46 protein-coding genes, 3 pseudogenes and 1 riboswitch are annotated in these 48,949 nt (G+C 66.7%); of the genes and pseudogenes, 27 read left to right on the forward strand and 22 right to left on the reverse strand.

The window, feature by feature from the left end; genetic code table 11:
• Positions 1 to 98 precede the first annotated feature (98 nt).
• On the reverse strand, positions 99 to 377 hold the full coding sequence (locus tag HNR51_RS25500; protein WP_182556813.1) for a hypothetical protein: 279 nt from the start codon (positions 375 to 377) through the stop codon (positions 99 to 101).
• A gap of 268 nt (positions 378 to 645) precedes the next feature.
• Between HNR51_RS25500 and HNR51_RS25505 the strand changes: the two genes are divergently transcribed.
• The 8 genes from HNR51_RS25505 (at position 646) to fdhF (ending at position 9,831) form a co-directional block, all read left to right on the forward strand.
• Positions 646 to 1,176 (forward strand): RNA polymerase sigma factor, encoded by a 531-nt coding sequence (locus tag HNR51_RS25505; RefSeq protein ID WP_182556814.1) that lies wholly within the window; start codon positions 646 to 648, stop codon positions 1,174 to 1,176.
• A gap of 2 nt (positions 1,177 to 1,178) precedes the next feature.
• Positions 1,179 to 1,946, forward strand: coding sequence for an anti-sigma factor family protein (locus HNR51_RS25510; protein WP_182556852.1), 768 nt, complete (start codon positions 1,179 to 1,181; stop codon positions 1,944 to 1,946).
• A 7-nt stretch (positions 1,947 to 1,953) separates the two neighbouring features.
• Positions 1,954 to 3,066 carry a catalase family peroxidase gene (locus HNR51_RS25515; RefSeq protein ID WP_182556815.1) on the forward strand — a complete coding sequence of 371 codons (1,113 nt, stop codon included), beginning with the start codon at positions 1,954 to 1,956 and terminating at the stop codon, positions 3,064 to 3,066.
• Entirely contained in the window at positions 3,063 to 3,617 is a 555-nt protein-coding gene (locus HNR51_RS25520) for a cytochrome b (protein WP_182556816.1), read from the forward strand. Before HNR51_RS25515 ends, HNR51_RS25520 begins: the two co-directional genes overlap by 4 nt.
• 491 nt (positions 3,618 to 4,108) lie before the next feature.
• Positions 4,109 to 4,360, forward strand: coding sequence for a hypothetical protein (locus HNR51_RS25525; protein ID WP_182556817.1), 252 nt, complete (start codon positions 4,109 to 4,111; stop codon positions 4,358 to 4,360).
• Between the two features lie 337 nt (positions 4,361 to 4,697).
• Positions 4,698 to 5,006, forward strand: a complete 309-nt coding sequence (locus tag HNR51_RS25530; protein ID WP_182556818.1) for a hypothetical protein — start codon at positions 4,698 to 4,700, stop codon at positions 5,004 to 5,006.
• A gap of 60 nt (positions 5,007 to 5,066) precedes the next feature.
• A complete protein-coding gene (locus HNR51_RS25535; protein ID WP_182556819.1) occupies positions 5,067 to 6,785 on the forward strand; it encodes an NAD(P)H-dependent oxidoreductase subunit E in 1,719 nt (572 codons plus the stop codon).
• A gap of 76 nt (positions 6,786 to 6,861) precedes the next feature.
• Positions 6,862 to 9,831 carry a formate dehydrogenase subunit alpha gene (gene fdhF / locus HNR51_RS25540; RefSeq protein ID WP_182556820.1) on the forward strand — a complete coding sequence of 990 codons (2,970 nt, stop codon included), beginning with the start codon at positions 6,862 to 6,864 and terminating at the stop codon, positions 9,829 to 9,831.
• 80 nt (positions 9,832 to 9,911) lie between these two features.
• On the opposite strand, the pseudogene HNR51_RS25545 reads toward fdhF, so the two are convergent.
• A pseudogene (locus HNR51_RS25545) lies at positions 9,912 to 10,700 on the reverse strand (IS5 family transposase).
• A gap of 407 nt (positions 10,701 to 11,107) precedes the next feature.
• Here HNR51_RS25545 and HNR51_RS26990 point away from each other — a divergent pair.
• On the forward strand, positions 11,108 to 11,575 hold the full coding sequence (locus tag HNR51_RS26990) for a 5' nucleotidase, NT5C type (RefSeq protein ID WP_182556853.1): 468 nt from the start codon (positions 11,108 to 11,110) through the stop codon (positions 11,573 to 11,575).
• Positions 11,576 to 11,677: 102 nt separating this feature from the next.
• Here HNR51_RS26990 and HNR51_RS25555 read toward each other — a convergent pair whose 3' ends face one another.
• Positions 11,678 to 11,929: a hypothetical protein gene (locus HNR51_RS25555; protein ID WP_182556854.1), complete on the reverse strand. Its 252-nt coding sequence runs from the start codon at positions 11,927 to 11,929 to the stop codon at positions 11,678 to 11,680.
• 211 nt (positions 11,930 to 12,140) lie between these two features.
• Here HNR51_RS25555 and HNR51_RS26865 point away from each other — a divergent pair.
• The 4 genes and pseudogenes from HNR51_RS26865 to HNR51_RS25570 all read left to right on the forward strand — a co-directional run.
• Positions 12,141 to 12,266 (forward strand): annotated as a pseudogene (locus HNR51_RS26865) (LysR family transcriptional regulator); the annotation flags it as partial.
• 361 nt (positions 12,267 to 12,627) lie between these two features.
• Positions 12,628 to 14,580 carry an AI-2E family transporter gene (locus HNR51_RS25560; protein WP_182556821.1) on the forward strand — a complete coding sequence of 651 codons (1,953 nt, stop codon included), beginning with the start codon at positions 12,628 to 12,630 and terminating at the stop codon, positions 14,578 to 14,580.
• Positions 14,581 to 14,726: 146 nt separating this feature from the next.
• Entirely contained in the window at positions 14,727 to 16,175 is a 1,449-nt protein-coding gene (locus HNR51_RS25565) for an IS1182 family transposase (protein WP_182556822.1), read from the forward strand.
• Between the two features lie 324 nt (positions 16,176 to 16,499).
• The gene (locus HNR51_RS25570; RefSeq protein ID WP_182556823.1) at positions 16,500 to 16,973 is read left to right on the forward strand and encodes a YidB family protein; all 474 of its coding nucleotides are present in this window, start codon (positions 16,500 to 16,502) and stop codon (positions 16,971 to 16,973) included.
• 63 nt (positions 16,974 to 17,036) lie between these two features.
• On the opposite strand, the gene HNR51_RS25575 is transcribed toward HNR51_RS25570, so the two are convergent.
• Positions 17,037 to 17,558, reverse strand: a complete 522-nt coding sequence (locus HNR51_RS25575; RefSeq protein ID WP_182556824.1) for a DedA family protein — start codon at positions 17,556 to 17,558, stop codon at positions 17,037 to 17,039.
• A gap of 79 nt (positions 17,559 to 17,637) precedes the next feature.
• On the reverse strand, positions 17,638 to 17,925 hold the full coding sequence (locus HNR51_RS25580) for a hypothetical protein (protein WP_182556825.1): 288 nt from the start codon (positions 17,923 to 17,925) through the stop codon (positions 17,638 to 17,640).
• Positions 17,926 to 18,875: 950 nt separating this feature from the next.
• Here HNR51_RS25580 and HNR51_RS25585 point away from each other — a divergent pair.
• The 4 genes and pseudogenes from HNR51_RS25585 to HNR51_RS25600 all read left to right on the forward strand — a co-directional run bounded on the left by HNR51_RS25585 (position 18,876) and on the right by HNR51_RS25600 (position 26,901).
• The gene (locus HNR51_RS25585) at positions 18,876 to 20,789 is read left to right on the forward strand and encodes a potassium transporter Kup (protein WP_182556826.1); all 1,914 of its coding nucleotides are present in this window, start codon (positions 18,876 to 18,878) and stop codon (positions 20,787 to 20,789) included.
• 650 nt (positions 20,790 to 21,439) lie between these two features.
• Positions 21,440 to 22,012 (forward strand): PAS domain-containing protein, encoded by a 573-nt coding sequence (locus HNR51_RS25590; protein WP_182556827.1) that lies wholly within the window; start codon positions 21,440 to 21,442, stop codon positions 22,010 to 22,012.
• Positions 21,993 to 25,442, forward strand: a complete 3,450-nt coding sequence (locus HNR51_RS25595) for a CheR family methyltransferase (RefSeq protein ID WP_182556828.1) — start codon at positions 21,993 to 21,995, stop codon at positions 25,440 to 25,442. Before HNR51_RS25590 ends, HNR51_RS25595 begins: the two co-directional genes overlap by 20 nt.
• Positions 25,443 to 25,791: 349 nt before the next feature.
• Positions 25,792 to 26,901, forward strand: a pseudogene (locus HNR51_RS25600) (IS3 family transposase).
• 160 nt (positions 26,902 to 27,061) lie between these two features.
• Here HNR51_RS25600 and HNR51_RS25605 read toward each other — a convergent pair.
• Positions 27,062 to 27,610, reverse strand: coding sequence for a hypothetical protein (locus tag HNR51_RS25605; RefSeq protein ID WP_182556829.1), 549 nt, complete (start codon positions 27,608 to 27,610; stop codon positions 27,062 to 27,064).
• A gap of 264 nt (positions 27,611 to 27,874) precedes the next feature.
• Positions 27,875 to 28,114 (reverse strand): hypothetical protein, encoded by a 240-nt coding sequence (locus HNR51_RS25610; RefSeq protein ID WP_239681508.1) that lies wholly within the window; start codon positions 28,112 to 28,114, stop codon positions 27,875 to 27,877.
• On the opposite strand from HNR51_RS25610, the gene HNR51_RS25615 reads away from it, so the two are divergent.
• Entirely contained in the window at positions 28,098 to 28,280 is a 183-nt protein-coding gene (locus tag HNR51_RS25615; RefSeq protein ID WP_182556830.1) for a hypothetical protein, read from the forward strand. The genes HNR51_RS25610 and HNR51_RS25615 overlap by 17 nt on opposite strands.
• Before the next feature lie 85 nt (positions 28,281 to 28,365).
• On the opposite strand, the gene HNR51_RS25620 is transcribed toward HNR51_RS25615, so the two are convergent.
• The gene (locus HNR51_RS25620) at positions 28,366 to 29,004 is read right to left on the reverse strand and encodes a hypothetical protein (RefSeq protein WP_182556831.1); all 639 of its coding nucleotides are present in this window, start codon (positions 29,002 to 29,004) and stop codon (positions 28,366 to 28,368) included.
• 93 nt (positions 29,005 to 29,097) lie between these two features.
• A complete protein-coding gene (locus tag HNR51_RS25625; RefSeq protein WP_239681507.1) occupies positions 29,098 to 29,277 on the reverse strand; it encodes a hypothetical protein in 180 nt (59 codons plus the stop codon).
• Positions 29,278 to 29,432: 155 nt separating this feature from the next.
• Between HNR51_RS25625 and HNR51_RS25630 the strand changes: the two genes are divergently transcribed.
• The 6 genes from HNR51_RS25630 (at position 29,433) to rsgA (ending at position 33,629) form a co-directional block, all read left to right on the forward strand.
• Positions 29,433 to 29,618, forward strand: a complete 186-nt coding sequence (locus tag HNR51_RS25630; RefSeq protein ID WP_182556832.1) for a hypothetical protein — start codon at positions 29,433 to 29,435, stop codon at positions 29,616 to 29,618.
• 621 nt (positions 29,619 to 30,239) lie between these two features.
• Positions 30,240 to 30,449, forward strand: a complete 210-nt coding sequence (locus tag HNR51_RS25635; RefSeq protein ID WP_056241414.1) for a cold-shock protein — start codon at positions 30,240 to 30,242, stop codon at positions 30,447 to 30,449.
• A gap of 145 nt (positions 30,450 to 30,594) precedes the next feature.
• Entirely contained in the window at positions 30,595 to 30,738 is a 144-nt protein-coding gene (locus HNR51_RS25640) for a hypothetical protein (RefSeq protein ID WP_182556833.1), read from the forward strand.
• Between the two features lie 219 nt (positions 30,739 to 30,957).
• A complete protein-coding gene (locus tag HNR51_RS25645; RefSeq protein ID WP_182556834.1) occupies positions 30,958 to 31,290 on the forward strand; it encodes a hypothetical protein in 333 nt (110 codons plus the stop codon).
• Positions 31,291 to 31,485: 195 nt separating this feature from the next.
• Positions 31,486 to 32,475 (forward strand): fatty acid desaturase, encoded by a 990-nt coding sequence (locus HNR51_RS25650; protein WP_306424249.1) that lies wholly within the window; start codon positions 31,486 to 31,488, stop codon positions 32,473 to 32,475.
• Between the two features lie 119 nt (positions 32,476 to 32,594).
• Positions 32,595 to 33,629: a ribosome small subunit-dependent GTPase A gene (gene rsgA, locus HNR51_RS25655; protein ID WP_182556836.1), complete on the forward strand. Its 1,035-nt coding sequence runs from the start codon at positions 32,595 to 32,597 to the stop codon at positions 33,627 to 33,629.
• A 34-nt stretch (positions 33,630 to 33,663) separates the two neighbouring features.
• Here rsgA and HNR51_RS25660 read toward each other — a convergent pair whose 3' ends face one another.
• Entirely contained in the window at positions 33,664 to 34,374 is a 711-nt protein-coding gene (locus tag HNR51_RS25660) for an alpha/beta fold hydrolase (protein ID WP_239681505.1), read from the reverse strand.
• Positions 34,375 to 34,684: 310 nt separating this feature from the next.
• Here HNR51_RS25660 and HNR51_RS25665 point away from each other — a divergent pair, with 310 nt between their 5' ends.
• Positions 34,685 to 34,966: a DUF2312 domain-containing protein gene (locus HNR51_RS25665; protein WP_182556838.1), complete on the forward strand. Its 282-nt coding sequence runs from the start codon at positions 34,685 to 34,687 to the stop codon at positions 34,964 to 34,966.
• An 81-nt stretch (positions 34,967 to 35,047) separates the two neighbouring features.
• Here HNR51_RS25665 and HNR51_RS25670 read toward each other — a convergent pair whose 3' ends face one another.
• From HNR51_RS25670 to HNR51_RS25705, 8 genes are all read right to left on the reverse strand, one after another.
• Positions 35,048 to 35,299 (reverse strand): hypothetical protein, encoded by a 252-nt coding sequence (locus HNR51_RS25670; RefSeq protein WP_182556839.1) that lies wholly within the window; start codon positions 35,297 to 35,299, stop codon positions 35,048 to 35,050.
• Positions 35,300 to 35,504: 205 nt separating this feature from the next.
• On the reverse strand, positions 35,505 to 36,026 hold the full coding sequence (locus HNR51_RS25675; protein WP_182556840.1) for an AAA family ATPase: 522 nt from the start codon (positions 36,024 to 36,026) through the stop codon (positions 35,505 to 35,507).
• A complete protein-coding gene (locus HNR51_RS25680) occupies positions 36,019 to 36,984 on the reverse strand; it encodes a DUF6925 family protein (protein WP_182556841.1) in 966 nt (321 codons plus the stop codon). Before HNR51_RS25680 ends, HNR51_RS25675 begins: the two co-directional genes overlap by 8 nt.
• Entirely contained in the window at positions 36,962 to 37,777 is an 816-nt protein-coding gene (locus tag HNR51_RS25685; RefSeq protein WP_182556842.1) for an ABC transporter ATP-binding protein, read from the reverse strand. The genes HNR51_RS25680 and HNR51_RS25685 overlap by 23 nt, the downstream gene beginning before the upstream one ends.
• On the reverse strand, positions 37,774 to 38,820 hold the full coding sequence (locus HNR51_RS25690) for a FecCD family ABC transporter permease (protein ID WP_182556843.1): 1,047 nt from the start codon (positions 38,818 to 38,820) through the stop codon (positions 37,774 to 37,776). Before HNR51_RS25690 ends, HNR51_RS25685 begins: the two co-directional genes overlap by 4 nt.
• Positions 38,817 to 39,662: an ABC transporter substrate-binding protein gene (locus HNR51_RS25695; protein ID WP_182556844.1), complete on the reverse strand. Its 846-nt coding sequence runs from the start codon at positions 39,660 to 39,662 to the stop codon at positions 38,817 to 38,819. Before HNR51_RS25695 ends, HNR51_RS25690 begins: the two co-directional genes overlap by 4 nt.
• A gap of 7 nt (positions 39,663 to 39,669) precedes the next feature.
• Complete coding sequence (locus tag HNR51_RS25700) at positions 39,670 to 41,637, reverse strand: TonB-dependent receptor plug domain-containing protein (RefSeq protein ID WP_182556845.1); 1,968 nt, start codon at positions 41,635 to 41,637, stop codon at positions 39,670 to 39,672.
• 122 nt (positions 41,638 to 41,759) lie between these two features.
• Positions 41,760 to 41,956, reverse strand: a riboswitch (cobalamin riboswitch).
• Positions 41,957 to 42,061: 105 nt separating this feature from the next.
• The gene (locus HNR51_RS25705; protein WP_301549811.1) at positions 42,062 to 42,565 is read right to left on the reverse strand and encodes an adenosylcobinamide amidohydrolase; all 504 of its coding nucleotides are present in this window, start codon (positions 42,563 to 42,565) and stop codon (positions 42,062 to 42,064) included.
• 485 nt (positions 42,566 to 43,050) lie between these two features.
• On the opposite strand from HNR51_RS25705, the gene HNR51_RS25710 reads away from it, so the two are divergent.
• Positions 43,051 to 43,680: a tyrosine-type recombinase/integrase gene (locus HNR51_RS25710; RefSeq protein ID WP_182556846.1), complete on the forward strand. Its 630-nt coding sequence runs from the start codon at positions 43,051 to 43,053 to the stop codon at positions 43,678 to 43,680.
• A 260-nt stretch (positions 43,681 to 43,940) separates the two neighbouring features.
• Here the strand turns inward: HNR51_RS25710 and HNR51_RS25715 are convergent, their stop codons facing one another.
• Genes HNR51_RS25715 through HNR51_RS25730 form a run of 4 tightly spaced genes read right to left on the reverse strand, consistent with a single transcriptional unit; the run spans position 43,941 to position 47,377 of the window.
• A complete protein-coding gene (locus HNR51_RS25715; RefSeq protein ID WP_182556847.1) occupies positions 43,941 to 44,771 on the reverse strand; it encodes an alpha/beta hydrolase in 831 nt (276 codons plus the stop codon).
• Entirely contained in the window at positions 44,771 to 45,550 is a 780-nt protein-coding gene (locus HNR51_RS25720; protein WP_182556848.1) for an ABC transporter ATP-binding protein, read from the reverse strand. Before HNR51_RS25720 ends, HNR51_RS25715 begins: the two co-directional genes overlap by 1 nt.
• On the reverse strand, positions 45,543 to 46,373 hold the full coding sequence (locus HNR51_RS25725; RefSeq protein ID WP_210280259.1) for an ABC transporter permease: 831 nt from the start codon (positions 46,371 to 46,373) through the stop codon (positions 45,543 to 45,545). The genes HNR51_RS25720 and HNR51_RS25725 overlap by 8 nt, the downstream gene beginning before the upstream one ends.
• Before the next feature lie 47 nt (positions 46,374 to 46,420).
• Positions 46,421 to 47,377, reverse strand: coding sequence for an ABC transporter substrate-binding protein (locus tag HNR51_RS25730; protein ID WP_182556850.1), 957 nt, complete (start codon positions 47,375 to 47,377; stop codon positions 46,421 to 46,423).
• A gap of 116 nt (positions 47,378 to 47,493) precedes the next feature.
• Here HNR51_RS25730 and HNR51_RS25735 point away from each other — a divergent pair, with 116 nt between their 5' ends.
• Entirely contained in the window at positions 47,494 to 48,396 is a 903-nt protein-coding gene (locus HNR51_RS25735) for a LysR family transcriptional regulator (protein WP_182556851.1), read from the forward strand.
• Positions 48,397 to 48,949: the final 553 nt, after the last annotated feature.

Below are 48,949 nucleotides of genomic sequence, written 5' to 3' on the forward strand. Positions count from 1 at the left end.
TGATCTGCTCTTCGCTGAATCGCTCTTCTTCATCGTCCGTCTCCTGCTCGACGGACCCTAGCTTCAGAATGAGGGCAGACCAGGGGGCAAGGTCAGGTTCAATTCGGGATCAGGTCCCGGGCAGGCCCGCCCGTCTCCTGTCCCCGGCCGCGGGCGTAGGTCGGCAAGGCGGGGTTGTTGGCGTTGGCCGAGTCGGTGTCGTTCTCGAAAAATCCGTTGCCTCGCGCCGCGCCGTCCGTCCAGGCGGACGAGAGTGTGGACGTGCAGAGTCCCGAACAGGCCCGCTCCGGCGCGACGGCCTTCGCGTTGGCGCCGACGCTGGCCAGGACACCGACGGCGGCGAACAGGACAAGAGCTTGGTGCTTGATGCTGTGCATTTCAGGTTCCTCAGCTTACTTGCCGAACACTTTGCTCGGCCCGGCAACGACCTGACAGACGCCAATTTCGGCCGATTATTCCAAACGCAGTTCAAAAAAAACGAGGTTTCGCGGTTCCGCTTGGGTCTTGCGGTGCGATGGAGAAAAAATCTGAGGGGTCTCGGAATAAACGTCGGGAAACGGCGTCTCTGCTCCCATGCCGTCGCCAGGCGCCCTTGCCGCGGGGCGGCTCCGCCTAGGGAAATCCGCGCATGTCAGGAGACTGGCCGTGAGCGATATGGTCCGCCTCATCGAGCCGCTCATCCCGGCCCTTCGCCGGTATGCCCGCGCGCTCCTGCGCAACCCGGCCGATGCCGACGACCTCGTCCAGGACTGTCTGGAGCGCGCCATCGGACGCTGGCCTCAGCGCCGGGCTGAGGGCGACGTGCGCACGTGGCTCTACGCCATCCTCCACAATCTCGCTGTCAGCCAGATGCGCCAGCATGCCCGCCGTGGTGCGTCCATGCCCTTCGAAGACGCGCCGGAGGCGATCCTCGCCGTTGCCCCGAACCAGCATGAGAGCCTGCTCCAACGCGACCTGACGGCGGCGCTCGATGCGCTGCCCGAGGAGCAGCGCGGCGTGCTGCTCCTCGTGAGTGTGGAGGGGCTCTCCTACGCCGAGGCGGCCCAGGTGCTCGCCATCCCGATCGGGACGGTGATGTCGCGCTTGGCCCGCGCGCGCGACCGGATGATCCAGCTCATGGACGGGGAGCGCGCATCCGCCCCCACCGGGCGTCCACTGCTCAGGAGGGTGAAGTGACCGTGCGCCCAATCACCGAGGACGACATCCAGGCCTTCGTCGACGAGCGCCTGGAGGCGCCGCGCAGGGCCGAGGTCGAGGCCTACCTCGCTCGCCATCCCGAGCTCGGCCGGCGCGTCGAGCGCATGCGCAGGCTCGGCGACGCGTTGCGCGATGCCTTCGCGCCGGTGACCGCCGAGCCGGTTCCGGCCCAGCTCAACCTCGCCCACCTCATGGAGGCGCGGCGGCGCCCGCGTCTGCCCGCTTGGCAGGCCGCGGCGGCGGCCGTGCTGCTGGCCCTCGGAGGCATCGGCGGCTGGGGCCTTCGCGGCACGTTGTCCTCGCCCATGACCGGCGTCGATGCCCTGGCCCAGGAAGCGAGCGCGAACTACGCCGTCTACGCCCCCGACCGCCTGCGGCCGGTCGAGCTCGCGGCCAGCAACAGCGACGAACTCGCCCGCTGGTTCTCCGCGAGGCTCGACCGACGCGTCGGCGTGCCGGATCTGAGCGCCTCCGGCTACCGGCTGATGGGCGGGCGCCTCGTCGCCACGCCGCACGGCCCGGCGGGGCTGCTGATGTACGACGACCCGCGCGGCACACGGCTCGTCATGCTGATGCGGCCCATGGCCCAGCCGGGCGACGCGCCGATGCGCGAGCACCGGGCAGGATCGGCCACCGGCTACGCCTGGGCCCAGGACGGGCTCGGCTACAGCCTCGTCGGCGCGAGCGATCCTGCCGTCCTGCATCCGCTCGCCAATGAGATCCGCCGCACGACCGCGACGAACACCTGAGGCTTCCATGACCCTGCTGCACCGCCTGACCGGGGCTCCTCCCGGAATGTCCCCGCGCGCCCTGATGCTGCGCGTCTCCGCCATCGGGGCACTGCTCGCCGGCACGGCCGGAGCCTTCGCCGCCGCGGGCGGCTGGCTGTCGCCGGGCGCGCTGACCCCGGCCCGCATCGTCGATCGCTTCGAGCAGGTGAACGGCCCGCATCCGGGCTTCCGGCGCAACCATGCCAAGGGCCTGTGCGTGGCCGGTGCATTCGCCGGCAACGGGGCGGGCGTCGCCCTCTCGAAGTCCGGCGTGTTCGCGGCGGGACGCGTCACGCCGGTCGAGGGACGGGTCGCGCTCGCGGGCGGGCAACCCTACGCGGCCGATGCCGGGACGACCGTGCGCAGCCTTGCCCTGCGGTTCCGGTTGCCGGACCGGGAGGAATGGCGCACGGGCCTGAACGCCCTCCCGGTCTTCCCCGTGCGCACGCCCGAGGCGTTCTACGAGCAACTGCTCGCGGCCAAGCCCGACCCGGCCACCGGCAGGCCCGACCCGGAGCGCATGAAAGCCTTCTTCGCCGCGCATCCGGAGAGTGCGAAGGCCGCAAGCCTGATCAAGGCGCGCACGATCACCGCGGGCTTTGCCGACAGTACCTTCCGGAGCCTGAACGCCTTCCGGTTCGTGGCTGCCGACGGCCGTGCCACGCCGGTGCGCTGGGCCTTCGTGCCCGAGCGGCCGGCCGTGCAGGAGGCCGCCGCACAAGCCGCACGGAAGGACAAGAACAACCTGTTCGACGACCTCATCGCGCAGCTTCGACAGGGACCGTTGCGCTGGCATCTCGTCGTCATGATCGGCCGGGCGGGTGATGCCACGGCCGACGCGACCCTGCCCTGGCCCTCCGACCGCGAGAGCGTGGACGTGGGCACGCTGACCCTCTCCGACGCGACGCCCGAGGAGGCCGGCAATTGCCGGGACGTCAACTTCGACCCGCTCGTCCTGCCGGACGGCATCGCCCCGTCCGACGATCCCCTGCTGAGCGCCCGCTCGGCGGCCTATGCCCGTTCCTTCACCCGCCGGGCGGGCGAGGAAACGAGCCCCAGCGCCGTGGCCGCGACGGCCGACCGAGGAGACGCTCTGTGACGCACTCCACCCACTTCGATCGGCCGGCACGCCTGCTGCACTGGAGCATGGCCTTGTTGATCCTGGCCATGCTGTTCATCGGCGTGGCGATGGTGACGTCGCTCGCCGACTACGGGACGCTGGTCGCGCTGCATCGCCCCCTCGGCCTCCTGATCCTGCTTCTGGCCGTCCTGCGCCTCGCCAACCGCTGGCATCGTCCCCCGCCGCCCCTTCCGGCGGATCTGCCCCCGTGGCAGCGGCGGGCCGCGCATGCCTCGCACGTTGCACTCTACGGGCTGATGCTGGCCATGCCGCTCATCGGCTGGGCGATGCTGTCAGCGGCGCGCATCCCCGTCGTGGTGGTCGGTCCGCTGGTGCTGCCGCCGATCCTGCCGCAGAGCCCGATGCTGTATGCGCGGCTGCGCGAACTCCACACCGTTCTGGCCTACGGACTGTTCAGCCTCATCCTGGCGCATCTTGGGGCAGCCCTGCTGCATGGGCTGATCCGACAGGATGGCGTCTTAAGCAGTATGGCGCCTTGGCGTTCGCGGCGCTCGGTCGGAAATAGTTGAGCAGCGGCCTGTGACAGCCCTCGCTGCCTTCGGCTGTCGTACACGCATCGGGAGTGAGGCCCGGCTCCTGGCCCTGCCCGTGAGACGCGAGCGTTCGGCGGGCAGCGGCTGGCACAGCGGGGCGCAAAGCCTGCGACCGGACCTTCGGCGGAACGAGGTCGAATATCCCTGGATGGGGTCGACACCGGACGGTCAGTCCGTTGGCGCTCGATGTCTGCGACCGGACATCGAGCACACGTCCGCGGCCGAGGCGATGCAACGTCTCACGGCACACAGACCCTGCAATATGATGCAAATTTCATATGTATGGGGCCATATCTGCGTTTTGTTCATATGGCTCGGCATTGTTACGAAAGATTTGAAATCACGACCACCTTCAGCGTATTGATTCACATGGTTCGTAGGTTGACGAAAGCAGATCTCGCGACGTAGATCGGTGCAGGCATCTTATTCTGGCTCATCATGAGCATCATGCGGCAAGCTGCTTACGCTTGACCAACTATACACCCACGGGTTCGGGCGCCATTGCAGAGTTGTGTGATACAGTGTCGGAACTAGATGCGATTGATGTGTTTTCCGCAGTGCGTATCGTGAGCGCATCTTTGATAGATGGCGGAAGAATGATGGCAATTCGCATCAGGAAATCTGATGCAACTGACGCGTTGATTATTCTTTCACCGAAAGATGCTGAAGATCTACAGATGCGTATTTCTGAAGCACTCGCTGAGCCGAATCCACCATAAATAAGTTTCCAACAGTCATGAAATTGAACCACCGTACGGCATCGATTTGATGTAAGTGGGTCGGCTCGAAAAAGTATAGGAGCGATAAGCGCAAATTGTCCCCTGGTGCTGCCGATCTACGGCGCGCTGTGCGCAGCTTCGTATACGTACAACCAGTAAGAGAATCCCCTGCAATGCTCGCGCGAGCGGATGCGCGTGACGCTGGCGGGGTATGCCTCGCATGCATTTTGATATAATCCCAGTTCGACATACACATGCATTATATCGCAGAAAGGCTTGATGCTGGCATGGATGGGTTCGAGAGACGCAGCTTCCTTCCCAAGGTGTCCAGGTAGGCATGTCCATGGATGCCAGCCGACTGGCGAGCGCTGCCGCAGATGCTTACGCCGCCGAAGCCAAGCCGCCGCTCACGGAGGAACTGGTCGCCAAGGTGCGGGATGCCTTGCTGGCAGCCTTCAATGAGGCGGATGCAACCGCGGAAACGGACCGGCTCGAGCGGTTGAACGCTGCGCTCGACGCGTTCGAGACGGACCTCGATGCGGTCGCCGGGCCGCGGATTGCGTCGCTCGACGAAACCTCGGCCGCGGTCACGACCCGGCATCGCTCGGAGGCCGGGCAGCCTCTGCGGGCATTCGGTGGGCAGTAAGCCCTACCGTTGGCAGCATCACGTCCGTTCGCCCCATCAAGCTGGAACACAGGTCGCGTCATGAGTGAGGATACGGGGACTGTCCGGCGCTTCGCGCATCCGGGCCGTGGCCGCAACGTCGCCCGCGGGGTACCGAAAGGCCGTCAGGTCGATCCCCAGGCCAAGGTCGAGATCGAGGGCCTGCTCGGCACCCGCTCGCGCCAGCGCGACCTGTTGATCGAACACCTTCATCTGGTTCAGGACACCTACGGCCAGATCAGCGCCGATCATCTGGCTGCGCTCGCCGACGAGATGAGCCTCGCCTTTGCCGAGGTGTTCGAGACCGCGACGTTCTACGCGCATTTCGATGTGGTGAAGGAGGGCGAGGCCAACATCCCGCGCCTGACCGTCCGGGTCTGTGACAGCATCACCTGCGCGATGTTCGGCGCCGACGCGCTCGTCGAGACGCTGCAGCGCGAATTGGCGTCCGATACCGTCCGCGTCGTGCGCGCGCCCTGCGTCGGCCTGTGCGACCACGCGCCCGCGGTCGAGGTCGGCCACAATTTCCTGCACCGGGCCGATCTCGCCTCTGTCCGCGCCGCGGTCGAGGCCGAGGACACCCACGCCCACATCCCGGATTACGTCGAGTACGACGCCTATCTGGCCGCCGGCGGCTACGCGACCCTGGAGCGGCTGCGCAGCGGTGAACTCGCGGTCGAGGACGTGCTGAAGGTGCTCGACGACGGCGGCCTGCGGGGCCTCGGCGGCGCCGGCTTCCCCACCGGCCGCAAGTGGCGCTCCGTGCGCGGCGAGCCCGGCCCGCGGCTGATGGCGGTCAATGGCGACGAGGGCGAGCCCGGCACCTTCAAGGACCAGCTCTACCTCAACACCGATCCGCACCGCTTCCTTGAGGGCATGCTGATTGGCGCCCACGTGGTCGAGGCCACGGACGTCTACATCTACCTGCGCGACGAGTACCCGATTTCCCGCGAGATCCTGACCCGCGAGATCGCCAAGCTGCCCGAGGGCGGCACGCGCATCCATCTCCGCCGCGGCGCGGGCGCCTATATCTGCGGCGAGGAATCGTCGCTGATCGAGTCGCTGGAGGGCAAGCGCGGCCTGCCGCGGCACAAGCCGCCCTTCCCGTTCCAGGTCGGCCTGTTCAACCGCCCGACCTTGATCAACAATATCGAGACCCTGTTCTGGGTGCGCGACCTGATCGAGCGCGGCGCCGACTGGTGGAAGAGCCACGGCCGCAACGGCCGGGTGGGCCTGCGCTCCTACTCGGTCTCGGGCCGGGTGAAGGAGCCGGGCGTGAAGCTTGCGCCGGCCGGCCTCACGATCCAGGAGCTGATCGACGAGTATTGCGGCGGCATGTCGGACGGCCACAGCTTCGCGGCCTACCTGCCGGGCGGCGCCTCGGGCGGCATCCTCCCGGCCTCCATGAACGACATCCCGCTCGATTTCGGCACGCTGGAGAAATACGGCTGCTTCATCGGATCGGCAGCGGTCGTGGTCCTGTCCGACCAGGACGACGTGCGCGGCGCCGCGCTGAACCTGATGCGGTTCTTCGAGGACGAATCCTGCGGCCAGTGCACGCCCTGCCGCTCAGGCACCCAGAAGGCCCGCATGCTGATGGAGAACGGCGTGTGGGATACCGAGCTCCTGGGCGAACTCGCGCAGTGCATGCGCGACGCCTCGATCTGCGGTCTCGGACAGGCGGCCTCGAACCCCGTCAGCTCCGTGATCAAGTATTTTCCGGATCTCTTCCCAGAGCCGCGGGCGGTGGCGGCCGAGTGATGCCCCGAGTACCGCCCGACCCGACGCTGAACCCGACCCCGACGCCCCCGACGAAGCCAGAGCCTGGAGCGGACGCATGAGCAACGGCCCCGAAGTGCACGGCGACAAGACCGAGCGGCCCGAGATCCGCGCCAACGGACGCCAGGATGCCGGCGGTCCGGTGGGTGGCCCGCAGCCGGGCTCCGGTGGCGCCTACTCGCAGGGCGCCAAGTCCGGCGGCCAGGCCGCGCCCGAGCCCACGGGCACCTTCGGCCTCAAGGACGCCCCGGTCGCGCCCGCCACAATCACGTTCGAGCTCGACGGCCAGCAGGTCGAGGCGCGGCCCGGCGAGACGATCTGGGCGGTCTCGAAGCGGCTGGGCACCCACATCCCGCATCTCTGCCACAAGCCGGAGCCCGGCTATCGGCCGGATGGCAATTGCCGCGCCTGCATGGTCGAGATCGAGGGCGAGCGCGTGCTCGCCGCCTCGTGCAAGCGCACGCCCGCCATCGGCATGAAGGTGAAGACGGCGACCGAGCGCGCCACCAAGGCCCGCGCCATGGTGCTCGAACTGCTGGTGGCCGACCAGCCCGAGCGCGCGACCTCGCACGACCCGTCCTCGCACTTCTGGGTGCAGGCCGACTATCTCGACGTGAGCGAGAGCCGCTTCCCGGCCGCCGAGCGCTGGTCGAGCGACGTCAGCCACCCGGCCATGAGCGTCAACCTCGACGCCTGTATCCAGTGCAATCTCTGCGTCCGCGCCTGCCGCGAGGTTCAGGTCAACGACGTGATCGGCATGGCCTACCGTTCGGCAGACTCCAAGGTCGTGTTCGACTTCGACGACCCGATGGGCGCCTCGACCTGCGTCGCCTGCGGCGAGTGCGTCCAGGCCTGCCCGACCGGCGCGCTGATGCCGTCAGCCTATCTCGACGCGAACCAGACCCGCACGGTCTATCCCGACCGCGAGGTGAAGTCGCTTTGCCCCTATTGCGGCGTCGGCTGCCAGGTCTCCTACAAGGTCAAGGACGAGAAGATCGTCTATGCCGAGGGCGTCAACGGCCCGGCCAACCACAACCGCCTTTGCGTGAAGGGCCGCTTCGGTTTCGACTACGTCCACCATCCCCACCGTCTGACGGTGCCGCTGATCCGCCTGGAGAACGTCGCCAAGGACGCCAACGATCAGGTCGATCCGGCCAACCCCTGGACCCATTTCCGCGAGGCGACGTGGGAGGAGGCGCTCGACCGCGCCGCGGGTGGCCTGAAGACGATTCGCGACACGAACGGGCGCAAGGCGCTTGCGGGCTTCGGCTCGGCCAAGGGCTCGAACGAGGAGGCTTACCTCTTCCAGAAGCTCGTGCGCCTGGGCTTCGGCACCAACAACGTGGATCACTGCACGCGGCTGTGCCACGCCTCGTCGGTGGCCGCCCTGATGGAGGGCCTGAACTCCGGCGCCGTGACCGCGCCGTTCTCGGCGGCGCTCGACGCCGAGGTGATCGTGGTGATCGGCGCCAACCCGACCGTGAACCATCCGGTCGCCGCGACCTTCCTCAAGAACGCGGTGAAGCAGCGCGGCGCCAAGCTGATCATCATGGACCCGCGGCGCCAGTCGCTGTCGCGCCACGCTTACAAGCACCTCGCCTTCCGCAACGGCACCGACGTGGCGATGCTCAACGCGATGCTGAACGTCATTGTCGAGGAAAAGCTCTACGATGAGCAGTACATCGCCGGATACACCGAGAACTTCGACGCGCTGAAGGAGAAGATCGTCGACTTCACCCCGGAGAAGATGGCGCCCGTGTGCGGCATCGACGCCGAGACCCTCCGCGAGGTGGCGCGCCTCTACGCCCGGGCCAAGTCCTCGATCATCTTCTGGGGCATGGGCGTCAGCCAGCACGTCCACGGCACCGACAACTCGCGTTGCCTGATCGCGCTGGCGCTCATCACCGGCCAGATCGGCCGTCCGGGCACCGGCCTGCACCCCTTGCGCGGCCAGAACAACGTCCAGGGCGCCTCCGACGCCGGCCTGATCCCGATGGTCTATCCGGACTATCAGTCGGTCGAGAAGGCGGCGGTGCGCGAGCTGTTCGAGGAGTTCTGGGGCCAGTCCCTCGATCCGCAGAAGGGCCTCACGGTCGTCGAGATCATGCGCGCGATCCACGCGGGCGAGATCAAGGGCATGTTCGTCGAGGGCGAGAACCCGGCGATGTCCGACCCCGACCTCAACCACGCCCGCCACGCGCTGGCGATGCTCGACCATCTCGTGGTTCAGGACCTGTTCCTGACCGAGACCGCCTTCCACGCCGACGTGGTGCTGCCGGCTTCCGCCTTCGCCGAGAAGGCCGGCAGCTTCACCAACACCGACCGGCGCGTGCAGATCGCCCAGCCGGTGGTCGCGCCCCCCGGCGACGCGCGCCAGGATTGGTGGATCATCCAGGAACTCGCCAAGCGGATGGGCCTCGACTGGAACTATAGCGGCCCGGCTGACATCTTCGCCGAGATGGCGCAGGTGATGCCGTCCCTGAACAACATTACTTGGGAGCGGCTGGAGCGCGAGGGGGCAGTGACCTACCCGGTCGATGCCCCGGACCAGCCCGGCAACGAGATCATCTTCTACGCCGGCTTCCCCACCGAGAGCGGGCGCGCCAAGATCGTCCCCGCGGCGATCGTGCCGCCGGACGAGGTGCCGGACGCCGAGTTCCCGATGGTACTCTCGACAGGCCGCGTGCTTGAGCACTGGCACACCGGTTCAATGACCCGGCGCGCGGGCGTGCTCGACGCGCTGGAGCCCGAGGCGGTCGCCTTCATGGCGCCGAAGGAACTCTATCGCCTGGGCCTGCGTCCCGGCGGTTCGATGCGGCTGGAGACGCGGCGCGGTGCCGTCGAGCTGAAGGTGCGCTCCGACCGCGACGTGCCGGCGGGCATGATCTTCATGCCGTTCTGCTACGCCGAGGCCGCCGCCAACCTCCTGACCAACCCGGCCCTCGACCCACTCGGCAAGATCCCCGAGTTCAAGTTCTGCGCCGCCCGCGTCGCCCCCGTCGAGGCCGCACCGATGGCCGCCGAGTGATCGCTTTCTGAAGCAGCCGTAGCGGTGCGTTCGGGCGCACCGCTACGGAGGCCGTGGTATGCATCGACGATTTAGAGCGCCTAACAGAACCGTCCGATTTGGTTGAGGGTGATGAGGCTGGCGGCGAGGCTTGTGAAGGCGTCGTAGATGTCGGCTCGGCGCTCGTAGCGGATGGGCAGGCGGCGGAAGCGGTTGAACCGAGCGTTAGTCCGCTCCACGACCAGCGGTGGCGACCGAGCTTTTGGCTGTTCTCGATGCCCTTGCGGGCGATGCGCAGGACGATCCCGCGCGTCCGGCACTCCTGTCTTCGTGCCTTGGCATCGTAAGCCTTGTCGGAGCGTTCACGCGGTCGGCCGCGCCGACCCGTACCGAGCGGCCGAATAGCATCCAGGGTCGGCGCCATTTCTGGGCTGTCGTGCCGGTTGGCGCCCTTCAGCCTCAGGTCGAGCGGCGTGCCGCGGGCGTCGGTGACGAGGTGGCGCTTTGTGCCCGGCTTGCCCCGGTCCGTCGGGTTCGGGCCGGTGGCAGGCCCCCCTTCTTGGCCGGGACAGCGGCACCGTCCAGGCTCGCACGACCCCAGTCGATCTCGCCGGCCGCGTGCATCCGCTTCAGCAGCACCTGATGCAGCCGTGCCCACACGCCGGCGGCCTGCCAATCCCGCAGGCGGCGCCAGCAACTCATGCCGCTCCCGCAGCCCATCTCGGCCGGCAGCATCTCCCAGGGCAGGCCGGACCGCAGCACGAACAGGATGCCGGTCAGCGCCGCCCGATTGTCGATCGGAGGCCGCCACCCTTCGGACGAGGCTGAGGCGGCGGCAGGAGCGGGGCGATCTCACGCCAGAGATCGTCGGGAAGCAGAGGTCGAGCCATACCCGACCAACGCCTCGCCGACCGCATCGTGCCGTTCTGTTAGGCCCTCTCAGCCGAGCACTTGCGGGCGGCGCTACGCGAGACCTGGGATTGCGAGACGTTCGACCACCACGTGAACAATGCCGGCCATGACGAGTACGCGCCGATCGGCCATAGATGCCTGCCCGCGAATACCGTTCATCGCTTTCAGTCGCGCGGTCGCGACGGCACGCACGGAGATCCCCTTGTGTCCCGCCGCGTCGATGACCGATGAAGTCGCGGTCCAGCACTTCGAGTCTCGATCCGAACGCTGCGCGCGGTGTCGCGGCTTCGTCTTATTCGCGATCCAAAGCCCGCGACGTCTCGTTTACCAACCGGCCGCGATCGCGCGGCCGCCAAGGCGGGACAACGAGAGGGCGGGCGAAGCGATGCCGACGGTATTTCTCGATTGCGATGGCGTCCTAGCCGACTTCAATGGCGGGGCTTCGCGCGTGCTCGGGATGACGCCGGAGGATTTCCAGCGCCGGTTCGGGCTGAGGCAATTCTGGAACACGCTGGCGACGGAGCCCGACTTCTTCGCGGAGCTCGCACCGTTGCCGGATGCGCGGGAACTCTACGAGGCCGTCAGGTCCTGCAGACCTATCATTCTCACCGGTCTGCCCCGCGGGAACTGGGCCGAGCCGCAGAAGCGGCGTTGGGCCGAGCGCTACTTCCCCGGCACGCCGATGATCACAACGACCGCTGCGCTGAAGCGCGAGCATTGCCGTCCGAGCGACGCGCTGGTCGACGATTGGGACACCCATCGGCACCGTTGGGAGGAGGCCGGCGGCGTCTTCATCCATCATCGAGACGCAGTTTCGTCGATCCAGGCCCTGCGTGAGCAGGGGTTCATCTGACTGCGACCGCTTGGTTTGTCGAGCGCCCTTGGCCGGGGCTGCACCTGCACCGGTTCAACCCGGCTGAATGCAGCCCCAAGCCGTCATCAGGACTCGTCGGGTTTAGCCGCACATGCGGCGATAGCGCCGGCAGTTGCCCTGGCCTTCCTCGCCATAGATGTCCTTGTTCTCGCAGCGATCACGAAGCTCTCGACACATACGACGGTAACGGCGGTCCTCGCGTTCTTCACGGTAGCCGCGGCCATCATCGATTTCTAAGCCGCCCGGGCCGACCCGAAACCCTTGCGCGAAGCTCGGAGTGTCGAGAATGACCAACGTGCCGAGGGCGGCCGTTGCGACCAAAATCCTGCGCATGGACATTGTCATATTCCCTCAACTTGCAAAGCGGGAAAGCAAACGCGCAATCCCGGAAAAGAGTTCAGCTCTCGCGCGCCGTCGGTCTTCCGGTTGCCGGACATGAGCCCCGCGGCAAAGGCTCCCGACAAAGTTCCTCGGGGAAGGGTCCGGTCGTTCCCGATGTGCCGCGCATGCGGGGCGCCGGTGCGAGAATGCAGTCGAGGGCGAAGCCGGCGTCGGTGCCGGACGCCTTCCGATCTCGCTCGTCCGTCGTGACCTGGCCGCCGGCAGGCTGGGTCTATGGGGCGACCTCGATAGGCCGGAGATCGCCGTGTGGACCCTCTATCTGTCGCGGATCACATGTGAACGGTCACTCGAGGAAAGGCGCGCTGGTCGAAGTGCTTGCCGGATGGGCACCGGTTCTGCCGCCGAACCATCTCCACGACCCAAGGCGTCGACAGCCCCGCGCGGCATTCGGTGCCTTTGTAGAGGCTATGCGGATGTGAGCGGCGACAGGGCAGCTTTCTCCTCCTCGTGGACGCCCCGATCGGCGAGTTGGACGGTCCGCGAGCTGTCACCAGCTCGGTCCAGGTAGGCACCGTTCGTCGGGCGGGTCTTCGCCAGCAACTCAAACCCGCTGGCGTGACCAAAAGCCCTGCATCGGAGTTAAGCGAGCGGGCTCGGCACGGCCAAGCGAGCACACTTCGGAGACGAGAATGGACACAACGCCGACGCCCCGGCAGCCTGCCCAGGTGCCCCCCCCGGTCACGCCCGGGCTGCGCGGCCTTCTGACCTTGGCGGTGGGCGTCGTCGTCATCGCCGCGCTCTACTACGGCCGCGAGGTCTTCATCCCGCTCGTGCTCGCCATCCTGCTGAGCTTCGTCCTCGCCCCGGTCGTCAGCTTCCTGCGCCGTATGTATCTCGGCCGGGTGCCCTCCGTGATCATCGCCGTCCTGCTGGCGCTCAGCATCATCCTCGGCATCGGGGCAGTTCTGGGCACCCAGGTGGCGAGCCTCGCAACCGACCTACCTCGGTACCAGACGACGGTGCAGCAGAAGCTCTCGGGCTTGCAGGAAGGCCTCCTGGGGCGCGCCAACGCGCTTCTGCAGCGGATCAACCATCAGGTCCACGATGCCTCGCAAAAGGCGTCGGCGGCAGGAACCACCGCCGAGCGCTCGGTGGGGGGCGAGACCCCGAAAGCCCAGCTCGTGCGGGTGCAGGAGCCGGACCCTTCGCCCCTGACACTGGCGCACAACATCCTTGGCCCGATCGTCGAGCCGCTGACCACCGTCGGCATCGTGCTCGTGGTCGTCGTGTTCCTGCTCATGCAGCGCGAGGACCTGCGCAACCGGCTGATCCGCCTGTTTGGGTCGCGCGATCTGCACCGCACCACCGTTGCCATGGATGATGCCGCGAGCCGGCTCGGCACCTACTTCCTGGCACAACTCGGCATGAACGCCGCCTTCGGCGTCCTGATCGGGCTTGGCCTGTGGGCGATCGGCGTGCCGAGCCCGATCCTCTGGGGCGTGTTCTCGGCCCTGATGCGGTTCGTGCCCTACATCGGCGCCTTCATCTCCGGTCTGCTCCCGGTGGCGCTGGCGGCGGCCGTCGATCCCGGCTGGTCGATGGCGATCTGGACGGCGGCCCTGTTCCTGATTGCCGAGCCCCTGTTCGGGCACGTCATCGAGCCGCTCCTCTACGGTCACTCAACGGGGCTCTCGCCCTTCGCGGTGATCGTCTCAACTTTGTTCTGGGGCTTCCTCTGGGGACCTGTCGGCCTGATCCTGGCCACGCCGTTCACGGTCTGCCTCGTCGTGCTGGGCCGTCACGTCGAGAGCCTGGAGTTCTTCGACGTGCTGCTGGGCGACCGGCCACCGCTCACACCGGTGGAAAACTTCTATCAGCGCATGCTCGCAGGCGACCCGGACGAGGCGCGCGACATCGGCGAGGCCATGCTGAAGGAGCGCTCGCTCTCCTCCTACTACGACGAGGTCGCGCTGAAGGGCCTGCAGCTCGCCGCCAACGACTACGCGCGCGGCGTGGTTACGCCGGCGCAGCTTGAGAACATCAAGCTCTCCTGCCAGGGCTTGGTCGAGGATTTCGAGAACCGGCCGGATGTGGAGCCGGAGGTGGATCCGAAGAACCGCAATCCGGCCGACGTTCCCTCGCTCGCCGAGCGGACGCACCCGAAGAACGAGGCGGTGCCGGGGCAGGCCCCGCCGGTCGAGCAGCGGGCGCCCACGTGGCAGGGCGATACGCCCGTGCTGTGCATCGCCGGGCGCGGCCCCCTGGACGAGGCGGCCTCGACGATCCTGGCGCAGCTCCTGCGGAAGCACGGCCTCGGGGCGCGGGTTGTGCCCTACGAGACGGTCTCACGAGGCCGCATCCGGGATCTCGACCTGTCGGGCGTGGCGATGATCTGCATCTCCTATCTCGACATCAGCGGCAGCCCCGCCCATCTGCGCTACCTGCTCGAACGCCTGCACCAGCGCGCGCCCGGCATTCCGATCCTCGTGGGTCTCTGGCCGGTGGGTGAGAAGGTGCTGACCGACGCGGCGCTCGGCCGCGAACTCGGGGCAGACATCTACGTCTCTTCGCTGCGGGACGGCGTCGAGGCCTGCCTGCGGACCGTCCAGGACGCATCAGGCTCACCCGCGGCGGCCGCGTAAGCGGGGGAACTGCCCATAGTAGGCAGGTTCCCCGTCACGCTAAGTCCGGACCTACGAGCTTAGACAATCGAAGGTCCGCAACCGATGCCAGGCTGTGTGAAAACGCCCTGATCTGGTAGAGTAATTTCCGATCTGGGGAGTTCGGGATGAAGCGCTTCATCGCAGGCGAGGATCGTCAGCAGATCACGCTCCTTCCCGACTGCCTGGACGACTACATCACCGCCGACAATCCGGTTCGCCTTGTCGAAGTGTTCGTCGATGAGCTCGATCTGGGCGCGCTCGGCTTCGCGGGCGCGGTACCGGAGGCCACGGGCCGTCCGGCCTACCATCCCGCGACTCTGCTGAAGATCTACGTGTACGGCTACCTCAACCGCGTTCCGTCGAGCCGCCGCCTGGAACGCGAGAGCCAGCGCAACATCGAACTGATCTGGCTGACCGGCCGGCTGATGCCCGGTTTCAAGACGCTGGCCGACTTCCGCAAGGATAATGGCCCAGCCATCCAGGCCGCCTGCGCGCAGTTCGTGGTGCTGTGCCGCCGGCTAAACCTGTTCAGCAAGGCCGTCGTCGCGGTTGACGGCAGCAAGTTCAAGGCGGTCAACAACCGCGACAAGAACTTCACTGCCGCCAAGGTCGAAGCCCGGCTGGCGCAGGTCGAGGCGAGCATCGGCCGTTACCTCGCGGCGCTGGATCGGGCCGACCGCGAGCCGAGCGACATCGCCGAGGCGCGCACGACGCGGCTCAACGAGAAGATCGCGGGCCTGCGCGAGCAGATGCAGGCTCTCCAGGCGATGGGTCGGCAGGTCGAGGCCGCCCCCGACGGCCAGATCTCGCTCACCGATCCCGACGCGCGCTCCATGGCGACCAGCGGCAAGGGCACCGGCCTGGTCGGCTACAACGTCCAGGCCGCAGTCGATGCCGAGCATCACCTGATCGTGGCCCACGCGGTGACCAACGTCGGCAGCGACCGCGCGCAACTCGCACCGATGGGGCTCCTGGCGCAGCAGGCGACGGGATGCGTCACGCTCACGGTGCTGGCCGACCGGGGCTACCTCAGCGGCGAGCAGGTGCTGGCCTGCGAAGGCACCGGCGTGCTGCCCTGTGTGCCCAAGACCCTGACCTCGGGCCATGCCAAGCGTGGCCTCTTCACGGGACAGGACTTCGTCTACGACGCCGAACAGGATCACTACACCTGTCCCGCCGGCCAGCACCTGACCAAGGGGCCGGCTCGGTCCGATCCCCGGGCCGAGGGCGACGCAATGGACCACTACCGCAACCTGACGGCCTGTCTCGATTGTGCGCTCAAGCCCCGCTGCACGCCGACGGAGACGCGGCGGGTCAAGCGCTGGGTGCACGAGGGTGTGCTCGACGCGATGCAGGCGCGGCTCGACCGGATGCCGGATGCGATGAAGATCCGTCGCCAGACCGTGGAGCACCCGTTCGGCACGCTGAAGGCCTGGATGGGTGCAACCCACTTCCTGACTCGGACCTTGGCGAAGGTCAGGACCGAAATGAGCTTGCAGGTTCTGGCCTACAACATGAAGCGGATGATCCAGATCTTCGGGGTCGGTCCGCTGATGAAGGCCGTCCGGGCTTGAGGTTCGCCAGTTCGATCTGCCACGCTGCTCCACGCAAACGACCCAAGCCTGACGGATCGGCGTTCTCACACGGCCTCGATGCGAAAGCGGACATCCTCGGCTCGCGAACCGACTATCTTCCTGACGACCTTGACGACGCTGTCTTTGCAAACCTGGTCAGCAATTCAAGAACGAACATTCCGACTTGTGCGAACGCTCCCAGTTTCGGTGTGGCATCGGTTCGGCAAACATATCGCGGACTGCATCGGCTTGGTGGCCTTGCGCGTTGCAGGTGCCTAACCCACGGCGAGCCCCGACAAGGCCGCCGTCAGCCGGAGACGAAGCATGAGCGATGGCTACCCCTCGATGACGGCCCTCCTGGGCCTGCTGGCTCTTGCCGGCTACCAGAACCGGGACAAGCTCGCGGAGCTCCTGGGCGGCGCTGGCCAAGTCGTGCCGGCGCCCGCAGGCGCGGGTGTAACGCCCACCAGCTCAGCCGGCGGGCTGGGCGGCCTCCTCGGCGGCCTGCTTGGAGACCAACGGAGCCCGGCCCCGGGCCGCTTCCTGCACAGCGGCCTCGGTGAGATGCTCGAGCGCTTCCAGCAAGCCGGCCACGGGGCGGCCGCGCAGTCCTGGGTCAACCAGGGACCCAACCAAGAGATCGCGCCGCATCACCTAGAGCAGGCAATCGGACCCGATGTTCTCGCGACCTTGACGCAACGCACCGGCCTTTCCCGTGAGGAACTTCTCTCGCGACTGTCCCGGGACCTTCCGCAAGCCGTCGACCGCTACACGCCGGACGGGCGCGTCCCTGCCTAGCCCTCGCACCGGTGGAGCCGCCCTGCCTCGCTCAGCCAAGGCGGCCCAACCGTTGACCTAACCTCAGCCACGCCACCATGTCATCAGACCGGCACCCGGCGCTATCAGGATGAACGCCCAAACCAGTGCCGAGGCGACATTCGCAACTTGGAACGGTAGGCGGCCTACGCCGAAAACGCCTGCCACCAGTGGGATGACGGCCCGGATCGGTCCGAAGAAGCGCCCGAGCGCCACCGCGCCCGCGCCCCATCGGCGGCAGAACGCCTCCGCGCGCGCCACTGCCGCCGGGTAGAGCCGCATCGGCCACATCCGCTTGGCGTCGTCCTTGAAGTAGTGGCCGAACTCGTAAGAGAGCCAGTCGCCGAGCGCTGCCCCGACGGCGGCGCACAGCACGACCGGCCAAAACGGGACGTCGGCCGCTGCGATCATGGGCCCGAGCGCGAGCAGGATAACGGTGGCGGGCACTAGGAAGGACAGGAAGGCGACCGACTCGCAGAATGCGAGTACCCCCGCGATCAGCGGCGTCCAGGCCTTGTGGGCCTCGATGAAGGCGAGCGTCCACTGCCGGATCGCGTCGAGGTCCATGATACCGCGCTGTCGTGAACTGTCAGGGTGAGCGGGGCATGCCCTGACGACCGCCCGCTCGCTGTCTTCTTACGCTCATTCAGTAGCTGTAGGAGCGTCGCGGATAGGCTTGCGGAGAACCGTACCCTGCGCCGCGTGGCTGCACGCGCGAGCCATAGTCGATCTCGCGCTCGCGCCGAGCTTGACGGTTGGCCAAGTAGCGGCCGCCGAGGCAGCCCGCCACGGCACCGACCACGCCGCGTTCGGCGAGGTAGTGGCCGGCCAAGCCGCCGATGATCGCGCCTTTGATGCAGCCTTTCGCCTCCGCAGCCCCGGCGCCCATGAGCGTGACGATGGCGAGGGCGGCGGCGTGTCCGACAAGTCGCATGCTGATGCTCCTGATTGACGGCCGGAAGAACCGCTTCGGCCGATGAAGCGTTCCGCGAACCAGCGTCGACCAGCGCACCAACCGTTTCCTCGACGAAACGTTGGACTCAGCGGAAAGCTACGATCCGGCTCCCGCGTTCAAGGCCGCGATCAAGCTCCAGCTTTTGAGCACCTTGATGCAATGGTGTCGGCATGCGATAGGCATGGGCTCTGCGCTTTGACTTGACAAAATAGACTTTATCTCCATGAATATATTGTACAATACTCAGGAAACCAACTTGCCCCGAACGATAGCATCGGCAAGTCTCACAGCCGAAAGCCGAATTTCGTGGCGCATCGTGCGCTGCTTTCTAGCAGTGGGACGTCCGAGCGATCCGCGGTTTGCCGCGAGCGGAACCGCACAAAGACGACCGATACCGTGACACTGACATCACCCTGCCGAAATCTCTCTATGACCGACGCGACCGGCTTACTCGCGCCTGTTCAAGCCCAACGGCAACGCCACTCCAGAGGGATTCCGCGACTCGCCAAGGTACGAGCAAAGCGGTCTCTCGACCGTCCGCCATCCTGAGGCGAACTGTTAGGGTGTCTCCGCCATCGATCACCCCGATGTCCTCCAGTTGCGTGATACCAATCACGTGGAGTTCGTCCTTTTCTTCCAAGCGCGCCTCCAACCTCGTGGGTTATGCTTCAGTGACGCAATGTCTGCGCCTTGAGGCCGGCTGGACCGCACGGGCCGATGTTAACCGTGTCCACACGCTGGCAAATCCCTACGCATGCCGCCAGGGCAGAGCATCGAGGTGCAGCAACGAGCGGCCACGCAGTCGCTGGTCGGGCCGATAGACTGGGCACGAAACTAGGGTCAGCGCTCAGCTCGCGAGAACGTTTCTGAGCCATGGGTCGTTAAGGCTCGGCCTGACCACACCGGTTCGCTGGCGGAGGATGCCGTAGATGCCTGCACCTGCTGCTGTCGCGTTGCCGACGTCGCCAACGCCACTGCCCGGTGATACCGGACACAGCCCGAAGACCAGTTTCTGGGCGCTGACCCTGGGGTCCGTCGGCATCGTCTACGGCGACATCGGCACGAGCCCGCTCTACGCTCTGAAAGAATCTCTTCACGCTGCCGCTGGAGGCGGGCACGCGCCTACGCGTGACATGGTGTTCGGCGTCGTCTCACTGATCCTGTGGGCGCTCATCCTTATCGTGACGCTGAAGTACGTGCTGCTGGTTATGCGGGCCGACAACGAGGGTGAAGGTGGCACGCCCTCCCTGGTGGCGCTCGCGCAGCGTGTGCTCGGCCAGTCCGGCGGCTTCGTCATCATCCTCGGCATGGTCGGCATTGCCCTGTTCTACGGCGACGCCATCATCACCCCGGCCATTTCGGTGCTGTCCGCCGTCGAAGGGTTGAAGCTCGTCACCCCGGCCTTCGAGCCTTACGTGCTGCCTCTCAGCCTCGCCATCCTGATTGGCCTTTTCGCAGTCCAGAGCCATGGTACGGCGCGTGTGGCGACCTTCTTCGGACCGGTCACGGCATTCTGGTTCCTCGTCATGGCACTCGGCGGCCTCAGCCATCTTGCCGACGACCTGAGCATCCTGGCAGCCTTCAACCCAGCTTACGGCGTCAGTTTCCTGCTCAACCACGGCACGGCCGGCCTGCTGGCGTTGGGTGCCGTCTTCCTGGCCGTGACCGGGGCCGAGGCGCTCTACGCCGACATGGGCCATTTCGGCCGCTCGCCGATCCGGGCCGCTTGGTTCGGCCTGATCCTGCCGGCGCTCGCCCTGAACTACCTGGGACAGGGCGCGATGCTCCTGGCCCACCCCGAACGCATGGAGAACCCGTTCTTCCTGCTCTACCCGTCCTGGGCCCTGCTGCCGATGGTGCTGCTCGCCACCGTGGCGACCGTCATCGCGAGCCAGGCCGTCATCACCGGCACCTTCTCGATTACCCAGCAGGCCATGCAACTCGGCCTGCTGCCGCGCATGCGCGTGCAGCGTACCTCCGAGACGGAGAAGGGCCAGATCTACATCCCGCGGGTGAACTGGTGGCTGCTCGTCGCCGTCGTGTTCCTAGTGGTTCTGTTCAAGTCGTCGAGCGCGCTGGCAGCGGCCTACGGCATCGCCGTGACCGGCGACATGGTCATTACGGCGACCCTGCTTTTCATCGTGGCCTGGAAGGCATGGCGTTGGTCACCCGTACTGGCAGCCGCGGTCATCGCGCCCTTCCTCCTCATCGAGTTGGTGTTCCTGTCGGCCAACGCGCTCAAGCTGTTCCATGGCGGGTGGGTACCCCTGACCATCGGAGCGGCCCTTGTCACGGCGATGTGGACCTGGCGGCGCGGTTCGGCCCTGGTTGCCGAAGAGATCCACCGGCGGCGCGTGCCCCTGTCGAACTTCACACGCATGGCCGAAAATGGCTCCGTCCTGCGGGCACCGGGCATGGCGGTGTTCCTGACCGGCTCGCCGGGGGACACACCCGGAGCCCTGATGCACAATGTGAAGCACAACCACGTGCTGCATGCCCGCAACGTGATATTGCACGTCGTCACGGAGGATCTGCCGCGAGTGCCGGACGCGGAGCGCGTTACGATCAAACCGCTCTCGGACGTCTTCACCTGCGTGAGCGTGCGTTTCGGCTTCATGGAGTTGCCCAACCTGCCACGCGTCCTTGCCGGCGCAGGCTTCGATGCGCCCGCCCTGTCCTACTTCCTGACCCGGCGAGTCCTAGTGCCATCGCCGGAGACCGGTATGCCGGTCTGGCAGGATCGGCTCTACATCGCGATGGCGAGAGCGGCGACCGACGCGTCGCGCTACTTCCGCATCCCGGCCGACCGAGCTGTCGAGATTGGGGCACGGATAGATATCTGAACACGATCCCCTTCGAGCGCACCGACGTGGGCTGACCGTGATACGTCCGGTGGCCTGCTTGCTTGGACAGGGCAGGCCTTCGGACCCTCCGGCAAAAAGACCGCAAAGAGTCCGGAGCTCATTCCCCCGCTCCTGCTTCCAATGCACGTCGAAGTCGTTGCTAGGATCACAGGAGCATGTCCGACCGCGTTTAGCGAGCAAGGCACCTATTCACGAAGCCTCAGAATTGAGCCGGTCACCTTCAGGGCTCTGCGCGGAGTGCTGCAGCCTCGTGCTGGCTCGGCCATGTCAGCCTGTCCACCACCGCCATCTACGCCGAGGTGCTCGGCGCAGAAAAACGCGCGATCGCCGCTCGCATGTAATAGCCGCGCTTGGCGCAGGCACGGCCCAGCCGTGACCTTCATCGGCGCGTTCAAGCTCGCCTCCACCCGCGGAGCGGTCCACCCGGCCTGTGTCGGCCCGCAACTCTCGATTACGTTCCGGCGAGGATCGGATGGGGATCGCCGGAGGGACGAAGCCGGCGACGTTTTGATCGCCTTGAACCGGAAGGCCGCGGTTTCCAGCGATGTCGATCCTATGTTAGCCCGGCGTGTCGCTGACGACAGTCACGGGCGCCGGGGGATGGTGCGGCAGGCGGCGAAGGATCCATCGTGCAGGTGCAATATTCCTCCCCGGCCGTTCCGGACGAGCTCAAACGCTACTTCGAGCAGGCGCACATCGCCCTGGCGCTTGCGGGTGTCGGCGATGACAACCCCCTGCTCCTCGTCAATGAACCGTTTTACAAGTTGACCGGCTACGCCGCCCCAGAGGTGATCGGGCGCAACTGCCGTCTGCTGCAGGGTGACACCGAGAATCCCGAGGCAAGAAAGAAGATTCACGCCTTCCTTGAGGGCGACGCCGTGAACGCGGTGCGCACGACCATCCTCAACGTTCGCAAGGACGGCCAACCCTTCGTTAATCTGCTTTACATGTCCAAGCTGCGAGCCCTGTCGGGGGAGGTGCGCTTTCTTTTCGCATCCCAATTCGACGTCAGCCGCTCGCAACCCGAACTGCTCGCGGCGTACGATGCGGAGCTGAGCCGGACCCTGTCCCGGCTACGTCCCTCCCTCGCCGAGAGTGGGATCGTCCTCGAAGGGTCGCTGAAGGCGATTGCCAACACCGTCGCCACCGTCGCCCAGGCCAAGCTCACCCTCGCGGATCTCGATGGAACCGGATTTCCCTGAAACGGCCCGGGCCGAGGCGCCCGAGGCGCGCAGCGGAGCGGGCGCGTCCGTGCCCCGCTTCGCAGGTCCCGTCGTCGGGATCGGCGCCTCAGCGGGCGGCCTGGAAGCCCTGCGGGAGATGCTGTCGCGCGCCCAGGCGCCGACCGGCATGGCCTTCGTCATCGTCCAGCACCTCGATCCCAATCACGAGAGCATGCTGGCGCAGCTCCTGGATCGGCACACCGATCTGAACGTGCTGCAATGCGAGGGAAGCGAGCACATCGAGGGCGACACCGTCTACATCATCCCCCCCGGCCGCGGGCTCGCGATCCAACAGGGCGTGCTCGAACTCACCGAGTTCGTGCAGCCGCGCGGGCTGCGCCGGCCCATCGACGACTTCTTCCTTTCGCTCGCGGTCGATCAGCAGGCGAACGCTGCCTGCGTAATCCTGTCGGGCACGGGCGCCGACGGCACCACCGGCCTGCGGGCGGTCAAGGAGCACGGCGGCGTCTGTGTGGTGCAGCAGCCGGAGACTGCCCGCTACGACGGCATGCCGGTCTCGGCCGTCGGCACCGGGCTCGTGGATTTCGTCCAGCCGCCGGGCGAGATCGTGAACTGCCTTGCGGCCTTCTTCCGCCGCCGCGGCGCGGACACCGTCGACGAGCAGGCGGACCTCGTCGCCGACCACGTGGACGACCTGTGCCGGGTGATCCGCACCGCGGTCGGGCACGATTTTTCCGGCTACAAGCGCACCACGCTCATCCGTCGAGTCGAGCGGCGCATGCACGTGCTCGGCATCGATGCAGGCCGCGCCTACCTCGCCCGCATCCGGGCGGATAAATCCGAGTGCGACGCGCTGTTTCGCGACCTGCTCATCAATGTCACCCGCTTCTTCCGCGACGCGGAGATGTTCGAGGTGCTGCGCGAGCGGGCGATCGAGCCGCTGCTGCGCAATCGCGATCCCGATGAGGACATCCGGGTCTGGGTGCCGGGCTGTTCGAGCGGCGAGGAGGCCTATTCCATCGCCATGCTGTTCGCCGAGGCCGCGCGACGCCTTGGCCTGCCCCTCGCGGTCCAGATCTTCGCCACCGACATCGACGAGCGCATGCTGCAGATCGCCCGCGAAGCGAGCTATCCGGCAGCCGCGCTGGCCGACATTCCAGGCGCCTTGCGCGAGCGCTACGTGGTGCCCCACGCCGAGCGCTTCACGATCGCCTCGGAGATCCGCGACCTCATCCGCTTCTCCAGCCACAGCCTGGTCAAGGACCCGCCGTTCTCGCGCATCGACCTCCTGTCCTGCCGCAATCTGCTGATCTACTTCGACGACCGCCTGCAGCAATCGGTGCTGCCGCTGTTCCACTACGCGGTGCGGCCGGGCGGCTACCTCTTCCTCGGCCCATCCGAGAGCGTCAGCCGCTTCGAGCAGCTCTTCCCGCCGATCGATCAGCACGCACGCTTGTTCGAGCGGCCGCCGGGCTCGCCGAAATACCCGATCGACCTTCCCGGCCACGCCCGCCGCAGCGAAGCGCGCCGTGCTGACGACGGGCGAAAGGCCGCGCCGGTTGCTGACGAGATGGCCGCCGCCCGGCGTGTGCTGGAGCGCTACGCGCCGCCGAGCATGGTCCTGAACGAGGACGGCGCTATCATCGCGGCCTACGGGCGGCTCAGCCGCTACTTCGACTTCCCCGTCACCCGCACCGGCGGCACCAGCGCGATCACCCTGGCGCGTCCGGGCCTGCGCGACGTGATCGGCCCGCTGCTGCGGCAGACCCGCGACGCGCGCAAGCGCGTCGTGGTGCGCGACGTGGAGGTGGTATCGGAATACGGCGTTCAGCAGATCGAACTCGTCTGCGATCCGCTGCCGGACGCCACCATGCTCCTGGTGCTGCGCGACGCGGGCGCCTTCCGCCCGTCGAGCGACCCCGACCTCGTCGAGATGGATGCCGGCGGAGACCACGTGGAGGCGCTGGAAGAGGAGCTGCTGCGCACCCGCTACAAGCTGCGATCGACTGTTGAGGAGCTGGAGACGGCCAACGAGGAGCTGAAGAGTTCCAACGAAGAAATGATGTCGATGAACGAGGAGCTCCAATCGACCAATGAGGAGCTGACCACCGTCAACGACGAGCTGAAGACCAAGATCGATCAGCTCACCGTCGCCAACGCCGACCTACGCAACTTCTTCGAATCGACCGACCTCGCAGTGGTGGTGCTCGATCGTGACCTGCGCGTGCGCAGCTTCACCGGCTCGGCCACTACGATCTTCCCTCTACAGCCAAGCGACCGCGGGCGCCCGCTCGCGGACGTCTCAACGAGGCTCGAAGGCTCGGAATACCTCGCCGATGCGCGCGCGGTGTGCGCGGGCGGCCCGGCGATCCAGCGGCGGGTCGTGACCCGCGACGGTGCGCGCACCTTGTCGCTGCGGGTGCTGCCCTACCGCCTCCAGAGCGCCAGCGTCGACGGCGCCACCGTGGTGCTGACCGACATCACCGAGGCGCTCTCGCTGGAGCGCCAGCTCGCCGCCGAGCGCGAACGGCTCGACCTCGCGATCAAGGCCGGCGGGATCGGCATCTGGGAGTACCTGCCCGACGAGGAGGCCATCGTGGTCGATGCCACAGCTGCGGCCATGCTCGATCTCGGGCTGGAAGGGCGCCATCCGCTGGCGGATCTCGCCGCGCGGCTGCCCTCCGAGAATGGCCGGGAGGTGCGGGACGCCTTCGCCCACGCCGCCCGCGGCCACGGCGACTTCGAGGCGCGGCTGAACGTCCGCGGCGACGGGCACGCTACCCGCTACGTCCGCAGCTACGGGCGGCTCATCGTCGGCAGCGCGCCACTGCGGCTCATCGGCGTCTCTATCGACGTGACACCCGAGCACGCCCTGACCGAGACCCGCGACCTGATGCTTCGCGAGATGAATCATCGAGTCAAGAACCTGTTCGCGATCATCGGCGGGATGATCACCGCGGGCGCCCGCTCGCAGCGGGACGTGGCAACCTTCGCCCATGACATGCGTGAGCGCATCGCCGCACTCGGACGCGCCCACTCGTTGGCCGACCACACCACCGACCAGGGGATCAGCGATCTCACCAGCTTGGTCGGCGCGACCCTGCAGCCCTACCGCGACCACATCCCGACCACGATCGAGGGCCCTCCGGTGGCCATCGACTGGCGCTACGTCTCCTCGCTCGCCATGATCCTGCACGAATGCGCGACAAATTCGGTGAAGTATGGGGCGCTGGGCGCAGAAGATGGCCGGCTTTCAGTGACCTGGGAGCACCGGTCCGAGGGATTGACCCTGCACTGGATCGAGCGGATGACGCGCCGCGCCGCAGTGAATACCGGCCGTGGCTTCGGCTCGTCGCTGATTGAGATGTCGCTCCAGCAACTCCAGGCCACTGTTGAGCGCAACCTCGACGAAAGCAGATACGAGCTCACTCTTGTTATGCCAGGTTGAAAAATTCATTGCATGAATAAGGCCCCCCCAAAGCAACAATGCTTAATCAGTAAACAATTATTACTGACATAGATGATGATGCATCAAATCGACCAGCGGGCCAACTCGGCTTGCTTGAATCAAAACGATTTGCGGATATTGTCCTGAATCAAATTTCGATGCTTCCCCGTAAGGCAACCCATTTATAATATTAGACGGCATTGAGTTGAGAATTTATAGGCGAAACATTGGATTAAACTGTTTGATCGACGATTATAGCTAGTATATTTTTCAAAACATTTTGCCGTTGACCCTGCCCCCTGGTCTGCCCTCGTTCTGAAGCTAGGGTCCGTCGATGAGGAGACGGACGATGAAGAAGAGCCGGTTCAGCGAAGAGCAGATCATCGGCGTCCTGAAGGAGCAGCAGGCTAGGCTGCCAGTCGCTGAGATCTGTCGCCGCCACAGCATCAGCGACGCGACGTTCTACACGTGGCGCTCGCGCTTCGGCGGCATGGAGGTCTCGGACGCGCCGCCTGGAGGCGCTCGACGAGGAGAACCGCAAGCTCAAGAAGCTCCTGGCCAAGGCGAGGCTCGACCTGGCCACGCTGCGCGAGGCGTCGAGAAAAGACTCCTGACGACCTGCGCACGGAGAACGGCCGTGAGTTGGGCCATCGAGCAGAAAGGCTACTCGCAGTGTCGCGCCTGCCGGCTGATCGGCTTGGAGTCAGAGACTTACCGCTACGCCTCGACCCGTGGTGAGGATGCGGCTGTGCGGCTACGCCTACGCAACTTGGCCAGCGAGCGCCGCCGGTTCGGCTATCGGCGTTTGCTGATCCTGCTGCGGCGGGAGGGCCTCACGCTCAAGCACAAGAAGCTGTTCCGGCTCGATCGGGAGGAGCGGCTGTCGGTGCGCTAGCGCGGCGGTCGCAAGCGAGCAACGGGCACGCGGGCTCCGGCCGCCGTGCCGCAGCAGCCGAACCAGCGCTGCAGCCTCGACTTCGTCTCCGACACGCTCGAAGACGGGCGGCGCTTCCGCCTCCTCGTCGTGGCCGATGACGGCACGCGGGAGTGCTTGGCGCTGATGGTCGACACCTCGCTGTCTGGGCAGCGCGTCGCGCGCGAACTCGACCGCATCATTGCGAGCGGGGACAAGCCGCTGATGATCGTCTCGGACAATGGCACCGAGTTGACCTCACACGCCATCCTGCGCTGGCAGGCGGAGCATGCGGTCGCGTGGCCCGACATCGCCCCCGGCAAGCCGCAGCAGAACGGTCTTGTCTGAAGCCTCTATGGGCGCTTGCGCGACGAGTGCCTGACCGAGCATCTGTTCCGGTGCCTGACGGCGGCCCGGACCCTCATCGAAGCGTGGTGGGTGGACGACAACACCTGCCGTCCTCACACGAGCCTTGGCGGCCTCACTCCAAACGCGTTTGCAACGCGGTCCCGACAGGACCAGAACCAGAACGGACTCTGGTTATGAACGGGGGCAGACAGGGGGCAAGGTCAGGGGCAAGGTCAGTCGTCCTCGTCAATTTGAGGACCATAAAGCGTCGTGAGTTCATGTCGCCAAACGGCATCTGCAACGGCAAATTCGACGTCTGTGCGGATCAGCCAATCATCGTCCATGGCTTGAATTCGCCTTATAATCCCGTATCGAGACGGGCGACTTCCGCGCGAAGCATATCGATCAGGATTGCTGCCCTTACGGATTTTTGTCCCAGATCGACTTGTAGGCCACTGAGGGACTGCAGCAAATCCTTCTGCCTCGCAATTTCAAACGAAACTTTTGGATGTCGGTTGTCGGTATCGATATTATTTATGTCCAAGAGGATGCCGTAGCCTTGAACCGCTCCATTGCTACTCTTTGACAAGTGCCCATAATCTAGTAGCCTGCGAATTCCAGTTTTAGTATTTACAAGATAATCCGCAATAAAATCGCCGCCACCTTGGGAGACTGCGTCCAATTTAGGGAAGACCCATGGCCGATCTTGATCGTGCAAGCAATTAAAGGCCAACGACAGAGGAATTTGTTGCCCTCCATAGTCCCGGTCTCCGGTCATTACTGCAGCCGCGCCGGCATCCAGCACAACACGATCTGCGGTAACGTCATGATCCCATGTCCCCACGATATTGCTGGACAATAATGAACTGGCAAATGGTGCGATACCGTGTTTATTCCTATTAATCATGCCACCTCCCTATCCCGTTCAGCAATTCCATGCGCGAATAGGTCGAAGATCACAATTTGTAATCGAGCGGTCAATGCGGCATACAGGGCAGGTGCGGATTTAGGGCAATCGATTTTCGGAGTGGTACGCTTTACGCACGGCGCCCGCACCACCTCCTCGGGCGCAGCTCCCGCACGCGAAAAACCCCGCCGCGGCTGAGCCGGGCGGGGCTGAAGGTTCGAACGGAACGCTTGAGGCGTTGCAAGGGGGGCCCAAGGCAGCTCGCTACGGCGGCCCGCGCTCCACGCACGGCGCCGGCGCCACCTCCTCCGGCGTCTCCCGCACGATCGTGGTGATCGGCCCGATGGTGATCTCGGACCGCGCATGCGGTCGGTCGCCCGGCGCGCTGACCACCGGGCTGATGCGCGTGCTCGGACCAATGAACAGGTAGGCGCGGGCGCCCCTGGCCGGTTTCCCGCTCGCGAGCATGCCGGCCAGGGTGATGGCGATGAAGCAGGGCGTCACGGCCGGTCCCGCAATGCGAGCGGTTCTCGATCGCCTGCTCGCGCTCGATCAGTCCCAGGATCTCCGTCTGCCGCCTCGTCTCGTCGCGCACGATGCGGATGCATTCGGCGATCCGGCTGATGTCCTCCGCCTGCCGGCGGGCGAGGTCGCGCAGCTCCCGCATTAAGTCCACCGCCTCGCGCGGCCCCTGGAGGAAGGGCGGTGGCACATCGGCGATACCGATCGGTGCCGGCGGCGGGAGGTGGTTGCGATCACCCCGCGTACGGGTGACCATTCAGCCAATCAGCATCACGGTGCAGCCGCCGACGAAGATCTGGAGAAACTGCTGTGTCGCGATCACGTCTTTCAGGAAGGCGAGCCAATCCATCAGCCCCGAACCTCCTCAAGTGCCGCCAGAGCCTTCCGATCCGGCTCTTGCGCAAGACGCCGTCCAGCACGGCGATGTAGACGGAAATGGCCTCGAACCCAGCGAGCGTGCCGAACACTAGGACAACGAAGCTTGGGGCATGCGCCACGAAGAGCGCATCCCACATCAGCGCGGTCGCGAACTGACCCATGATGGTGCAGCCGACGACCGCGCAGGCGGCCCGGGCGTAGGCGCCCTCTGGCCCGATGCGGACGTTGTTAATGTAGCCGTTGAGGAACTGCGCCATGACGCGCACGCTTTCGACGCAGCCGAAGATCAGGGCCATGTTCGGCTCGCTGAACCCCATGTGCGCGATCGGCTTCAGCGCGCTGCGCTCCATCGTGTCACCGGGCATGGCGAGGGTGAAGGCGATCAGCACCATCATCGTCGCCATGCACCCTTCGAACAGCCAATAGGTGCTGGACGGGCAGGCCGAGTTCATCGGCGGGAGCGGGCAGCGCGGGCCGCCGTTTGAACCGGGCATGCGCCCCTCCTGCCTATCGTCGGGTCATCTCGTCCATCTGCCGCAGCTTGTCGGCGGTCACCGTGCCCGCGCCGATCTGCACCTGCGCCGGGATCAGCATGCTCGCTCGCTGACGCCGTCGTCGAGGTCGAGCTTGCGGAAGATCCGGGCGGCGATGCCGTCGGCGCCGCCGGCCGCCTTGATGACCGCGGGCGGGGCCGTGTCGATCACGTACTGTGTGCCCTTAGCGATGACCGGCACCGCGACGTTGGCTGCGGGATCTGTAGCCAGCATGACCGTGCGAAGGGTTGCTGAGGTTGGGAAGCGGCGGTTCGGCGCGTGCCCGCCGAATGCCAGCAAATGAACCGAAGACGGTCGTCCGCGTTGGCTGCGACCAAGCGGTGCCGAGCGGCTATCGCCCTGAGTCCTGACAGGTCATGCCCGAAGTCATGCCTACTGCCTTCGCGGCCACCGCCGGTCTCCATCCCCGCGACCTCGGCTCGGTCTACGATCCCGTTCTGCACGGGGTCGCGGGTGGGCTGGCCGAACTGTTTCCCCTCATCCACAATTCCCAGCGACGTGAGGATGAGGCGGCGAGCGAGGCAGCCAGAGAAAACAACGAGTTGGCCGCTTGAAACTGACATATGGCGCAGCGCCTTGTCCCGAATCGCGTCTGTGGCTCCTGCACAGCGTGCTGCCAGACTTTTGCGGTTCAGGCTCTTGCCAAACCAGCAGGCGTCGAGTGCGAACACAACACAGGCGTGTCCTGTGGCATCTACCGCGGTCGACCGGGAGCTTGCGCCAAATGGTTCTGTCTTTGGCGCAAGATCGGTGCGCTGCCAGACGAACTAAGGCCTGACCGGTCAGGCGTGATTTTGTCCCTTGAGACTGCGCCAACAGCTGACGATCCCTTCCAGCGCGCCCGTATCGTGTGCCGTGCGGTTCAAAGCCCTGACGATCTTGATCGGTGGGAGGCTGTCGAGGCCGTCACCATGTTCATGCGCGAGGGCTCGCTTCCGGTGTGGACCGCGTTCGGCGAAAAGGCAGCCCTGATTTACCCGCAATCGGCGCACGCGGATCAGCTGCGGAGCCTTATCACCGGGGACGAGCCATACGCGCTGCGCGCCGAATCCCACGAGCAAGAGGCCGCCGCCTGGCGGCGCAGGCTCGGCTACGCGCTCGCGGGAGCAAATTGTTCGGGAGACGGCCGGCCCCCAGATCGGGTAGAGCGCACATCCAGCAAGGGAGAGACGCCTATGGCAACCGGTACGGTGAAGTGGTTCAACGGAACGAAGGGCTTCGGCTTCATCCAGCCCGACGACGGCGGCCAGGACGTGTTCGTGCATATCTCTGCGGTCGAGAAGGCCGGCCTTCGCGACCTCGCCGACGGCCAGAAGATCTCGTATGAGGTGGTGGTCGACCAACGCCGCGGCAAAGCCTCGGCCGAGAACCTCAAGGTCGGCTAGACGATCGTTCGTGCCGGCAGCCGAGGACGCCGCCGGCACGCGCACACGACGAACGATCCCACTGCATCATCCTGTGCCTTGGGCAGCATAGCAGAGGCCCAACATGGCAGGATCCAATTCGACCGGTCGCTCGGCGACCCTCTCGATGGCCGACTTCAACGAGCGCGCGAAGCGCGCCGTGGCCAAGATGCCGACGATCGAAAAGCCTCCCGAGAAGCGCCGCAACGCACCGCGGCCGAACAAGCCGCCGGTCGCTGCCAAGCCTGATGGCGAAGGTGCGAACGAGTAGATTAGCCCCTCGCCTTCCGACAGAGAGAGTGGTGGAAGCGCTTCGCGATGCTCACGCGATGACGAGGCCGTATCAGCTCGGCCTGGACGGAGGCGCCCGGTGAATGGGGGCGTAGGCCTGTGAGCTCACAGCCTTCCGTCTACCGTGTGGGCGATCTCGACTTTCGTCGAGACGCAGGGTTTTGGCTGCCACCCCGTGATATCGGCCGGAGACCCCGCGATGAAGCGTCCCCGCACCACCGGCCACTTGGCCGAACCGCGGCACCAGCGTGCAGCCCCTGCTGCCGAGCCTGAGAAGAGCGCAGCAGTCGATGCAGCCGTGACGGCTCTTCTCTCGCTCGTCGCGGCCGTCGAGACGCAGCCCGCGGGGCCGGCCACGAAGGCTTACCGGGCGGCGATCCGTCGGAAGGGCGAGGAGGCTGTCGCGTCGGGCGGGAGCGAAGTGCTGAAGGCGGTGTTGCGCCGGGTGTGCGACGCCGCCCCGGACCGCGCCGACCGGCGCGGGCGGATCCTGACCGAGGCATGGACAGGCCTGATCGACGTCCGGCCATGACCAGCCATCGATACGTTGCTTCTCGGCCCGGCGGCCCGTTCGAAAACCGTCCCACCATTCGCAGGTCTCGCTTCTGACTATGCTCACCAGACAGGATCATCGACCATCGTGACCGGAGCGACCCCGAACTCGCCCGCGACGTCCAGGCTCGCCGACGCAGCATCGCCCCCCGATCAGGCGCAACTCGCACGGGACGTGGCTCGGCACTGCGCCGCATTCCGCGAGCCGATTCCCAAGCTGGCTGTGCGGCAAGTCGCCAACACCCTGCTGCCGTACCTGATCCTGTGCGCGCTGATGCTCGGCATGGCGGCGAACGGCTACGCGCTGCTGACCCTACCGCTCGCCGTGCCGGCGGGCGGGCTCCTGGTCCGGCTCTTCATCATCCAGCACGATTGCGGACACGGCTCGTTCCTGCCCTCACGTCGCGGCAACGACTGGCTCGGCCGCGCCTTGAGCCTTCTGACGGTGACGCCCTACGACAGCTGGAAGCGGGCCCACGCCCTGCATCATGCCTCCACCGGCGATCTCAGCCGCCGCGGCACCGGGGATATCCACACGCTGACCGTGCGCGAGTACCTTGCTCTGCCGCGTCGAAGCCGGCTCCGCTACCGCCTCTACCGCAACCCGCTTATCCTGATCGTGCTCGGTTCACCGCTCAACTTCCTCCTGCTGCAGCGGCTGCCCTCCGGCGTCGGGCTCCCGTGGCGGACGGCGTGGCGCGACGTGTTGGCGCTCGATGCGGCGCTCTTCGCTGGCCTGGCGCTCCTCACGCTCGCGGTCGGCGGCGTCGGGACAGTGCTCTGGGTTTTCCTGCCAGTGATCAGCGTCGCCGCCTGGATCGGGGGATGGCTGTTCTACGTCCAGCACCAGTATGAGGAGACCGTCTGGGAAGAAGCCGACACCTGGGACTTTCACCGCGCCGCCCTCGGCGGAAGTTCGTATTACGTTCTGCCACGCGTTCTTCAATGGTTCACTGGCAATGTCGGCCTCCACCACGTCCACCATCTGAACAGCCGCATTCCGAACTACCGCTTGCAGGAATGCCTCGACGGCCATGAGATTCTCGGCCGCGTCAGCCGTCTGACGCTGCGCGACAGCCTGGGCTGCCTGAACCTTGCACTCTGGGATGAAGACGCGCGGAAGCTGGTCGGTTTCGCACGGGTGCGAAGGCTGCAGGTCGCTTGAAGTCTGACTTGAAGGAGACCTCCGAGCCATCACGGGGCGACGGTCCGAGTGAAGAGGCTGCTGATGGCGTTTGAACGCACACCCCTACGCGCCGCTGGTCACACGACCGGTGCCATGCCATGTGCGGGCCGGTGACCGATCATCCCGACCTCCCCCCGTCTGGGCCGCTTGCGAGCCTCGGCTGGCTCGACTTCTTCGCGGAGCAGCGCGAACCGCACGAGACGGGTCTCGTGCCCATGCGGATCGCCATGGTTCATCGCTCGCGCCTGACGGGGCTGTCGGAGGCGGGATCGGTCGAGCTGACGCTTCCCGTTCATACCAACACCGCTGACTTCGCCGTGGGCGATTGGGTCCTGATTCATCCTCGGACCCGGATGCTCCACCGCCGTCTGAACCGAAGGACGGTTCTGGAGCGACGCCTCGAGGGTAGCCGGGCCCTGCAGCCCGTCGCAGCCAATGTCGATACGCTGTTCATCGTCACCTCCTGCAACGCTGATTTCAATCAGGCCCGCCTCGAGCGCTACCTGGCTCTGGCCAACCAGGGCGGTGCAAACCCGGTGATCTTGCTCACCAAAGCCGACATGGCGACTGACTTTGATGTCTACCGCCGTCAGGCTGTCGAGTTGCAGCGCGGGCTCGATGTCGTGAGCGTCAATCCCCGGCTTCCTGCAGCGGCACGAACCTTAGCCTCGTGGTGCGGGGTGGGGCAGACCGTGGCGCTGGTCGGCTCTTCCGGTGTCGGCAAATCGACTCTGGTGAACACGCTCGCCGGTCCGGGGCAGGCGCTTCCCCAGGAAACCGGAGGCATTCGCGAGCACGACGCCAAGGGACGCCACACTACGACGTCGCGTTCCCTGCACGCCATCGCAGGGGGCGGCTGGGTGATCGACACGCCGGGGATGCGGACGCTGCATGTCAGCGACGCTGGGGAAGGGATCGCAACGCTGTTCGCCGAGATCACCGAACTCGCGCCTTCGTGCCGGTTCCGCGACTGCACGCACGCGCACGAACCTGGCTGCGTCGTGCAAGCCGCCGTCGCCGACGGCAGGCTCAACCCCGAGCGCCTCATCCGCTGGCGTAAGCTCCTCGATGAAAATCATGACAACACGCCCGCATCCGCTGGACCACGCGGTCGAAGGAGTGTCGGCAGGTAGAAATTTTAAAGCAGTCGAGCTCGGCTGAAGAATTTCAATCTATGTCAGATTTGAAGGATAAGTCTTCAGTCGGAGCCCTCTCTTGCGGTGCAAGAAGGAATGGCAGCAAGGCAGCCGTAAATGCCTCCGGATGCGAGTAATTGATCCCATGGGCTGCGCCGGGGATGGAGGCAAACCGCCCCTGAGGCAGAGAGGCAGCGAGGCTCGTCACGAACGCATAGGGCACGATGTAGTCGCGCGTGCCCCAGACCACGAGCGTCGGCTGAGAGATCCGTAACGCCTTCTCTGCGATATGGTTGTCGACCATGCTCCTTAGGGTCTGGAGATAGCGCCGGATCCCAGAGCGGACATAATCCGTCAGCGCGACCCAAGCGAGCGACCAGCGCTCGAATGGGGCGATGAGGAAGAAGCCCAGGACTTGCCGGGCGATGCCACGTGCCTCCGGGTCCGGCGTAGGCCCCTGCAGCACAAGGCGGTCGACGAGTTGCGGGTGAACGACAGCTAGTTCCACCAACACCTCGCAACCGAGCGAATTGCCGACAAACGCCGCACGCGTCAGGCCGACCTTGTGCATCCAGGCAGCCAGCGCATCGGCAAGCTGGCGCACCGTGAGCGCCTGAGGAGGCTTGTCGCTCAGGCCGAAGCCGGGCAGGTCAGGTGCATAGACTCGCAGGTGGGGGGCGAGATGCTCCGCGAGCGGGATCATGTAGCGGCTCGACATCCCGAGCCCGTGGACCAGGATCACGGGCAAACGGTCATCCGGTACAGAGTCGACCGAAACTCGGGCATGCACGGTGATGCCGCCGACGCGGTCGCGTCTCGCTGCGAGGCGCCCAAGGTGTACTTTGCCCCCCTGGCACACACGCCGTCTGGCTGCCGATCGGACCACGGCCAGACCGAGCGGAACCCCGGCGACCATCGCAGCGATCCACCACCGGAATACTTTCATCTGCCCGCCCTGCCGATCGCGACCATGATTATCCGGGCGATCGCCTTAACCTCTCGCTTACCCTGACCCGCCAGTTTGCCGCTCCCGATCAGCGCGAGGAGTGAGCATGTCCGACACGACCGATACCGTGGGCGTCGCAGGCGACCGGATCCGCTCCATCATCGAGCGCATCGAGCGTCTCGACGAGGAGATCAAGGATCTCATGGAGACCAAGAAGGAGATCTTCGGCGAGGCCAAGGGCGAGGGGCTCGACGTCAAGGTGCTCAAGGAGATCCTGAAGTTGCGCAAGCAGGACAAGGACGAGCGCGACGAGCAAGAGACGCTGCTTGACCTCTATCTGCGTGCGATGGATGCGCCGACGCCCGCCCCAGTCGCCCAGGCAGCCTAATCGGACAGCTCTCCGCTACCGGGCCCGATGGACGTGGCCCGGTGCGCGGTCAGACACGAACGAGCGGGCGCCAAGCGGCAATTATGGATCAAGCACCCTGCGCCCGCTTCTCATTTCCGGCGGACGATTTCCGCTGGTGAACGCCTCGGCGACATAGCCGACAATGGTCACTTCGCCGCCGAGGATCAGCACGCCGGCCATCAGCGGGAACGGCCGGCGCTCCGCTGGCGCGAGGGCGACCACAGGAGCAGGGTCGTTCCGCGTCGCCACCGGCCGTGCCGAGGCCAGCGGGATCAGATCGAGGATCAGTAGCAGCGACACCGCGAGCTGCATTAAGGCACGAAACTGCTAGGATTAGGCCAAGGAGAACGCATCAAGCGGCTGCATTCTGACACTTTGTGCTCACCCGTGATGTCTGCATTGGGTCAGCAGTTCGCCACCAGCTTGTTCGGCTTCGCGCCAGCAGCGGACTGACGCCTACCGACAGCGCAAGGTCTGCTCTCTACGCTTCTGCGGCACTTCCCGCCGTGGACACCGGTCAGGTTCGGATCGTCTCGACCTGTCCGGGAGGAAGCATCCGCCACCAAGCGTCGACCGCGCTGAAGGCGTCGTAGGCAAACCGTAACACGGCGTCAGGCTGACGATGCGAGGGATCAACGGCACCGCGCTCCTCGTTACGGGTCCGAAGTACCTCCCAAGGCACCTCGAACACCTTCCATTCGACCGAAAGCCCATGTCGGGCGACGACCTCAAGCTCGTCCTCGAACACGGTGCGGGTCAGGTGGGTGTCGGCCATCACCACGCTGAAGCCGTGGGCCAGGGCGGTATCGAGGGCCGCGACCTTGACCGAATGCAGGAGACGATGGGCCTGCTTGTCCCAACCCTTGCGACGCGTCTCCCAGTAGATCTGTCGGTCCGGCGGCCAAAGCGCCTGCCGAAGGTCGTTCAAGGTCAGGTGCACCCAGCCATCCAGCGGATCGAACCGACGCGCGTAGGTCGTCTTGCCAGCTTCGGGACAGCCGATCAGCCCGACTACCCGCTGACGGCCCGGATCAGGCATGGTCGGCAGCGGCCTCGTCCTCATCGGCCACGGGATCGGCCTCGATGACCTCACCCCGGAGGTAGCGGGCCTGGACCTCGGCTATGCGCCGGGCGCCTTGAGCGTGACGGCTCGACACCAGGCTGGCCGGACGATGCTCACCGCCCCGCTTGATCGTGAGCAGGTCTGGATCGCCCCAACAGTCAAGCAGGGCTTGAAAGGCTTCGTACCGGGCGGCGTCGAAGGCGATCCGCTGGCCCATCATGTCTTTGTAGGGGTGGGCCGGGTGCAGGCCGGCGCACGGCACCCACCCCGCCGGGATCGGTGTCGTCGCCGCGTGCGTGCGCCCGCTTCGTAGGAGTTTGGGCAATACGTGAGTGTGCGGGCCCTCCGGGCTCGTGCCGCCGGGACCCGGGATTGGGGCGTAGACCTCGATGCGCCCGACCTTAGCGAGAAACACGCGATGCGGGCTCATTGCGACGAGATGACGACCGATGGAGTTCGCGTGATCGAACAGGGGCTGTCCGATGCCCGACCGGAGACAGGCGATGGCATCGGGGTCGCTCGTGCGCACGCAGGCATCGACCGCGAGCAAGTCGAGGCCGAGGTCGAACATGATGGCCTCTCTCTCCCGTTCGCGCGCGGCATCACGGTCTGGACCAAGTTCGGTCACCACGTTGCGCCGGCTCATGAAGCTGGTCGCCTCTGGCAGGCATAGGGCGACGGCGTGGTTCCAGCCGGATGCGACCGAGGTCTCGTAGGCTACGGGGCGCAGGTTGGAACAGGCGGTCAGGGCGATGGCGCCGCGCTCGGTCGCCAGGCCCATCCGGTCGTCCGGCAAGGCCGATACCGCCTCGTCCGGGTCGCGCATGAACTCGGCGATGGCGCCGAAGCTGCCGAGGCTCCAAGCGGTGCCGGAATTGGTCAACGCTTCGCGCAGCAGGGCCGTAACCGCCTCAGCTTGGGGTGATGGCGCCATCGCTCGTCTCCTCGTTCGACCCGGACCGTGCCCAGGGCAGGATGTATCGGGTTCCGTCCGCGGCCTCGCCCCGCTCCGCCGTCACGCCGAACACCTGGGCGAGCAAGGCATCAGTCAATGCCTCCTCCGGCCTGCCGTCCGCGACGAGCCGGCCACCGGACAGCACGCCGACGCGGTCGCAGAACCGCGCAGCCAGCGCCAGGTCGTGCAGCACGGCGACCACGCCGGTGCCGTCGCGCGAAGCGGCACGCAACAACGCCATGACGTCGAGCTGGTGGGCTGGGTCCAGGGCCGTGATAGGCTCGTCGACGAGGAGCCACTCGGCCTCGACCGCGAGCGCCCGGGCAAGCAGCGCGCGCATGCGCTCGTCCGAGGACAGGGTCGGCTCGGTCCTGCCGGCAAGGTGTCCGACATCGGTGCGGGCCATCGCACGCGCGACCGCCGCCTCGTCGGCTTCGGAGAATCCCGCGAAGGCGCGTCTGTGCGGTAGCCGACCGAGCGCCACGATCTCGCGGACCGTCATGGGCCATCCGACGCCGCCGCCTTGGAACAGGGCGGCGATGCGGCGGGCCCGTGCATCGCGGGTCATGCCAGACAGCGCCTGGCCTTCGAGGGTGACGTGGCCCTGTGTCGGAGCGACCAGTGCCGCCAGGACGCGCAGGAGCGTGGTCTTGCCGGCGCCGTTCGGACCGACCAGCCCGGCGAAGCGGCCGCGCTCCAAGACAAGGTCGATGTCCGTGAGGATCGTCCGGCCATCCAGCGTCACCCGGACGTCGTTGAGGTCGAGGCTCATGCCCTTCCCCCGCGGTTCCGCAGGAGCAGCACGATCAGGAACGGCGCGCCGACGAGCGCCGTCACCACGCCGAGCTTCAGCTCAGGCCGGGTGGCGAGCAGGCGCACGCCGATGTCCGCCGCGAGCACCAGAACAGCACCGGCGAGCCCGCTCGGCAATAGGCCGGCACCGGGCCGGGCCCCGACGAGCGGACGCATCAGGTGCGGCACGACGAGGCCGACGAAGCCGATGGCGCCGGAGACCGCCACCCCGCTGCCGACGGCGAGCGCCGCGCCGGTGACGAGGCGCAGCCGGACCGAGACGAGACCGACCCCAAGGCTCGCCGCGGTGTCCTCGCCAAGGGTCAGCGCATCGAGGGCGGAACCGATCGAAAGCATCAGGCCCCAGCCGATCACCATCAACGGCAGGCACAAGACGACGTGGTCCAAGCTGCGGTCGGCCAGAGAACCCATCAGCCAGAACACGATCTCCAGGGCCGCGTAGGGGTTCGGGGACAGGTTGAGCGCCAGCGCGGTCAGGGCACCGGCGAGGCTCGACAGGCCGACGCCGGCCAGGATCAGCCCCAGCGTGCTGCTGCCGCGCGCTGCGAGTGCGTTGAGGAGCAACGCCGCCACGCCCGCGCCGGCGATGCCGCCGAGCGGCAGGGCGAGGCTTAAGGAAGCAGCGAGGCCACCATAGAAGACGAGCACGGCGCCGAGCGCCGCGGCCGAGGAGATGCCGAGGATGCCGGGATCGGCCAGCGGGTTGCGCAGGTAGCCCTGCATCGCCGCGCCGGTCAGGCCGAGACTGAACCCGACGAGCCCGCCCAGCAGTGCCCGCGGGACGCGCAACTCCCACAACACCATGGCAGGCAACGTGGTCCGGCCCGCGACGAGATCCGCGAACGCGGCCGGCACGTCGAAGGGCGCGTAGCCGATCGCAACCGAGGCAAGCGTCAAGGCGAGGGCGGCGAGGCCGAGGACAGCGATGACGACACGGCGGGCGCTCGGCGTGCCGAGGAGCCGCGCGGCAGGGCTTGCGATGGTCCGAACGGGCGCGTTCATGGCCAGGGCTCCCGCCCGTTCGCGGCCGCCGCGAGGCGCGCCACGACCTCGGCGACCTGGGGCCCCGGGCATGTCCAGAAGCGGTTCGGGATGGCGACCGTCCGATGCCCGCGCGCGAGCGCCCGGAAGACGGGATGGTGCAGGAGCGTGTCGGCGAGCGAGGGAAGGCCCGGCGCACCCTCGTCCACCACGATCAGGTCCACATCCGCGAGAACTGCCGCTTCGAGCGGCACCTGCCCGAACCGGTCGCGCCCGATCTCGGCCGCCACGTTGACGAGGCCGGCGGCACGGATGAGCGCGTCGCCGAGGCCCCCGAGTGCGACCGTGAAGGCGTTCGGCCGCATGACGAGGGCGCGCAAGGGACGGGTGGCCGGGGTAACGGAGGCGAGCTTGGCGTCGAGGTCCGCGACCAGGGCCTCGCCCCGCTCTGGGTGCCCGAGCGCTCCCGCCACCTGCCGGATCTGGGTGCGCACGCCGTCGAGATCGGCCGGCACGACGAGTTCGAGCACCGGCGAGCCGACGCGCCGGAGCATGCCGACGGTTGCGCGCGTCGTGAAGGCGCCGGCGATGACGAGGTCGGGTCGGAGCGCGACGACCTCCTCGGTGAGGCCGCGGGTGATCGGCAGTCCGGCAGCCTCGGTCGCGACCGTCGATCCTCGTGGATCGCGGGCGAGATAGGTGACCGCCAGGACTTGGCCCCGGTCGGCCAGCCGCAGGACGAGCTCGTCCGCGCACAGGTTCATCGAGACCACGCGCACGGGCGTCTCGGCCGTGCCCGCGGCATGGGCCACGGGCACGGCGGCCAGGAGGGCCGAGAGAGCGAGGATAACCCACGACGGCATCGTCACCTCAGAACGTGGCCAGGCGCACGCCGCCGTAGACGGCGAGGCCGGGCCCCAGGAACCCGGTCGGGTTCTGGTAGCGTTGGTCGAACAGGTTATCGATGCGCGCGAACAACGTCGTCGTGTCCGACCAGACGTAGTTGGCCGAGAGGTTGACCAGGGTGAAGCCCGGGTTCTTCAGCCGCGTGATGGAAAAGTCCCGATTCCCGTCGACGAAGGAGCCAATGGAGATCAGCGTGCCGGTGAGCGTCAGGTTCGGCAGCGGCGTCCAAATGCCGGTGAGGCTGACCTTGTGGCGGGGACGCCGGAGCAGCTCTTGGTTGGCGACCTCGTCCTTCGTCACCGTGTTCGTGTAGTCGACCCAGGCGCTGAAGCTGTCGGTGAGCCTCACCGAGACGAAGCTCTCGGCGCCGTAGGCCACCGCCCGGCCGACGTTCACGTTGGTCGAGTAGGTCGGGAAGTAGGCCGTCTGGATCAGGTTGCGGAAGTCGGTTTCGAAGTAGGTCGCACCAACCAGCACCCGCTCGCCGAGCGGCTGCTCGAAGCCGCCGTCGAACCCGAAGCTATCCTCGGGCCGCAGGTTCGGGTTTCCGAAGAAGCGGAAGCTCGGATAGTCCTGGTAGAGCTGGCTCAGGGTCGGCGGCTTGAAGCCGGTGCCGACGCTGCCCTTCAGGCGCGTCTCGGTGCCCGGAAGGATGTAGCTCGGCGCAACCCGGAAGGTGGTGGCGCCGCCGAACTGGTCGTTCGCGTCGTGACGGATGTTGGCCACGAGGAAGGCGCGGTCGGTAATGGCGGACTGGAATTCGGCGAAGCCACCGGTGTTGCCGTTCGCGCGGTTCAGCCCGGTTGTCTCGATGCGCTCATCCTCGCGCTGCGCCCCGAACAGCAGGAGGTTGCCGGGCGCAAGCTGCACGTCGCCGCGGTAGTCGAAGCGGGTCCGTTCGCCGAGGGTGGATGTCGGCGTCGGCGGCGCGAGCGGGTCGAGGGGGCCGGCGAAGAGGCGGTCGAAGCTGGCGTAATTGGCCCCGAACACGTTGTGGAAGCCCGGCACCGGCGTCCACTCGGCCTCGCCGCGCATGAGGAGTTGCTGCTGGTCGTTAAGGTTCCGGTACGGCAACGGCCGGTAGGGGAAGCCGCCGTCCGCTTGGTCGAGATAGGCGCTGTCGGAGAAGCGCAGCACGTAGTTCAGACGGAAGGTATCGCTGAGCTGCGCGCCGAGCTTGGTCGAGATCGTCTTGATGTCGGTGAAGGCGGTCCGCAGCTGCACGCCGACCGGCAGGAGCCCGAAGGGCGTGACCGGCAGCGCGGCCTGGCGCAGGTGCTGGACGCTAACCGAGTAGTCGAAGATGCCCTCCGAGCCGGAGATGCGGCCGCCCTGGTTGGCGGTGCCGTAGGATCCGCCCTCGACGAAGGCGGTCGCCTTGGCCGGTCCCTCGCCGCGCTTCGTCACGAACGAGATCACGCCGCCGATCGCGTCCGCGCCGTAGAGGCCGCTCTGAGGACCGCGCAGCACCTCGATGCGGGATAGGTCATCGGTGAGAAGCTGGCTGAAGTCGAAGGCGCGGTTCGGGGTCGAGGGGTCGTTGACGTCGATGCCGTCGATCTGGACCTTCACGTGGTTCGAGTTGGTGCCGCGGATGAAGACCGAGGTCTGGCCGCCCGCGCCGCCGGTGCGAACCACGTTGACGCCCGGCACCTGCTGCAGGGCGTCCGGCACCGTGCGGACCTGCTGGGCCTGAAGCAGGTCCGAGGTCAGCACCGTGACGCTGGAGCCCGTCTGTGTGACCGGTGTGGGCACGCCGGTGGCCGAGACCGAGATCTCGGCGAGCGAGACGGCGGCCTCGCCGCCGCGCGGCACGTCCGCGAAGGGCGCGGCGACCTGCTGGGCATGGGCTGCGGGCGTGGCGAGCAGGGCTGGGCCGGCGCAGGACAGCGCCAGCCTGCTCCGGAGAGCGGAACGAAGGGGATCGGGCACGGAAGACAGGCCTCGGGCGACGGCAGTGGCACGTCACTGCGAACGAGGCCTCGGGCCGCACCTCCCCGCGGGACTGGCGCGCCTTCGACACCCGCCAGGACACCCCGCCCGACACGTTTCGCGTGTGACCACGACTGACGGCAGGTCTCCTGGCTCGCGGGTCGCTGCCCTCTCACCGTCTTCCCGGGCGAGGCTGCCCAGTGACATGGTGGCGGAAGGCTCGCCGCTTACAGTTGCGGGGGCAGCCGCGGCATCGAGCTTGCGCCCTCACCGCGTTCCCTTTTGATCCCCGAAGGGAACCGTCCGGTCCTCCATCCCATCGCAGCCGGGCACAGTCAATCACGCTGAAGCAGGCATCAGGCGCCTATTGCCGGAACGCTGCACCACCACGCTTTCGCTGCGCGTCGCCGTGGCGGTACGTTGATCACGCAGAAGCGCGAGGACGGCTCGCATTCCTCTCGTTGCACCAAGCTACACCACCTTCCGAGACAGCTGCGAGAACGGCTGCTCCGACAGCCTCGCCGATCAGGGTATGAAGGCCAGCGAACCGGGCGGGTTCACCGGCTTGAGGAGCGGCGACGACGATGCAGTCTGTGCCGGTACCCGACACGACCTCTCCGTGTGGCCGGTAATCTAATGCGAGAACGGCGGCCGTTCTCGCCTGCGTGACAATCGAAATCGTCTCGATCAATGCCGCCTGCGAAAGGGCGCAGGATACGTGCACGAGTATGTTGATCGTGCCGAAGAGAGGAGGCGTCGATGCCTGCGAGCAGCCGACGCGCGTTGCGTTCCCGAGACCGACCGTTGTGAGGCAGGTCGCCGACACAGTCCCGGCCTCTGCCTGAGCAAGGTGATGACGTCGAACGTCACGCGGCGTCATCAGGGCAATTGCGTCGCCGTGCCCTGCCGCCGCCATCCGTGTTTCCAGAAAGGCGAAGGGGTCGAGGTCTTACGGTAGGTCCGCGTCACGCACCTCCAACCAGGCAACCTTGCGGCCAACTTGGAAGCCGGGTCGAATCATCGCCCAGCTCAGCAGAGTCTGAGCTTCGTGAAACGCCGTGACGAGGTAAGGCTGCTGGCAGGTGATGTGGAAGGGGAGCTTCATACGACAGTCGGGTAGCGAACGGCTTAGCCTTCCTGTCAGCGCATCGGCCGGTGGGTCAGTCAAGCGCCGAGGTCACGTCCACCATCGAGATCGAAGCGGACCTTAGATGGCATTGCGCGGAGCGTCAGCTTGGGGTCAACAGCGTCGATTGCCGGCACGCAGATGGGATGTCCGAGAGGGGTCGGGAGCAGCGATCCAAGCCGTCCGACGCCAATGTCGGCTTGTGTCGCAAAGAGCTGTCATTCGACGTTGGGTTCAGCGGCAGCATCGGGTTCCTCATAACGAGCTCCTCAACCCGGGAGCCTGTCATGCCCGAAGTTGTCACTGTTCCCACCAGCACACGTGTTCCCTGGAACCGCGGCCGTATCGTCGGACCCAAACCGCCGCTGAAGCCGAAGCACATTTGGGCTCTGCGCACGCGCCTCCAGCTCGCCAACCGCACGCGCGACCTTGCCCTGTTCAACCTTGCCGTCGACAGCAAGCTACGCGGGTGTGATCTCGTCCGCCTGCGCGTGAGCGACATTCATCTGGGTGACGCTGTGCGTCTCCGAGCAACCGTCTGCCAGCGCAAGACTGGCAGGCCGGTCCCGTTCGAGATCACCGAACCGACGCGCGAGGCTCTTAAGGCTTGGCTGACTGCGCGCAGGTTGAAAGCCGGCGACTGGCTGTTCCCGAGCCGCAGCCGACTCGGAGAGCATCTAACGACGCGGCATTACAGTCGGCTGGTAGATCGCTGGGTTGCCCTGATCGGCCTGGACCCTTCGGCGTTCGGCACGCACAGCCTGCGCCGCACGAGGGTCGCGCTGGTCTATAAGCGCACCGGCAATATCCGAGCCTGCCAACTGCTCCTTGGCCATACCAAGCTGGTGAGCACGGTTCGCTATCTCGGCATTGAGGTTGACGACGCGCTGATCCTCTCAGAGCAGACCGAAATCTGAACCGGACGCCGCGGTGGAAATGGCCGCGGCGTGCCAGCAGGATGGTCGCTCTCCAGGGTGCCGAATGACCCCGAGCAGTCATTTGCGCCGGTGCCGATTAAGGTCCGGATGAGCTGCGAAAGCGGTCTCTCAGTCGATGGCGGCGAGTCGCTGGTAGGTCTCGGCCAGGACTTATCGCGGGCCGAGACCGCTGGCGTAGGCCGCGCGCAGGGCGGAGATTGTCGGGAAGGAAGGCACGGGTCCGTCCTCGTTCGTGCGTGTCACAGGCCCGCGAGGCGGGCGGCTTCTCGGGCGATGCGCCCGTCCGGCGCGGTCAGGGCGTCAAGCACCCGAAAATGGTCGGCTCCCGGCACGACGTGCAGGTCGCCAGCGAGGCCCAGCGCCCTGCGGGTAGCGTGGTAATCCTCGGATTGGCGGCACAGCTCGGGTAGCTCGGCCCCGCCATAGATCACCGAGACGGGCAGCCCATCCGGGGCGAGGCTGCGGATGGGCGAGAGCTCGGCGACCTCCCCATCGGTGAGGCGCAGCGCGTCATTCAACGCGGTCCCGGCGATCGGTCCGAGATCGAAGATCCCGCTCACCGCCAGGGCGGCGTCGGCCGCGTCGGCGGCGAGCGTTGTCATCAGCGCTGCGAGATGGCCGCCGGCCGACCAGCCCGCGACGACGAGGCGCGAGGGTCCGATCTTCTGCCGCAGTAGGCGCAAAGCCGCCCCGACTTCCTCGGAGATCCGGGTGAGGCTTGCCTCCGGGGCCAGGGTGTATCCCACCAGCGCCACATCGAGGCCGAGGCCGAGCGGCCCCTCGGCCATGCAGGTGAAATCTTCGCGGGCGTTGCGCTGCCAGTAGCCGCCGTGGATGAAGGCAAGGCAGGGCGCCCCCGCCGCGCCGCAGCGGTAGAGATCGAGGGCCTGCCGCGGGCCAGGGCCGTAGGCAAAGGTCTGTCCCGCCTTGCTCTCCCGGAAGGCAGCGCTGCGGGCGCGCCAACCCGCCACGAGAGCAGTGCTGTCCCGGACTGCCGCTGAATTGTCGTAGGCCCGGGTCAGCGAAGCGCGGTCGAGGTCGCGCCACGCCACGGCGTCGGTCGCGGCCATCAGGCGGCTTTCGGCGCGTGGTGGCTGTGGAGCTGGGCCGACAGCATGCGGCGCAGATCGTTGAAAGCAGGACTCGACACGTCCCGGCGCCGCGGCAGGTCGACGGTGTGGACGGCCTCGATCCGGCCCGGCCCCGGCGACATCATCACGATCCGGTCGGCGAGGAAGATCGCCTCCTCGATGGCGTGGGTGACGAACAGCACGGTGAGGCCGGTCCGGGTCCAGAGGTCGAGGAGTTCGTCCTGGAGGCGCTCGCGGGTCATGGCGTCGAGGGCACCGAATGGCTCGTCCATAAGGACCATCTCGGCCTCGTTGGCGAGCACCCGGGCAATGGCCACGCGCTGCTTCATGCCACCCGAGAGCTGGTGCGGATAGGCGTCGGCGAAGCGGCCGAGACCGACCAGATCGATGTAGCGGCGCGCGGTCTCGCGAATCTCCGCCGCGGGGCGGCCCCGCGATTTGGGGCCGAAGCCGACATTGTCGCGTACGGAGAGCCAGGGGAAAAGGCCATAATCCTGGAAGACCATGCCGCGGCTCGGAGCGGGGCCGACGATCGGCTTGTCCCACATCAGGGCTTGGCCCGAACTCGGCGCCTCGAAGCCGGCGGCGATGCGTAGCAGGGTCGACTTCCCGCAGCCCGAGGCACCGAGCAGGCAGACGAACTCCCCCCGCTGGACGGTGAGGCCGGCGCCGCGCAGGGCCTCCGTCCGTCGGCCTTGCGCCGTGTAAGTCTTCGAGACGTCCCGGATCGTCAGAATGGGAACGGTGGGCTCAGCCATGGGATGGGCTCCACGAGAGGAGGCGGCGGCCGATGCGCATCACGATCCAGTCCGAGACGAAGCCGGCGACGCCGATCACGCCCATGCCGCAGATCACGATCTCGGTGCGCGAGAGTTGTCGTGCCTCCATGATGACGGCGCCGAGGCCGGTCTGGACGCCCGTCATCTCGCCGACCACGATCACCACCCAGGCGAAGCCCAGGCCGAGCCGCAGCCCGGTGAAGACCGAGGGGAGAGCGGCTGGCAGCACCACCCGGATGAACTGGGCGGGACCCGTGCAGCCCAGCATCGCCGCTGCCTCGAACAGGCGCGGCTCCACCGAACGCACACCGAACACGGTATTGACGAGGATCGGGTAGAAGGCACCCAGGAACACGAGGAAGAAGGCCGAGGTGGCTCCGAGCCCGAATAGAATCATGGCCAGCGGCAGCCACGCGGTGACAGGGATCGGGCGCAGGATCTGCAGCACGGGATCGAGGAGAGCCTGGACTAGAGGCACCCGCCCGATCATCAGCCCGAGCGGCAGGGCCGCCGCGGCGGCCAGCGCGAAGCCGCCATAGACCCGCGACAGCGAGGCCCAGAGATGGGTCCACAGGGTGGCGCTGAAGGCGTCGTCGTTGATACCGCCGAACGCCATGTCGCGCAGGGCCAGCCACACTTCAGCGGGAGGCGGGACGAGGCTGTAGGGCCTGTTCGCGGTAGTGAAGTGCCAGAGCGCGAGGGCCGCCAGCGGCACCACCAGCGCGAGGACAGGGCCGCGCAAGCGGTCGAGAAGGTTGCGGAGCGGATCGTTCGGCCTTGGGCTCTGACCCTGAGCCGGCATGGCGGTCGGCAAGGCGGCGGGGAGGGCGGCGCCCTCGATCGCGGCGCTCACGCGTCCCTCATGGCATCGACGAAGCGGGTGTCGATGAAGCCGTCTTCGGGAAGGCGCTTGATCTGCTTCAGTGCCAGCATGCGATCGGCATAGATCTTGGCCTGCCGCACCTCGTCCGGCCCGAGCTTCCAGGTCAATTCGACGTTCGGGGCCGAGATCGCCAGCGCCTCGCGCTTCTGGCCGAGCTTGGCCACCGCCATGGCGATCATCGCCTCCCGGTCCTTGGCGGCGAACTCGGTGGCTTTGCGGTGGATCTGCAGCATGGTGCGCACGAGGTCGGGCCGCTCGGCCAGCGTGTCCCGATGGGCGCCGAACACCATGTTGAGCGAGCCCATCTCGGTGCCGTAGGGGTACTCGACGAGCTGGCCGATGCCCGAGGCTAGGCTGACGCCGGGGGCGGGCTCAGCACCGACATAGGCATCGACGTCGCCGCGGGCGAGCGCGAGGTGCATCTCCGAGAAGGAGATGCGCACCGGGGTGATGTCCTTCACGGACAGTCCTTCCATGCGCATCCGCTCCAGTGCGAACACCTCCTGCGTGCTGCCGGGCCAGATCGCCACGCGCTTGCCGCGCAAGTCCTTGATCGTTCGGATGTCGGAATCCTTGCGAGCGATCACTCCCATGCCGCGGTTACAGGTGGAAGCGATCACGACGATCGGCTCGCCCGCAGCGGCCCCGAGCGTCGCCGCCGCGAGCCCGAACGTTCCGAAATCCACCGACTTGGTGACGACGGCGTTCTTGCCCTCGGTCGGGCTCTCGAACGGGATGACCTCGACCCGCACGCCTTCGGGCGTGAAGCGCTCGTAAAAGTGTGGCGCGATCGAGTGAATAAGCTTGAGCGAGCCCATCCGGATGACGGTCGGAGCGGACTGTGCCCGCGCAACGCGGCCGGGGAGTGAGTTCGCGACGAGGCCGACTCCGAGACCGGCGAGGAGGCTGCGGCGGTCGATCATCGGGCGGCTCCTGCATCTATCGATGCCGTAAGCCTAAAAAGCTGGGCTGTTGCCAGGAAGTGCTAATTTTTGACGGCCCTGTTGAATTTCTGGCAACACTGCGCAGGAGGACCGGAATGAAGCATCTGCGCAGCCTTACCGCGGTGGCCGAGGTCGCTCGCAGCGGATCGATCCGGCGGGCAGCCGAGCGCCTCAACATCACGCCATCGGCGCTGACCCGGCAGATCCAGGACATCGAGTACGAGCTCGGAACGCCGATCTTTGAGCGCCTTGCCCAAGGGATGCGCCTGAACGCGGCGGGGGAATTGCTGGCGCGGCACATCCGCGACCAGGCCGCGGACCTGGACCGGGTGCGCTCGCAAATCGCCGACCTCTCCGGCGTGCGCCGAGGTCACGTGGCGCTTGCCTGCAGTCAAGCCTTCGTCACCCGGATGATCCCGGAGGAGGTTGAGACCTACCGGGCACAGTTTCCCCAGGTCGCCTTCACCGTGCAGGTGCGCGATCACGTCCAGGCGGTGGCCGCTCTCGTCTCGTTCGAGGCCGACCTCGCGCTCATCCTCCAGCCGCCACCCTCGGCGGAGCTACATGCGCTTTATGCCGGCCGTCAGTCCCTGTGCGCCCTCATGCGGGCGAGCCATCCCCTGGCCTCCGAGGACGGACCGATCCGGCTACGCGACTGTATCGCCCACGCGCTTGCGCTGCCCGACCGTTCGCTCGCGATCCGCCACCATATCGAGCAGGCGCTCGCCCGGCGCGGGATCGAGATGCGCGCGACTGTGGAATCGGGATCGCTGGAATTCCTACGCAACGTCGTCCTCCGAGAGGATGTCGTCAGCTTCCAGGTGCCGAGCGGCATTCCGGACGACCCGCGCCTGCGCAGCCGTCTGATCGACGCCCGCGACCTCGAACCGATGAGCGTCGTGCTGGCGCAACTGCGCGGACGTCTGCTCCCGGTCGCCGCCAGCAAATTCGCCGACCAGCTCGCCGCACGCCTGAACCGTCAGATAGCTGCGGCCTGAACGCTCTTCGAGGGATGTCAAAGCCAGGTGGGTTAGGACGGCGTAATTTTCATATGGCCGTGGCTGTGAACCGGCTCGGAACGGAATGGTGTGGACTTGCTGCCCTCCTCGGCACGGGGCCGGTATGCGTAGCGGGTTTGGTTGCGCCGGCAGGCCTCGGCCCCGTGGAGCGCCGCACCGGGGAGGCGGTAGAGGTTTAGCGCCCCCCTCGTGCGGACTCCCGCGGCCACGCCGCTGCTAACCGTTATTGCCCCGGCGTCGAGCCCTGCCGGCAGGCTCCCAAGCAGCGCGCCTGCCGCTCGGACTGCAGAAGAGTCGCTGCGCTCCAACCTCGTCTGTGTCGAGCTGCTAGCCTCTGTCTGATCAGCTGACGATACAGCTTCCCATAATAGGATAAGGTCCAGGCTTGGATCATGAGCGGATCTTGAAAGGGCAAAGCCGAAGGTCTGCTAACGGCGGATTTTGTTGAAAAACTCGGCTGTTGCAGCGGCATATCTGAGGTGATTCACTGCCGTTGTGAGGCGGGGATCGACGCAGATGATGGGACCTCGGC

The sequence above is a fragment of the Methylorubrum thiocyanatum genome (genome assembly GCA_014138645.1).
Classification (GTDB): domain Bacteria; phylum Pseudomonadota; class Alphaproteobacteria; order Rhizobiales; family Beijerinckiaceae; genus Methylobacterium; species Methylobacterium thiocyanatum.

Coding starts and splice junctions, on each gene's coding strand:
- HNR51_RS25500 (WP_182556813.1), bottom strand. CDS start 377: ATGCACAGCATCAAGCACCAAGCTCTTGTCCTGTTCGCCGCCGTCGGT.
- HNR51_RS25515 (WP_182556815.1), top strand. CDS start 1,954: ATGACCCTGCTGCACCGCCTGACCGGGGCTCCTCCCGGAATGTCCCCG.
- HNR51_RS25530 (WP_182556818.1), top strand. CDS start 4,698: ATGTCCATGGATGCCAGCCGACTGGCGAGCGCTGCCGCAGATGCTTAC.
- HNR51_RS25535 (WP_182556819.1), top strand. CDS start 5,067: ATGAGTGAGGATACGGGGACTGTCCGGCGCTTCGCGCATCCGGGCCGT.
- fdhF (WP_182556820.1), top strand. CDS start 6,862: ATGAGCAACGGCCCCGAAGTGCACGGCGACAAGACCGAGCGGCCCGAG.
- HNR51_RS26990 (WP_182556853.1), top strand. CDS start 11,108: ATGCCGACGGTATTTCTCGATTGCGATGGCGTCCTAGCCGACTTCAAT.
- HNR51_RS25555 (WP_182556854.1), bottom strand. CDS start 11,929: ATGCGCAGGATTTTGGTCGCAACGGCCGCCCTCGGCACGTTGGTCATT.
- HNR51_RS25560 (WP_182556821.1), top strand. CDS start 12,628: ATGGACACAACGCCGACGCCCCGGCAGCCTGCCCAGGTGCCCCCCCCG.
- HNR51_RS25565 (WP_182556822.1), top strand. CDS start 14,727: ATGAAGCGCTTCATCGCAGGCGAGGATCGTCAGCAGATCACGCTCCTT.
- HNR51_RS25570 (WP_182556823.1), top strand. CDS start 16,500: ATGAGCGATGGCTACCCCTCGATGACGGCCCTCCTGGGCCTGCTGGCT.
- HNR51_RS25575 (WP_182556824.1), bottom strand. CDS start 17,558: ATGGACCTCGACGCGATCCGGCAGTGGACGCTCGCCTTCATCGAGGCC.
- HNR51_RS25580 (WP_182556825.1), bottom strand. CDS start 17,925: ATGCGACTTGTCGGACACGCCGCCGCCCTCGCCATCGTCACGCTCATG.
- HNR51_RS25585 (WP_182556826.1), top strand. CDS start 18,876: ATGCCTGCACCTGCTGCTGTCGCGTTGCCGACGTCGCCAACGCCACTG.
- HNR51_RS25595 (WP_182556828.1), top strand. CDS start 21,993: ATGGAACCGGATTTCCCTGAAACGGCCCGGGCCGAGGCGCCCGAGGCG.
- HNR51_RS25605 (WP_182556829.1), bottom strand. CDS start 27,610: ATGATTAATAGGAATAAACACGGTATCGCACCATTTGCCAGTTCATTA.
- HNR51_RS25615 (WP_182556830.1), top strand. CDS start 28,098: ATGAAGCAGGGCGTCACGGCCGGTCCCGCAATGCGAGCGGTTCTCGAT.
- HNR51_RS25620 (WP_182556831.1), bottom strand. CDS start 29,004: ATGCCCGGTTCAAACGGCGGCCCGCGCTGCCCGCTCCCGCCGATGAAC.
- HNR51_RS25625 (WP_239681507.1), bottom strand. CDS start 29,277: ATGCTGGCTACAGATCCCGCAGCCAACGTCGCGGTGCCGGTCATCGCT.
- HNR51_RS25630 (WP_182556832.1), top strand. CDS start 29,433: ATGCCTACTGCCTTCGCGGCCACCGCCGGTCTCCATCCCCGCGACCTC.
- HNR51_RS25635 (WP_056241414.1), top strand. CDS start 30,240: ATGGCAACCGGTACGGTGAAGTGGTTCAACGGAACGAAGGGCTTCGGC.
- HNR51_RS25640 (WP_182556833.1), top strand. CDS start 30,595: ATGGCCGACTTCAACGAGCGCGCGAAGCGCGCCGTGGCCAAGATGCCG.
- HNR51_RS25645 (WP_182556834.1), top strand. CDS start 30,958: ATGAAGCGTCCCCGCACCACCGGCCACTTGGCCGAACCGCGGCACCAG.
- rsgA (WP_182556836.1), top strand. CDS start 32,595: ATGTGCGGGCCGGTGACCGATCATCCCGACCTCCCCCCGTCTGGGCCG.
- HNR51_RS25665 (WP_182556838.1), top strand. CDS start 34,685: ATGTCCGACACGACCGATACCGTGGGCGTCGCAGGCGACCGGATCCGC.
- HNR51_RS25670 (WP_182556839.1), bottom strand. CDS start 35,299: ATGCAGCTCGCGGTGTCGCTGCTACTGATCCTCGATCTGATCCCGCTG.
- HNR51_RS25675 (WP_182556840.1), bottom strand. CDS start 36,026: ATGCCTGATCCGGGCCGTCAGCGGGTAGTCGGGCTGATCGGCTGTCCC.
- HNR51_RS25680 (WP_182556841.1), bottom strand. CDS start 36,984: ATGGCGCCATCACCCCAAGCTGAGGCGGTTACGGCCCTGCTGCGCGAA.
- HNR51_RS25685 (WP_182556842.1), bottom strand. CDS start 37,777: ATGAGCCTCGACCTCAACGACGTCCGGGTGACGCTGGATGGCCGGACG.
- HNR51_RS25690 (WP_182556843.1), bottom strand. CDS start 38,820: ATGAACGCGCCCGTTCGGACCATCGCAAGCCCTGCCGCGCGGCTCCTC.
- HNR51_RS25695 (WP_182556844.1), bottom strand. CDS start 39,662: ATGCCGTCGTGGGTTATCCTCGCTCTCTCGGCCCTCCTGGCCGCCGTG.
- HNR51_RS25710 (WP_182556846.1), top strand. CDS start 43,051: ATGCCCGAAGTTGTCACTGTTCCCACCAGCACACGTGTTCCCTGGAAC.
- HNR51_RS25715 (WP_182556847.1), bottom strand. CDS start 44,771: ATGGCCGCGACCGACGCCGTGGCGTGGCGCGACCTCGACCGCGCTTCG.
- HNR51_RS25720 (WP_182556848.1), bottom strand. CDS start 45,550: ATGGCTGAGCCCACCGTTCCCATTCTGACGATCCGGGACGTCTCGAAG.
- HNR51_RS25725 (WP_210280259.1), bottom strand. CDS start 46,373: ATGCCGGCTCAGGGTCAGAGCCCAAGGCCGAACGATCCGCTCCGCAAC.
- HNR51_RS25730 (WP_182556850.1), bottom strand. CDS start 47,377: ATGATCGACCGCCGCAGCCTCCTCGCCGGTCTCGGAGTCGGCCTCGTC.
- HNR51_RS25735 (WP_182556851.1), top strand. CDS start 47,494: ATGAAGCATCTGCGCAGCCTTACCGCGGTGGCCGAGGTCGCTCGCAGC.